Origin of the sequence: Deinococcus sp. YIM 134068, assembly GCF_036543075.1 — a bacterium.
Taxonomy (GTDB): Bacteria; Deinococcota; Deinococci; order Deinococcales; family Deinococcaceae; genus Deinococcus; species Deinococcus lichenicola.
In genome coordinates this window covers 1-40,534 of sequence record NZ_JAZHPF010000028.1, presented here as the reverse complement: position 1 = coordinate 40,534, position 40,534 = coordinate 1, and the positions used below count along the sequence as shown (strand labels likewise).

Here is a 40,534-nt window from a genome sequence, read left to right as displayed (position 1 = left end):
GTAAGCCTGACCCTGAGCCACTGAGCGGACGAAAACGCCCTCATACTGTACTACAAACAACGCTCGAAGTCGGCTGGCAGCTCGTTTTTCGTTCGCCCTCATAAAATCTGTCAGGCCGTCAGGGGTGACACCTCTTTTCTTCGTCAAATGCTTTGGGTACCGACTCCTGGCCAAAATCTTACCTTACCCCTCGACTTTCTTAGCAAACTTTGCTAATATTCTCAAACAACTCCCAGAACTTTTCGGTGCATACACATTGTTTGCGCAGTTCACCCCTATTGTATCCATATTGTGTACTTTCTTCCAAGCGACGCTCACTCTTTTTATTATAGCCCCGCGCAGTGTTCTTTATGTGGAGGTGAAACGCCATGTAGCAATTATATTTTATCGGTGTAAACAGCCATCGTACTCAAGTTTTGAGGGGGAGTGGGTCGAATGAACAGAGGTACGACTCTGAGCTTCGCTGCGATTTTTATCCTGACGGGGTGTGGCCAAATTAAATTGGAAAGCGGGAGCAATGAACACAATATTACTACAAATGCGGAGGTGAATACAGAGTTCAAAGCGTTGGCATTGAATCCTACTTCTCTACCACTCACGACTTGGCTAGCTCACCAGAAGACGCTACACCCCATGCTATATCCGAGCGTAATCTTCAATGCGAAGGTAGCTAAATCTTTGAGTGCTATAGGCATAGCAGGTTCTGTCGGATCAGCCATTGATCTTGGTACGTCGCGTTATACAGAGAAGTATGAGGGTGGTCCTGGCGATTTTGAAAGATGGACTACTATTATATACGTACCCTTAATAAACTATCCAGAGCTATACCTTCTTATTCAAGAAATTAAAATTACCAATTATTTAGAGGTGAGCGACAGACTCCGACAAATCACATCATACATCAGCCTAGTCGGATTATATAAGACGGAGTATTCAAATGGCGTATTTAGATCGGTAGTTTATGATCCAGATACAAACACCGCTGCTCTAAGTATTACTTCTGACTCTGAAAACAAACTCACAACTCAGTCTTTGGATGGCACTTTTCAAACTGCCTCCTTAACACTAACATTTGGCATGAATCCATCATTGCAGAGCACCAGAAACTTGTTTACTAGTCCCAGCGTAGGATCGCTCTCTAATCAATCAACGATGCTCAAACCTCAAACGGTCACGTATGAGAAAGGCGCAGGGGTAGATTATTGCGTAACAAGAATTGTTAGGGGAGAAGATGTAACAACATGTTATTCTGGTAAGTATGGCAGTTACGGGTACACAGTATCATACCCGGACTGTATGCCTTTTTGGAATGCATTTATATCAGCTCAAAGCGCTTTCTACGACAGCACGGTTTTTGTGGTGGGTGGCGCTCTTGCCCTAAAATCCTCAATGACAGCAAAAGAGAAGGACAATAGTGCAATCGGTGGAAGTGCTCTAGCTTTCATTGGAACACTAAAGGACAGCGCAGTCAAAGCTGGTAAAATGGCATCTGCCAACAATTCATACGCTGAATGCAGGAAAAAATAGTATAAATAGTGCCAGAAAGCTTAAAAATAGTATACAAAATATAGTGCTTTATATTTATATACTATGTGACTAGGCAGTGTAGAAAGGAGGAGGGATGTGGGTAGTTCAAAGTGGAGAGATGGATTGGACTTAGTATTATTCTGCTGCCTGTCTTTCTGGATATTAAATTATCTAATTCATTATGATGATGAGTGGTCTATAGTAGAATGGATGAGCTTACTGGGTTTAATTCTGCTGCTCAGGGTCGTCATTTCAAAGCTAAGAACGGTATTTAAATCAGTGCTTAGGTATGTATCTCATCGAGAATAGAAAGCTTTCGTAGAAGAGCAATAGTAAAACTCCGCCTGCTACAACGAATCAAGGCAGGCGGAGCTTCGCGTGGACGCCGTAAATTACTTCAAGATGGCGTCGAGGTCGAGGGTCGGCAGGGACAACCGCTGGAGCGTCACCGCGTCGGCGGCGGCGCGGGCCTGGACGAACGCCTCGGGCAACACCGTGCCGTCGGGCGTCGCGTCCACCTGCACGAAGGCGGCGCGGGCAACCTGCGCGTTTTGCCAGGTGCCGGAACCGGAGACCGTGGGTCGGCCCTGGGCGTTGAGCGTAACCCGATCGTCGCTGTCGGTGATCACGAGGCGGTTGCCGTTCCCGGTGGACTCGCCCAGGATGGCGACGAGTTGGGCCTCCCCGTTCGAGACCGCCGAGAGGAGCAGGCCGAAATCGGAGCCGCTGGGCGTCGCGCAGGTGTCGTCCGCGCACAGGGCGTTCGTGCCGAGACCACCGTTCTTCGCCTCGTCTGTCTCGTCTCCGCGCGTGGTGATGCTCAGGGTGCCCAACTTGTAGGAATTGTCGGGCAACTTCGCGGCCCAGACCCAATCGCCGACATAGGGAACGCGCGTCTTGTCGGCATCTTCGGTCGCCGAGGCATCGGGGTTGTAGGCCCCCTCGACCACGGGGGTCGGTGTGGTGGTGTCGTCGCGATTACAGGCCGTGAGACCGAGGATCAGGGCACCAGCGATCAGGATATGTTTCACGTCGTCTCTCCTTCGGGGCGAGGGGGGCGGTCGTCGTGGGGCCGCTGTGAAATGGGAATCGAGCGCGGTTTGAGGAGCCTAACTCTCTCCGGGTCTCTTTTCGTGAAAGAGGTCACGGAAGCGGACTTGGGTGCTCCCGTCCCACCGCTCACGGCCTCACCGAACGCTGGGCACCATGCGCTGCAACTCGCGGAGCGCGGCGGAGTTGATCCGCTGGCTGGTCACGCCCGCCGCCGCCGCCCTTGCCTGGGTGAAGGCGGCGGGCAGGGTGACGTTCAACTCCGCCGCCGTCTCTGCCGGGTCAGCATCCACCTGCACGAAGGCCACCTTCGCCGCCTGCTCGGCCCCCCCGGTCGTCTCGATCCACGTGCCGGCCCCGGCGATGACCGCTTTGCCGTCCGTGCTGGCGCTCACGGCAGAGTCGGTGTCGAGCATGGCGAGCTGGTTAGACCGGGGTGTCGTCGTGCTGTTGGGATCACCGTAGACCGCCGACAGCCGCGCCGCACCGTTCACGACGAAGGTGCTGATCACCCCGTAGCTGGCCCCGTAGGCGGTCGTGCAGGCGTCGTTCTGGCACAGGTAGCCGTTGCCGACACCGCCGTTTTTTGCGGTGTCGGTGGGCGTCCCCCGAGTGTCGATCCTGACGACGCCCTGACGTGAGGTCCCGTCGGACAACTGCGCCACCCAGGCCCAGTCGCCGAGGTACGGCACACGGGCGTCCGCCGACTCCTCGGCGCTGGGAGCGGGGTTGTAGGGGTAGGGGTCGCCCGGCGTTGTAGGGGTTGTAGGTGTGGTCGGGGTCGTGGGCGTCTCGCCACCACTCCCACCGCCACCACAGGCCACGAGACCGAGAGCCAGCGTCCCGGTAAGCAGAAGTTTTCTCAACACTCTTTCCTCCTTGATTCGAATGGCGCTCAGCTTATGTTCTGCGGCTGATGAGCATCTGTTGGTCATCAACCGCCGACATTGAGGAACCCTTGGTGCATCAGGAGATTGCCACAGACAGGACCGGGAGTGGTGCGGTCCGCCGCGTTCTATCCTCCTCGCATGCCCGCCCCCCTCCCACCCGAACTCCACGTCGCCACCCGGCTCGCGCTGGAGGCGGGCGAGTTGCTGCGGGGCCACCTGCGGCGCGGCCTGAGCGTGGAACACAAGACGAGCGCCGACGACCCCGTGACCGCCGCCGACCGCGAGGCGTCCGACCTGATCCTGGCCGGGCTGCGCGCCGCCTTCCCGGACGACGGCCTGCTCAGCGAGGAGGCCGCCGACAGCCCGGCGCGGCTGGGTGTGGAGCGCGTGTGGATCGTGGACCCCATCGACGGCACGAAGGAGTTCACGACGGGCAGTCCCGACTTCGCCGTCAGCATCGGCCTGGCGGTCGGTGGTGAACCCGTCCTGGGGGTGGTGTACGCGCCCGCGACCGACGAACTCTTCGCCGGGGTGGTCGGCGTCGGAGTGACGAGGAACGGGGAGGCGGCAGGCTTCAACAGCCGGACCGCATATGTGGTCAGCGTGTCGGACACGGAGTACAAGCGGGAGCTGCACCGCCACGACCTGCCCGGCATGTCGCCCAGCGGTTCCATCGCCCTGAAGCTGGCGCGCATCGCGGCGGGCGAGGCGGACGTGACCTTCACGATGAGTCCGCGTAGCGAGTGGGACATCGCGGCGGGACATGCCCTCGTGCGGGCGGCGGGGGGCGACCTGCGGCGGCGCGATGGTCGGCCCGTGCGCTACAACCTGACCCGGCCCCACATCGAGCAGGGGTTGCTTGCGGGGCGAACTGACGCGATTGATTGGCTGGAGGGCGAACTGGCGGCGCGAGAGCTGCCCACCGCCCACCTCGGCCTGACGGGCGAGGACCCCGCGTGGGGGGTGCTGGCGGAGGAGGACCGCGCCGCCCTCGTCGGGCATCCCGGCGTCTTCGTGCGGCACGCGGGGGGGCGCACCCTCGCGCTCCTCGTGGTGGGTGAGGGCGGGACGGTGGAGCGGGCGGAGGGGGACGCCTTTCACCTCGAGCGCCTGACGCGGGACGTGACGCGGGCGCTGGGTACCCTCGGTCAACCGTCACCGGGAACCGGAACGGGGAGGCTAGACTGACGCGCATGGGTGTGGGGGCGCAAGAGACAGGCATTCGCTGGGGCCGCGTCACCCTGAAGCCCGTGCCGGAGTTCACCCCCGCCGAGTGGGGCACCCTCTATCGCTTCTTCCGCGACCGCGAACTCGCCGACTGGAACGCGGCCAAGCCCATCCGCCTCCCCGAATGGCTCTTCCGCCGGGTCATGCTGGAGGAGGAGGACACGGGCGAGCGCGCGGGCTTCGGCGTGCTGAGTGAAACCGGCACCCTCATCGGCAGCGCGGAGCTGTACGACCTGCGCCCCCCGCCCCCCAGCACGCCGACCGTCGCCACGCTGGGCGTCATGATCGGCGTGAGAACGCTGTGGGGCCAGGGCTACGGGCGCGAGGCGGTGATGGCCCTGCTGCTGTGGGCCTTTGGGGGGGAGGAGGCGGGGGGCCGCCGCGTACCGCTCTCCCGCGTCCGGCTGACGACCTTCGGGCACAACCGCCGCGCCCAGCGGGCCTTTCTGGCGTGCGGCTTCCGCGAGGTGGGCCGCACCGAGGGGCCGGGCCGCACCGACGTTCACATGGAGATCACGAGAGGAGAGTGGCAAAGTGCGCGTGCTGGTGCCTGATCTGCCCGACTTCCGCGAGCTGCGGGTGGAGGGCGTGGAGTTTGCCTTCTATTCCCGCGACCACGCCCCCGAGGGTGAGGCCGAGGGGCTGGTGCTGTGGCTCGCCACCGCCGAGCTGCGCGGCGAGTTGTTGCGGCGATCCGGCCTGGGGTGGGTCCTCACCCTCACGGCGGGCATCGAGCATGTGGCGGGCGCATTGGCGGAAGGCGTCGCCCTGTACAACGCCCACCGCCTGCACGACCGCGCGGTCGCCGTCCACACCGCCGCCGGAATGCTCGCCGCCGAGCGCGGCCAGCACCGCTTCCGCGACGCACAGCATGAGGGACGCTGGGCACCGACGACCGACCTCGGCACGCTGGACGGCAGGCAGGTCGTGATCTGGGGCTACGGGCACATCGGGCGGATTCTGGAGGAGATGCTGACGCCGTTCGGGGCGCGCGTGACGGGCATTCGCTCGCGCACGCCGCAGGCCGAACGCGACGCGGCGCTCTCCGGGGCCGACTGGGTGGTCCTCCTGCTGCCGAGCACGCCGGAGACGCGCGGTCTCGTGAATGCCGATCTGCTCGCCCGCCTGAAGCCCGGCGCATGGATCAGCAACCAGGGGCGCGGCAACCTGATCGTCACCGCCGACCTCCTCGCCGCGCTGGATTCCGGCCATCTCGGCGGCGCGGTCCTGGACGTGACCGACCCCGAGCCGCTGCCGGAGGATCATCCGCTGTGGTCCCGGCCCAACGTCGTCATCACGCCGCACATCGCCTCCACGACCGCCGACCTCTTCGCGCGCGGGGCTGAGTACACGCAGGCTTTCCTCACGGAGCTGGTGGGTGGGCGGGAACCGGAGGGGCGGGTGGAGCCAGGCCGTGCGTACTGAACAGGCCGGGCAACTGCTGGTGGCCGCGCAACTGGGCCTGCTGGCGCTCATCCTCGCGGATGGAATCAGAACCCGGCCACGCCCTCGCACCGTGCGGGTGGCGGGCACGCTGGTGGGCCGCGCCGGACTCCTCCTCGCCGTGTGGAGTGCCCGCTCTCTGGGTCGGCAACTGACCCCGCTGCCCGACCCGGTGCCCGGCGGCGTGCTGGTGGAGCGTGGACCCTACCGCGCCGTCCGTCACCCGCTCTACACGGGCCTGCTGCTGGCGAGCCTCGGTTGGACGGTGGCGCGCGGCGGGCGGCTTTCTGCACTGGGAACCGCCCTCCTTGCTGTGGTGTTGAACGTCAAGGCCGCCCGCGAGGAGGACGCCCTGACCCGCACATATCCGACCTACGCCGCCTACCGAGCGCGCACGGGTCGCTTCCTGCCGCGCTGGCGTTGAGGGGCGTCAGGACAGGCTGACCGTGGACCGCTTCTGCGCCGGAGCTTGAATCATGGGCAACTCCCGCCGATGGTCCGCAATCAACCCGCCCCCCAGCAGCCTCGGCCCGGCGTACAACACCGCGCTCTGACCCGGCGCGACGGCGAACTGGGGTTCCTCGAAGCGCAGCTCGAAGCCGGATTCATCGGCGCGAATGACCGTAGCCTTCACCGGCTTCGTGCGGTAGCGCACCTGCACCTCCACCTCACGCGGCAACTCGGCGAGGTCGAGGAGGTAGTTCGCCGCCTCGGCCCGCAGCCCCGGCCACAAGCAATCCTCGTAATCGCCGACCCAGACCGTGTTTGTCTCCGGGTCGAGGTGGACGACGTGGCGGACGCGGTGCGACTGGTACAGGCCGAGGCCCTTCTTCTGCCCCAGCGTGTAGAACTGGGTGCCCAAGTGTTCGCCGACGACCTCGCCGGTCTTGATCTCGCGGATGAGGCCCTGACTCTGCGGCAACTGCTCGGCCACGTAGTCCTGCACCTTGCCGGGCACGAAGCAGATGTTCTGGCTCTCCGGCTTGCGGGCGGTGACGAGGCCGCGCGCCTCGGCGATCTCGCGGACGCGGGGTTTCTCCAGCTCGCCCACCGGAAAGAGGATGTACGGCAACGCCCCCTTCGGCGTGCCCCACAGGAAGTACGTCTGGTCCTTGCGGGGGTCGTCGCCCCGCCAGAACTCGACCTCGCCGCGTCCGTTCTCGACCCGCTTGACGTAGTGGCCGGTCGCCACATAGCGGCAGCCCAGCATCTTCGCCTTCTTCACGAGTTCGTCGAACTTGACCTTCGTGTTGCAGTTCACGCAAGGGTTGGGTGTGCGGCCCCGCGCGTATTCCTCGATGAAGGGCAGGGCGATGTGGCGCTGGAATTGCTCGCGGTAGTCCAGCAGATAGAAGGGCACGCCGACCTGTTCGGCCACCCGGCGGGCCTCGTAGGCGGCGTCGGGCGAGCAGCAGGTGTCGAAGGTGTCCACGCGCTTGTCGTCGGGCCAGAAGCGCATCATCGCGCCGACGACCTGATAGCCCGCGTCCTTCAGGAGCGCCGCCGAGACGCTGGAATCCACGCCGCCCGACATCGCACACAGAACGCGCTCACCCGTCATACGGCGCAGAGCCTAGCAGGCGGGAGGGGGGAAGGACCGTGAGGGCGGTGGGGAAGCGGCCAGCCGCCAGCTTCCAGCGGCCAGCGGGCCGGAAGCCGTGAGCAGGAGAGACCGACGTTCAACACATCTGAACAAAGAACGCTTGTCACCCTGAGCAAAGCGAAGGGTCTCATCCAGCTTGTTTCGAGATGCCTCGCTGACGCTCAACATGACAATTCTGATGTTCCCGAGCCTGTTTGTAGCTCACACCGCCCGCGCTACCCTCTGCCCCTGAAGGCGGCTGTTGCTGCGGGCGATGAGGACGGTGCCCAGCACGGTCGGCCCCAGCGCGTAGAGCCAGAAGGCGACCCCGCCCTGACCCAGCGGCTCCACGTTGACGAGGAAGGCGGTCCACGCGCCGATGTACGACGATCCCATCATGGTCACGTGGGTTTGCAACCAGCCCGCCGCCCGCCCCGCGTTTCCGGCCCGCCGCGCCGCCCGCATCCTCCAGATCGCCCACCAGCCGACGCCCACCCAGCCGAGCGTGAGCAGCCCGATCACGAGCAGCAGCACGCTGCCCCCCTGCCAGGCCAGCGGCACCGAGAGGACGGCCATCAGCAGCATGCACACGGCGTAGACGCGGCCTACCCGGCGGTGCCACACGGCGCGGGGGCCGAACTTGGGCAGCAGCAGGGCGGCGAGGCCGAGGAGAAAACCGCCCGCTCCCGCCAGAACGTGAACGCCGAGCATCAGGTCGTGTGGGTTCATGCTAGTCCTCCTCGGGCGGGACGTACTGCCGGAGCCGCGCCTCCACGAGTTCCAGGCTGCGGCGCAGGCCCCGCAACTCCGCGTCGCTCAGGCCCGCGAGCGTGTGGACGGCCAGCCGCGTGGCCGCCGGACCCGTGCCCCCCAGCCGCGCCCCACCCGCCGCGCTGAGGCTCAGGCGGTGGCTGCGGCGGTTCTCGCCGGGGCGGCGCACCAGCCACCCGCGCTCCACCAGCCGGGCCACGATGCCCGTGACGCTGGGCCGCTCCAGCAGCAGGTGGTCGGCCAGCGCCGACGGCGTGACCCCCTCTCCCCCGTCCAGCTCGTGAACGGCGAGCAGGGTGCGGAACTGGGCCTGCGTCAGCCCGTCCGCCTGGAACTGGCGGTCGAACTCCGCCGTCATGCTCGTCCCCAGCCGCATGAGGGCGGTGCAGACCCACGCCGCCGTCTCGTCTCGCTCCATAGTTTGTATCCTAACAGTTAGGGTAGGAACAAACAAGGAGGTAGTTACGCTCCATCCAACGCAAGGGCGAACCCCGCGCGGTGGCTCAGGCCGAGGGGTGGGAAGCCGACAGCGCGGGCGGCCTCGTCGCCGTAGAGGGCCGCGAAGATGGTCGGCCAGTGGGTGCTGTCCAGGTGGGGGCACAGGACCTCGCGGGTATAGGCCAGTTCCTCGGCGTTGATATGAATGTGCTCACCCGCGAACCGGGCCGCCTCCCCCTCCTGCGTCAGATGGTCCCGGAGCGTGATGGGGAGGCCGAGGCGTCGCTGTCGGAGTGCCCGCACGACCGAGCCGCAGACCTCCGAGAAGACGGCCTGGAACGACACGGGGCTATCCGTCCACAATTGCACCGTCACCCAGCGGTCGAACCCCACGGCGGGGCGGTCCTGGGGCAGTCCGTCGTATTTCCCCTGAAAGCGCCACTCGGCGTCCGTGAGCCAGCGTTGCGTCCAGCCGTTGCGCGGTTCGTCCACCACGACGAGGAGGAGGCGCAAACAGTCGGGAGAGGTGTGCAGCCGTCGCACCATGTCCTCACACGCTTGGGCGGCGATGCCCTCGGCGTCCAAAGAAATGAGCGCGTCCAGATATTCAGCCTGCCTCTTCCCCATCGGGCTGAAGGCACCGAGCGGCAGGAACTCCGGCCCACTATGGATCAGGCTCACGTAGGCGCGGAAACGCGCCATGACGCCCTCCACGTCGTACAGGGCGCGCAACTCGCGCAGGACGGGGTGGACGGAGAGGCGCATGGGGGCAGTGTGCGCCCCCGCCCCGCTGCCGCACATGAGCCGGATGGCCTGACCCGCCCCTAGACTGTCCCGCGTGATTCCCCGCGCCAGCCTCCACGCCGCCGCCGACCGCTTCGGCACGCCGCTGTACGTGTACGACGCCGCCGAGATGGACGCCGCCCTCGCCCGCGTGCGCGGGGCGTTCGGGGACGCGCGGGCGTTCTACGCGATGAAGGCGAACCCGAACCTCACGCTGCTCTCGCGGCTGCGTGTGGCGGGCGTGGGCTTCGAGTGCGTGAGCGCCGGGGAAATCGCGCGGGCCGAGCATGTGGGGGCGTGGGGCGACGACCTCATCGTGAACGGCCCCGCCAAGTCACGGGAGGAGTACGCGGCGGGCGGGCGGCTGGGGGCGACCTTCGTGGTGGACCGGGAGGAGGAGGTGGGCCTGCTGCCCCCCGGCTCGCGGGCGCTCGTGCGGGTGAATCCGGCGCTGGAGGTCAGCACCCACGACCACCTCGCCACGGGGGCGGCGGGCAGCAAGTTCGGGGTGACGCTCGCGCAGGCGACGGGCGTGCTGCGGGCGCTGCGGGAGGGCGGACACCACGCGCTCGGGCTGCACGTCCACATCGGCTCCGCGATTCGGGACGCGGGGGACTTCGGGGCCGCCTTCGCCCGGCTCGCGGACTTGCGCGCCCACACGGGAGAGGTGGAGGTGCTGGACGTGGGCGGCGGCTGGGGGCTGGACGCCGACCTCCCCGGCATCGCGCGGGCGGCGCGGGCGGCGGCGGACGTATTCGGGGCGCGGCTGTGGGTGGAACCGGGGCGGTATCTCGTGGCGCGGGCGGGCACCCTCCTGACGCGGGTGGTGGGCACGAAGCGCACGGGCCGGAATTTCCTCCTCGTGGATGCGGGCATGACCGAGCTGCTGCGGCCCATGCTGTACGGGGCCGAGCATCCCGTCACCGCGCTGTGGAACGGTGAGCGGGCGGAGGTCTGGGACGTGGCCGGACCCGCCTGCGAGAGCGGCGACCTCCTCGCGCGGGACGTGACGCTGCCCGCGCCGACCCCCGGCGACCTCCTCGCGGTGGGGGACGCGGGGGCCTACGGAGCGGCGATGAGCGGCACCTACCTCACCCGTTCCCGCCCTGCCGAGGCGCTGTGGGAGGGGGGCGAGTGGCGGCCCATCCGGCGGCGGGAGAGACCGGAGGACGTGTGGGCGGCGGAGGTGGGAGCGGCGAAGTTCTGACCCTCAGAACCAGTTCTCCACCCTCAATCCCTCCACACGCCCGAACTCGCGGGTATTGTGCGTGACGAGCGTCAAATCGAGGGCCAGCGCGTGCGCGGCAATCAGCGTGTCGAGCGCGCCGATAGGTGTGCCCTGCTGCTCCAGCACACTCCTGACCTCACCGCAACACCACGCGGCCTCCGGTCCAAAAGGGACGACTTCGAGCGGCTGCACAAATCCCTCCAGCACCACCCGGTTTCGGTCCGACCGACTCTTCCCGACGCCGTAGCTCAACTCCGCGAGAGTCAGGCTGGACAGGCCGACGGCATCTGGCGGATGCTGCACGAAGCGTTGGGCGACCTGCGGCGGTCGCCGATTCATGATGTAGATACAGATATTGGTGTCCAGCAGGAACTGCAACGCCATCTACAGGTCCCAGTCGCGTTCCTGCACGGGCGGCTGATTGCGCTCGAGGGGTCTTTCCAGTTCGGGCAACTCCTCGTACCAGCGGGTCCAGAACTCCCGCTGTCCCTCCGGCGAGTGCGGCAGCAGCAGCACGCCGTTCCCCACGCGCTTGAGTAAGACCTCCTGGCCCTCGAATTGAAAGGCTTTGGGCAGGCGCACGGCCTGACTGCGGCCATTGCGAAACAGTTTCGCAGTCGTCATGGTTTCTCCCGACCCCGAGTCTAGCCCGTATGGTCTAGACCATCCAGCTCCTAACCCCGGCTCCACGCCGCCGCCTGCCCCAGCGCGTCGGCGGCGGCGTCCACCTCTCCTGCCGTGGTCGCCCGCCCGAAGCTGAAGCGGAGGGTGGCCCGCGCATCAGGCTCGCTCAGGCCGAGGGCGGTGAGGACGTGGCTGGGCTGCATCGTCCCGGCGGCGCATGCGCTTCCGGCGCTCGCGCACACGCCCAGCAGGTCGAGGTTCATCAGCAGCGCCTCCCCGTCCGCACCGGACAGGGTCACGGAGGCGACCTTCGGGCTGGCGTCCGGCGGGTGGTTCACGCGCAGACCGGGGATGGCCGAGACCCGCTCCAGAAACCGCCGCCGCATCGCGCCGAGGTGGGCGAAGGTCGCCTCCCGCTCCGCCTCCGCTTGGGTGAGGGCCACCCCTGCCGCGTAGACGCCCGCCGTGTTCTGTGTGCCGGGACGAAGACCGCCCTCCTGCCCGCCGCCGTGGGTGATGGGGGGCAGTGTGGCCCCGCGCCGCACGTACAGGAAACCAACCCCGCGCGGCCCGCCCCACTTGTGGGCGCTGAAGGTCGCGTAAGTGACGCCCCAGCCGTTCAGGTCGAGCGGCAGCACGCCGGGTGCCTGCACCGCGTCGGTGTGGGAGGGCACGCCCCGCGCGGCGGCCACGGCGGCGAGCGCGGCGGTGTCCTGCACCGTGCCGATCTCGTTGTTCGCATGGTGGATGGACACAAGGGCGGTGTCGTCGCGCAGCACCTCGGCGAGTTGGTCGGGGTGGTAACGCCCGTGCGCGTCCGGCGTCAGGAAGGTCACGTCCCAGCCGTGGGCCGCCAGCCAGCGGGCGGGCGCGAGGACCGCCGAGTGCTCGGTGGGCGTGGTGACGAGGTGGCCGGGCCGGCTGTGGGCCTCCGTCCACGCCTGCGCCACACCGAGCAGAACGTGGTTGTCCCCCTCCGTGCCGCCCCCGTTGGCCGTCAGGGTGCGCGGGTCCACCCCCAGGGCGGTGGCGACGCGGGCGCGGCCCTCCTCCAGCCGCTCGCGGGCGGCCTGCCCCGCCGCGTGGACGGAGGCCGGGTTGCCGGGCAGGGCGGCGGCCAGGGCGTAGGCGTCCAGCGCCTCGCGTGTTATGGGATGGGTGGCGGCGTAATCGAGGTAGATCATGGGAGGTGGGAGGTAGGTTGGGGGGTGTAGGGGAAGGGAGTTGGGCAGTGGGGGTGGTCACGTCGCCCCCTCACCCCGGCCCTCTGCTTCGCAGCTCTGCGAGTCACCCACGAGGGGAGAGGGAGAAAAGAAGCTAGGGCTTGAGCTTTTAGCTCCTCCCCCTTGAGGGGGGAGGCCGGGAGGGGGTGAACAGGCCTGGCACCCGAGAAGGCGAATCCTCCAACTGCCCCCGCCCCTCCCACACCCCACACCCCACACCCCACACCCCACACCCCCTACGGCGTGACCGTCGTGTACTCCACCCCGTTTTGCCGGATCACGAACACCACGTCGCCCGTGACCGAGATACCGCGCTGCTCGGCGGTCGCGCCCGCGAGCTGCGTGCTGTCGGTGGCGGCGAGGATTTCGCGCTCGCCGCCCGCGTCGCGCACGGAGATCGTGTACGACCCGGCGGGCAGGTCGCTGGGAAAGACGTAGCGGAAGTCCACGGTGCGGGCACCCTCGGCGGCGGCGGGATCGGTCGCAGTGCCCTCCGGCGTCGTGAGCGGAGTGGCGGGAATCTGCTCGGGCGAGAGGGGCTGGGTCGTAGGCGTGTCGGGCACGGGGTCCGGCACGGCCTCGGGGGTGGCGGGCGGCGTGGTGGGGGTGACGGGGGGCGGAAGGGGCAGGTCGTCCGCCGGGCGGCTCGGCGTGGTGTAGCGGGTGGTGGCGACCGTCAGGGTGACGGGGCTGCCCACCCGGACGCGCACGTAGGGGGCGGGCGTCTGCTCCAGCACGGTGTCCTCCGGGGCGTCGCTGGCCCGCTCGACGACCCGGTTCACGACCAGCCCGGCGGCGCGGGCGTGCTCGCGGGCGGCGTCGTAGCTCAGGCCGGTCAGGTCGGCGATCCAGGTGTCCTGCCCCCGAACCCCGGTGGAGACCATGATCTGCACGGGCTGGCCGCGTTGCAGGTTCGATCCCGCCTCCGGCACCTGCGCGACGATGCGGCCCTCCGGGGTGCGGGTCAACGTGCCGTCCACCCGGACGACCTGCCCTAGCGTCAGGGCCGTGTCCCGCAGCGCCGCGCGGGCCTGCGCCACGGTGAGTTCCTCCAGACGCGGCACGACGAGGCTGGGGGGGTTGTTCACCGTCAACGTGACGAGGCGACCCACGGGGAGGCGGGTGCCCCCGGCGGGGTCCTGCCGGATGACGGCCCCGATGGGCACGTTGCTCGCGTCGCCGAGGGCGTACTCCACCCGGAAGCCCGCGCGGGTCAGGCTCTCGGCGGCGGCCTGCGCTCCCTTTCCCGTCACGGCCACCACGTCGCGCACGGGCGGGTTGAGGTAAATCTGCGCCGCCTGCGCCCCCAGATACCCGGCACCGCCCAGCAGCAGCAGCCCCGGAATGAAGGTGAGCCACGCCCCCGGCTGCCGCCTGCGCCGCACCCGTCCGCCGTTCAGACCCGCGAGCGCCGAGGCGTTCAGGCGGGCGGCCTCCTCGGCGGTGCGCTCCGGGGGCGCGGGCCGCAGGTAGGCGACGCGGACCTCTCGCCCGTCCACCACCACGTCCGCGTCGGGCAGGGCGTAGCGGTGTTCGGCGAGCTGGTCGGCGAGGGCGCGCACCGCCTCCAGCGTCTCCTCCTGCTTGCGGGGCTGGGCGGCAAATTCGGCGAGGGGCATGCCCGCCACGGGCTGCCACACCGCGTAGTACGCGCCGGGCCGCGTCACCACGTCCGTCAGTCCCGCCGGGCTGATCGCGCGCAGGGCCGTGCGGTAGGCGTGGAAGCCCTGACGGTCGGCGGGCGAGGCGATGTCGAACCATGCCAGCCGCCGGGTCACGCCCTCGCCCGCGCGCACCTCGCTGAGGGTGAGGTTGCCCTCCCGCGCGAGTTCGCGCACGACCTCGTACTTGCCGTCAATGACCCCTGCCTGCGCCGTCATGCGCCGCCCAGCATAGCGCGGGCGGGTGAGGAGGTGGGGAGGAGCGGTCAGCGGTCAGCGGTCAGCTTCGAGCATGAGCAGATGCTTTTCAGCCCCTCCCCCTTGAGGGGGGAGGCTGGGAGGGGGTGAACGGGCCTGGCCTCCCAAAAAACGAAATCGTCAACTCCCCCCAACCTTCGGCAGAAGGAAGTTACAGCCCAACCCCCCGCGCCACCCAGTACGCCCCGAAGCCTCCCAGAATCCCCAGCGCCAGATTCCGGGTGCGCCACATCAGCAGCCCTCCGACCACGCAGCCGACGAGGCGGCGGGGCCACTCGGGACTCCCCAGCACGTCGGGGACGATGAGGGCGGCGAACACGCTTACGGGCACGAAGCGCAGGAAGGCGAGCCAGAAGGGCGGCAGGCGCAGGCGACCCAGGCTCAGGCCGAGGAGCCGCGCCGGGTACGTGACCGCCCACATCAGGAGGATGACGACGGGGATGCTCACGCGCCCTCCCCCGCCCCACCCCGCCGGGTCACGAGCACCGCGCCGAGGAGCGCCCCGCCCACCCCGGCGAGCAGCACGACGAGTCCGCCCGGCAGCACGCGCGACAGGCCCCACGCCCCCAGCCCGGAGAGCAGCGCGACCGCCACGGCGGGACGGTCGGTGAGCACCGGCACGAGCAGGCCGAGGAAGGCGAGCGGGAAGACGACTCCCACGCCGAGCGCGGCGGGGTCGGGCAGCACGGCACCCGCGAGCGCCCCGGCGAGGGTGGCGGCGTTCCATACGGCATACAGGCTGAGTTCCGCGCCGAGCAGGAAGCCGAACGAGAGGCCCCCCGGCTCACGCGGCCCGCTCACCACCGCCACCCCGTACGCCTCGTCGGTGAGGAACTGCGCGGCGACGAGGCGTTCCCCCCGCGTGAGGCGCACCTGCCGCGCGAGACTCAGGCCGTACAGCACATGCCGCGCGTTGAGCAGGAAGGTGGTCGCCACGATGCCCCACCCGGACGCCCCCGCCCCGAACAGCCCCGCCGCCGCGAACTGCGAGGCCCCCGCGAAGACGGTCAGGCTGAGGAGTTGGGTCTCCCACACGCTCAACCCCGCCGCCCGCGCCGTGATGGCGTAGGCGACCCCAAAGGGAACCATGCCGAGCCACAGCGGCAGCAGCGCGCGGAAGCCGCGCCCGAACGCGGGCCAGAAGGGGGAGGGAGGGGAGGCCGTCACCATGCCGCCGAGGCTAGCGGGTGAAGAAGGGGCGCGTCCTGCTCACGTCCACTCCGCCCTGTGTGTCTTCGACCCCTGGTCCTTCCCGTGGCTGCAAGAATGACGGGCGTGACCGACCCCCACCTCCACACCCTCCTGTCCCTGACCGCCGCCGACGCGCTGGGGGCGGCGACGGAGTTCAAGACGCCGGAGGCCATTCGCGCCCGCTACGGCGAGACCTTCACCGAGTACCAGCCCGGCAGCGTCTTCGGCTTCGCGCCCGGCGAGGGCACCGACGACAGCCAGATGACCGTGGCGACCCTGCTGGGCTACGCGCGGGGCGGCGGGCTGGAAGGGGTGCGGCTCGCCCTGCATGCATGGCTGGACGCCGGGCCGCCCGACGTGGGCAGCCTCACCCGCTCGGCCCTGCACTTCGATTCGCTCGACGGGGGCGCGCGGGCCTGGACGGCGAGCGGCTTCGAGAGCGCGGGCAACGGCGGACTTATGCGCGTGGCCGCCGTATGGGTTGCGGGCCTCACGACGGGGGCGCTGGCCCGCGAGTCGGCGGCGGTGACGGCCCTCACCCACGCGGACCCGCGCTGCGTTCACGCCTCGGTGTTCCTGACGGCCTTTCTGGAGGCGCTGGATACGGGAGCGGCCTACCGAGACGCGGCGGAGGCGGCGTTGCGGGTAATGGACGGGCTGGACGCCCTCGCCACGCTACGGGATGCCGAACTCCTCGGCTTGGACACCCGTGAGGCCCACGCCGCCTTCAAGGAGCGGGACCGCGCCGCCCGCGCCGGGGTGCGCGCCCGCGTCCGCTCCGGGCTGGAGGGGCATGTCACCTCGCAGAGCGGCTTCGTGCTGGACACGCTGGAGGCGTCGGTCGCCCACGCGCGCGGGACGGACTGGCTCGCCTGCGTGGAACCCGTCGTCCTGCGTGGCGACGACAGCGACACGGTGGCCTGCGTGGTGGGGGCCATTGTTGGGGCGCGCGGCCTGAGCCTCCCCGATCACCTGCTCCCACCCCTGCGGCTGGGGCACACGTGGCCGGGCTGGGAGCGGCATTGGGCGTGCGTCACGCACTTTCCGGCGGTGGTCGCGGGGGCACGGCACCGCCCGCCCGCCTGAGCTGTCCAGCCCAACGGGGACACATGGGTAGTCTTCCGGCCCTCCGGCATGCATAGTGGGGGAGTTATGCGGGCTTCCAGGGGGAGGCCCCGCCGGGGTGAATCTTGACGAACCTTCTCTCTGTGGTGGACGTGATCGGGCTGCTGCTCTTCTCGCTGTACGCGGTGCAGCACGTCCTCAGCGCCCTCCAGCCGCGCCCGAAGCCGCCCACGGCAGCCTCGGGCGTTCACCTGACGTTCCTGATTCCCGCCCTGAACGAATCGGCGGTGATCGCCGCGACCCTGGACAACCTGCGCGATACCGTGCCGGACGCCCGCATCGTGGTGATCGACGACGCCTCCGACGACGGCACCGACCGCCTCGTGGCCCGCGCCGCCGGGCGTGACCCGAACATCACGCTGCTGCGCCGGGAGTTCCCGGAGGCCCGGCAGAACAAGGGCCGGGCGATGAACTGGGCGGTCGCCCGGCTGATCGGCGACTCCCCCCTGAAGGGCAGCGACTTGAGCCATGAGGTCTTCGTGGTCCTCGACGCCGACGGGCGGGTGGGGCCGGACTTCGCGCCGCAGGTGCGCGGGGCCTTCGCCGACCCGCGCGTGATGGCGGCGCAGGGCTGGATGCGCTTCCGGCAGACGGGCGCTCCCGCCGGGCGGCGCGGCCTGTGGGCGCGGATGCTGCTCTTCCAGCAGGATTTGGAGACCTTCATCGTCGGCCATATCCAGCGGCTGCGGGCGCTCGGCGGCGCGGTGTCGCTGACGGGCAACGGCCAGTGCATGCGCGCGAGCTACGTGGCCGATCAACTGGCGCGCGGGGTGCAGCCCTGGCCGGACGTGCTGCTGGAGGACTTCGCCAGCGCCGCCGAGGTGCGGCTGCACGACCCCTCGCACCGCATCGCCCTGCTGACGGCGCACGTGAGCCAGCAGGGGATGGTGGAGCTGTCCCCCTTCGTGCGGCAGCGGACGCGCTGGACGCAGGGGGCGATGCAGTGTCTGGCCTACCTGCCCCGGCTGTGGCGGCGGCCCGTCCACCCGGTCACGCGGCTGGACTTCTCGTACTTCATCCTCGTGCCGTGGCTCAATCCCCTGCTGCTGCTGAGCATCCTGAGCCACCCGCTGCGCCGCCTCTTCGGCTGGGAGGGCCTCGCGCTGCCCGGCTGGGTGGGCGTGGTCCTGACGGTGCTGCCGCTGGGCATCCAGCTCAACTGGGCGCTACGCTACCGCGCCGAGCGGGGCCTGGGCTGGTGGGCGGTGCCGTACACCCTCCTCAGCCTGCCGGTCTACAGCGCCGCCCTGTTCCTGAGCATGCCCCGCGCCTACTACAACCACTTCACCGGGCGACGCGCGTGGTACAAGAGCGTCCGCCACGACGACCGCGCCCCCGTAGAGCCGGACCCCGGCCCGGCCCGCCGCGAGGGAACGGGGAACCTGACCTCGGGCGACTGAGGGTGGGTGGGGAGGGAGGGGACGCTACGCGGATGGCGTCCCCTCCGTCCTGGATCAAGGCGGACCTGACGCCTACTCCACCGGCTCGCCGCGCTGGAGCCGCACCGCCCGCACGAGGTTCTGATACATCAACGCGCTCGTGAGGGGACCGACGCCCCCCGGCACGGGCGTCTGGGCACGAACGGGCAGGTCCGGCAGGGCGTCGCCGACCACCCCGCCCGCCGTGACGTTGATGCCCGCGTCGATGACGATGTGATGGGGCCGGACATGTTCGGGGCGGAGCAGCCCAGCGCGACCCACGGCGACGACCACTCCATCCTGCCCCGCCAGAACGTCCCCGAGGTCGCGGGTGTGTTCGTTGCAGAGGGTGACGGTCACGCCCCGGTTGTTGAGCATGAAGGTCAGCGGGCGGCCCACAGTGCGCCCCGGCCCGATCACGGCGATCCGGCGTCCGCGCAGATCGTCGCCCAGCGCCTGCCGCAGCAGGAAGCGCACGCTCCGGGGGGTGGGCGGCAACAGCGCCTCCGGCTCCCGGCCCGCCGCGATGAGGGCGAGGTTGGCGGGCGTCAGGCCCTCCACGTCCTTGCGCGGGGCGAGGTGGAGCAGCGCCGCGTCGGCATCCAGGCCGGGCGCGAGCGGGAGTTCCAGCATGACGCCGTGAACGTCCTCCTGCGCGGAGAGGTCGCGCAGGGCCGCGTGCAGGTCCTCCTGCGTCGCCTGCGGCCCCAGGTCGCGCCCCGTGAAGCGCACGCCGAGGCGACCGGCCCGCCGCGCCTTGCTCTCCACGTACACGCGCGAGGCCGGGTCGTCGGAGGCGAGGACGCTCACGAGATGCGGCTGAAAGCTCCACCCGGCGAGGGCCGCCCGCACGCCGCGCGTCACCTCGTCTGCCAGCGGCTTGCCGAGGAGAGGGTGGGATTGGTGGTCGGTCATGGGGTCCTTTGAGGGTTAGTGTCGTGGAAAGAGGCGGGAGACAGGCTAACTTTTGGGGACGCCAGGCTCGTTCACCCCCTCCCAACCTCCCCCCTCAAGGGGGAGGGGCTAAAAACAAATACCAAACACCTCTGGCTTAAAGCTCTGGGCTGACCGCTGACGGCTAAGGGCTGACCGCTCCCCTCAATGCCGGAAGTGCCGCGACCCCGTGAACACCATGCTCACGCCGAGGTCGTTGGCGGCGGCGATCACTTCGGGGTCGCGTTTGGCCCCGCCCGGTTGCAGCACGGCGGTCACGCCCGCCCCCGCCGCGAGACGCACCACGTCGTCGAAGGGGAAGAACGCCTCGGAGGCGAGGACCGCGCCGCGTGCCCGCTCGCCCGCGTTCGCCACCGCCCGCTCGGCGGCCCAGATGCGGCTCACCGCCCCGGCACCGAGGCCGACCGTCACGCCGTTCCGGGCGAGGACCACCGCGTTGGAGCGCGCGTGCTTCACGACGGCCCAGGCGAAGCGCAGGTCGAGCCACTCCTGCTCCGTCGGCTCGCGGGTCGTCACGACCTCCGGGCACAGGTCGTCCCAGGGGCGGGTGTCGCGCTGCTGGACGGCGAAACCCCCGGCGAGGGGACGCACGTCCAGCGGGCCGGGATTCGCGTCCGGCGCGGCGACGAGGACGCGCAGGTCGGGTTTCTTGGCGGCGAACCACTCCACCGCCTCAGGGCTGACCTCGGGGGCGATCAGGACTTCGAGGAAGGTGCCGCGCATCGCCTGGGCCGCCACGAGGTCCACCGGGCGACTCACCGCGACCACGCCGCCGAAGACGCTGAGGGTGTCGGCGTCGCGGGCCTGCTCCCAGGCGGCCCGCACCGTGTCCGCCACGGCCACGCCGCAGGGGTTGGCGTGCTTGACGGCCACGCAGACGGCGCGCGTCCCGGCGGGCTGGTCCTCCTGCACCGCCAGTTCCGAGGCGAGCGCCCAGGCCGCGTCCGCATCCGCGTAGTTGTTGAAGCTCATGGGCTTTCCGGCGACCACGCGGGCGTCGAGCACCGGGCCGCGCTCGTTCCCGACCCGGTACACCGCTCCCGGCTGGTGGGGATTCTCGCCGTAGCGCACGCTCGCCACCCGCGAGAGGTTGAGGGTGAGACGTTCGGGCAGCGCCTCCGTCCCGTCCGTGCCCTCCAGATAGGCCGTGATCGCCGCGTCGTACTCCGAGGTGTGGCGGTAGGCCTTCGCGGCGAGGCGGCGGCGGTCGGTCTCCGGGACCTCATCCTGTAGGGCGAGGGAATAGTCGGCGGGGTCCACGAGGACCAAGACGCCCGCGTGGTTCTTCGCCGCCGCGCGGATCATCGCCGGGCCGCCGATGTCGATGTTCTCGACGGCCTCCTCGAACGCGGCCCCGCGCGCCACCGTCTCCCGGAAGGGGTAGAGGTTCACGCACACGAGGTCGATGGTCCCGATGCCGTGCGCGGCGAGTTCAGCGAGGTGCCCCGCCTCCCGCCGGGCGAGGATGCCGCCGTGGACGCTCGGGTGGAGCGTCTTAACCCGCCCATCCAGAATCTCGGGGAAGCCCGTCACGTCGCTCACCGCCGTTGCGGGCACGCCCGCCGCGTGCAGGGTGGCAAGGGTGCCGCCCGTGCTCAGCACCTCCCAGCCGCGCTCCACCAGCGCCCGCGCGAAGTCCTCCACGCCCGTCTTGTCGCTCACCGAGATCAGCGCCCGTCTTGCCATGCCCTAGCCTCCACCGCGAGAAAAGAGACGCGGACGCTCCCGCCCCCACGGCGGCGCATCCGACCCAGGCGCGCGATCTGTTCCCTCTGCGGGGCGGCTTCCCCGTGGTGTCGCCCCACGTTCAGCGCCAGTCGCCGCCCCGATCTGGGGTCAGGATACACGGCGCGCGGTTGGACGGGGAACGTTGGAATAGACGTTGAGCGGGGACGGGAATGTTTGAGGGCGAAGGCAGGCTCACGCTGAACCGGGGAACCGAATGGACATGTTCAGGGAGGATGCTCAAGGGGACCAAGCCCGTTGGGCAAGCTTCACTTGCCACCCCCCACCCGGCCTCCCCCGCAATGGGGGAGGAGCAGAACAACAGCGTTTTTCGTCTTTCTGTCTTGCTCGGGATGTTGAGATCACTGCGTCAACAGACTTCCAAGCTCTGCCGGACGAAAAACCCAGCTCAAACACTTCCCGGATTCGGCGGCGTCTCGTGCGTTACGCTTCCACCGTCCATTCCCACGCCGATCACGCCGCGCAACTCGTCCAGCGCGGCCCGCTCTCGGTCGCTCACCTGCTCGCCACCGATGCCGAGGAAGCCGCCCTCCTTCGCCGCGCCCGCCGTGCGCTCGGCGACCGACCACAGCAATTGGCGGTAGGCGGCGGCGTCCTCCGGACTGGTCTTGCTGCTGACGAGCCACACGACCTGACGCACGGCCTCGATGCTCTGGGCGCGGGCGTCCTCCATCGTGCGGGCGCGTTCCTGTGGGGGGCGGCTCTGGGCGTCGGGCGGGGTGCCCATCAGGTCGGCGGCCATCGCCTCCAGCAGCGGCGTGCGGCCCGGCCCGCTGACCTGCTCGCGGATGGCGGCGGCGATGGCCTGCGCCTCCGCGACGAGGCCCGTCACGCCGCTGGGACTCGCCGCGACGACCGCCGCACCCACCCGGCCCGGCCCCGTCATGACCCTGAACCACTCGTCCGCCGTGAAATTGTCCTTGACGCCCATGCCCCACCTTAAGCCCCGGCGATGAAGCCCAGCCTTGCGCGTGCCTTCACCGGGGACGTTTGCGGCTGGGTGCCTTTTCTGCGTGTCCCTATGGTGGACGCATGGCGGAAATCCGGGTGGGGTCGTGGCTGGAGCTGTACGAGGTGCTGCACGAGGAGGCGTGGAATCCGCGCCTGCGCCGCTTCCGGTCGCCGTTCGTGTTCCGGGGGCAGGGAGCCGACGCCAAGCTCACGTCCTCGCTGCAACGGCTGGAGGGCGAGACGCGCGAGATCGAGCGCCACCTGCTGCGGAACTTCCGCAAGTACGCCCACCGCAACGGCGTGGACCGTGACCTGTCGTGGTACTGGCTGGCGCTGGGGCAGCACCACGGGTTGCCGACGCGGCTGCTCGACTGGACCTCCTCGCCGCTCGTGGCCCAGCACTTCGCCACCGCCGAGGAGGAACTGTTCGGGGAGGACGGCGTGATCTGGATGGTCAACTACGTGGAGACGAACAAGTTCCTGCCCCTGCCCCTGCGCGGGCTGCTGGAGCAGGAGGGCGGGCACGTCTTCACGGTGGATATGCTCACCGCCTCCGCACGGCGTCGGGGGCAGGCCGAGGACGAACCGACCTTCGACCTCGGCTGGCTGGAGGAGCTGGAGCGCGAGGCGGAGCAGCCCTTCCTCCTCTTTCTGGAGCCGCCCTCGCTCGACGAGCGCATCGTGCAGCAGGCGGCGCTGTTCTCGCTGCTGTCCAACCCGGACACGCCCCTCGACGACTGGCTTGCCCTGCGCCCCGGCCTCGCGCGCAAGATCATCGTGCCCGCCGAGTTGAAGTGGGAGGTGCGCGACAAGCTCGACCAGTCGGGCATCAACGAGCGCACCCTCTTCCCCGACCTCGGCGGCCTGAGCCGCTCGCTGCGGCGCTACTACCGCCTGAGAAAGGACGCGCCCCCCAGCCCCGAGGAGCCGCAGCCGGAGGACGAGATGCAGCGGCAGGGGTGAGGGAACGGGGCGGAAGCGGAACAGGGCGACGGTGCGGACGACGGGGACCAGTCGGACCCTCGGGCCGGGGCATGTTCCTTCCGTTCATGGAAGAGGGCGGAACGCAAGGACTGCCAGGTCGCACCGCCGCACCTCAAGTTCCCGCCCCGGTCAGCCGGAAGACGAGGTAGTACAGGCCCACCGCGAGGGCCACGGTCACCAGGGCGACCGGCGTGGCGTAGCGAATGAAGGCCCCGAAGCTGATGGGGTGCCCCTCGCGGGCGGCGATGTCCGCGACGACGATGTTGGCCGACGCGCCGATCAGGGTCAGGTTGCCGCCCAGGCAGGCCCCCAGCGACAAGGCCCACCACAGCGGGTCCATCCGTGCCCCCAGCGTCTCCTGCAACTCCCGCAGCACGCTCGCCATGCTGATGGTGAAGGGGATGTTGTCCACGAAGCCGCTGATGATCGCGCTGGAAAAGCCCACCAGCAGGATGCCCAGCCCGATGTCCCCGCCGATGGTCGTCGTCAGGGTGGTCGCCACCCGCTCGAAGATGCCGACGTGCTCCAGCGCCCCCACCACGATAAAGAGGCCCATGAAGAACAGCAGGGTCGCCCACTCCACCCGCTCGAACAGCTCGACCGGGGAGAGGTCGGCGATCAGGAACAGGAAGGTGCTGGTGGTCAGGGCGACCAATCCCGCCTCCAGCCCGATGGGGTGCCCGACGATAAACAGCAGCAGCGTCACCGCGAAGACCCACAGCGCCTGACGCATCAGCTTCGGGTTCGTCTGGATGGGCGTGGGGTCGGTCAGGACCTGTCGCAGCCGCTCGCCCGAGTCGCCGCCCGCCAGGTCGCCCCGGACCCGCATCAACAGGTGCATCAGCGCTATGCCTACGAGGGTGGCAAGTGCCGCATACGGAGCCACATTTGTCAGGAACTCTCCGAATCCCTTGCCCGCCACAGAACCGATGATGATATTGGGGGGGTCGCCCACCAGCGTGGCGGTGCCGCCGGTGTTGCTCGCCAGCACGACCGCGATCAGGTAGGGCAGCGGTCTCAGGCCCAGCCGGGTCACGACGGTGACGACCACCGGGGCCATGAACAGCACGGTGGTCACGTTGTCGAGAAAGGCGCTGAAGACGGCGGTCAGGAGGCTGAAAATCCACAGCACGCGCACGGGTTCGCCGCGCGTGAGGACCATCGCCCGGCGGGCCACGAGGTCGAAAAAGCCGCTGCGGCTCAGGACGTTGACGATGTTCATCATGCCGAAGAGCAGGAAGATGGTGTTGAAGTCGATGCTGCCCCAGGCCTGTTCGGGGGTGAGCAGCCCCAGCACCATGACGGCGCAGGCCCCCAGCAGGGCGGCGACGGTGCGGTGAACGTACTTCTCCAGCAGGATCAGGACGTAGGTGAGGACGAACAGGGCAATGGCAATCCCGGTGAGGGTGCCCTCGCCGAGCGAGAGACCGAGGGTTTCGGGGAGGGTAGGGTGGTTTGCTTCAGTCATGGACCGTCCAAAGGGAGCAAGAAAGAGAGCTAGAAAAACAGGGAGGCCAGCACCAGGACGATGAAGCCAGCGATCAGGAGACCGGCGGCGAAGGTGAGGACCAGGGTGGCGACGCCCTGCCAGGTCAGGGGGCGTTCGGGAACGTCTGGCGGGTCGTCCGGGCGCTTCATGGGCATCCTCCAGCGGGAAATTGGGAAATTGGGCCTGGGGCAAATGAAAAGGAGAAGCCTGCGATAGCAGACTCCTCCAGTTCGGCGTATGGTCGCCGGGACCCGTCATGGGACAGGATTGCCCAGTCAGTGTACACGATGGTCGGGGAGAGGTTGCCTGGCATTCCCACCCGGCATGCACGGGGACATCCTGTTTGAACCAGGAAGGATGACCGTCAGGCTGTGGGTGTCACTCTCTGCGGTGAGAAGTCGTTGACGGACGCCCCGCGATGGTCCGGCACCGCGCTGCTGGTCCATCTCCACCCAATCATCAGACCTTCTCCCACTCCGGGGGTGGCCCTGACAACACGAGGGGAAGGCCTCTTCCCAACCCTCAAGACGTGTGCAAGGCCCTCAACCCCGTCGCCTCGCCCCGAAGGCAGCGGGAGAGAGCGGCGACGAAGACGAAGCTCAATACGTGTGAAAGTCCCGCAACCCTGTCGCCTCGCTGTACTGCACCTGCACTTCTTCCACGCGGGCGTGGGGGGGGCCGCGCCGCAGCCAGTGGAGGAGGCGTTCGAGGTCGGCGGGAGCGCCCTCCGCCACCACCTCCACGCGACCGTCGAGCAGGTTCTCGGCGCTGCCGCTGAGGTTCAGGTCGCGGGCGTAACGCTGGACATAGCGGCGGTAGCCGACGCCCTGAACGGAGCCGATGACGAGTGCGGTAAGACGCATGGGAGGCATGGTAACGGGGGAGGTGGGGGGTGGAGGGTGCGTTTCTGACCGTCCGGTGAGTTTTCCCGCAAGGGTGCTCACTGGGGGAGGGTAAACTGCTCCGATGCCCGCCCGCGCCGTTTTTCGCCCCGTCAAGCCCCCCACTTCCCCGCTGTCGGGGTGCCCATGACCGACACGCCGACGCCTCTGCCCGAAGCGAGCGCCCTCGCCCCGGCCCCCCGTCGGCGGCGGGCGCGGCACTGGCCGTGGGTGCTGCTCACCCTCGCCGTGCTGCTGGGGCTGACGGCTTGGCAGGCTCCCCGGCTCATCGGCTCGTGGGTGCTGGGCCGCCTGAACACGGGTGACACGCGCATCTCGGCGGACGCGGTGGGCGGGCCGCTGTGGGCACCGAACCTTTCGGGGGCAGAGGTGCGGCTGCCCGGCGTGAGTGCGGAGGCGGGCCGCGCGGGCGTGAGCGTGGCGGGCGTGGACCTGCGAAATAAGACGGTGCGCCTGAACGTCGCCGTCTCGGACGCGACCGTGAACCTGCGCCTTCAGGAGTTGCTGGCGGGCACGGGCGGCGGGCAGACCGGGGGCGGAGGCGGCTGGAAGGTCGTCCTCAGCGGGCTGGACGTGCAGCGGTCGCGGGTGAACGTGGACGGCTCGGGCGTGAACATTCCCGACGGGTCCTTCCGGGTGCAGCGCGGGGAGAACGGGGCGCTGGCGGTGCGCGGACGCACGGACGAGGGCGAGCTGAACGCGGACGTGACCGTGCGCGAGGGGACGGCGGGCAACGTCTTCGCCGTGAATCTGGACGCCGACGCCCGCGTGATCAACCACTACTGGCCGGGCGTGACGGGCGGGCGCATCGCCGGGCGCTACGTCCTCGGGGACGGGCCGGTGCGCGGCGACCTGCGGATCACGGGTGGAAGCGTGCGCGTGCCGGGGGCGAAGTTCGTCACCCTCCAGAACATCGGCGGCACGGCCACCCATCGGGGCGACAATATTAGCCTCGTCCTGAATGGGCGCGGGTGGGACGGCCCGGTCACGGCGCGCGGCGGGGTGGACCTGCGGGCGAAGAACTGGACCGTCACGGCGGACGGCACCCCCACCGTGGCGGGGCTGGCGCGGGCGCTGGGGACGACCGGGCGGGGCGACCTGCGGCTGAGGGTCACGGCGGGCGGCTGGAGCACCGTGCGCGTCAAGGCGTACGGCAAGGGGGCGGGAACGCTGGCGGGGGTCCCCTTTCAGGACCTGAACGCCGAGTACACCTTCCTCAGTCAGGACGGGGCGAGCGGGGCGGGGCAGACGAACGACGTTGCCTTCAGCGCGCGGACGGCGCTCGCGGGCGCGCAGACCCTCACCGGGCGTTGGGCCTTCGGGCGCGAAGGGCGGGCACGCTGGGCGGGCGACTTCGCCGGAAGGCCGCTCGACGTGAACGGGACCATCAACGCGGCGAACGTCCTCGCGCTGACGGGGCGGGGGTTGGGCGGACCCCTGGCGGGCACCTTCGCGCTGGGAACGCAGGCCATCGAGGCCACCCTCAACCCCGATTACGGCGCGGCGCGGGCGCGGGTCGCCCTGAGCGGCACCCCCTCCGACCTGCGGGCGACCGTGACGAACGGGACCGCCGGGCCGTTCCCCCTCGCCGGGACCGCCCGCCTGAACCGCGACGGGCTGCGGGCCGACCTCGGAAGCGTCGTGCTGGACCTCGACCGGAACTTCCGGGGGGCGTGGACGGCGCGGAACCTCACGGGCGCGGGCGTCACGCTGGGCGGGTCGGGCACGCTGGACCTCACCGGGGGCGACGTGACGGGCACCCTCGCGGCGACCGTGCCGGGGATCGAGGGCGAGTTGCGCGGGCCGCTGAGCGTGAACTATGTGCGGCGGCAGGGCACCTTCGCGCCGGGCAATCAGCGGCTGACGTGGCGCGGCGACGCCTTCACGCTGGCCGCCCGCGACCTCCCCGTGACGGGCGGCGTGCGGGTGAACGGCACGGCGACGGTCACGACGGCGCGGCAGGTGACGGGCACGCTGACGGCGCGGGGCAATGGATTTAACCTCACCGCCACCGGGCGCGGCAGTGCGGCCAGTCTGCGCGGGACGGCGGGCGGCGTGACCGTGCTGGCCGACACCCAGCTCTCGGAGGGCTTCCTGACCACGGCGCGGGTGGAAGGGGCTGACATTCAGGGCACCCTGAGCGTGGCGGACGGCATCCGCTTCACCCTCACGACGGCGGGCGAGACGGCGCGCGGCGTGATCGACGGGCAGGACTGGGACGCGACCGGGCGGGTCAACCTCGCCGCGCTGCGGCCCCTGGTAGGCGTGGACGACCTCGGCGGCACGCTGGACCTCGCGCTCGTGGGGCGGGGAGGCACCGCGCGGGTGGACGCCACGGCGGCGGGCGCGGCGGTGCGCGGCACGCTGACGCGGGCGGGCGGGGCGGTGACGGCGGACCTGCGGGCCTCCCTCGCGGAGACGGGAGTGACGGCCAACCTCGCCGGGCGGGTCTACCCCGACGTGCGGGCGAGCGGGACGGCCTCGTGGCAGGGGCAGACGCTGAACGCGGCGCTGAGCGGTGAATACGGCAACCTCCGCGCCCGGCTGACGGGCCGCACGGGCGACCTCTCCTTCTCGGGCGTGACGATTCCGGGGCAGGCGGTGGACGTGACGGGCACCCTCACCCCCGCGCTGACGGCGAGCGGCACCTGGGGCGACCTGCGGGCGAGCTACGACGCGCGCACCGGGCTGGTGAGCGTGGCCGGGCGACAGGCGCTGACGGCCTTCGGGCAGGTCGGGCAGGTGCGGGGGAGCGCGACGTGGGCACCCGGCTTCCGGGGCAGCGTGAACGCGAGCGGGGTGCTGGACCAGTACACGGTCGCCCTGCGCGGGCCGTGGAGTCGTCTGGGCGTGGTCCTCACCGACGGCGAGGGCCTGCGCGCCACGGGCACGGCGGCACTCCCGGCAGGGCAGTACGACCTGAACGTGCGCGGCCCGGTCGCGGGCCTGTACGTGGACGGGCGCATCACGGGCACGGGCACCGAGCCGCGCGGCACCGTCAACGTCTTCGACGGGGCGGGCGGCTCGGCACGGGTGACGCTGCGGGGCTTCTCCGACCTCGACGTGGAGGCGGGCGGCCTGACCCTCGCCGGGCAACGGCTGAACGGCACGCTGAGCGCGCGGAACGGGGTGCTGACGGGCGACCTCACCGCCGGGCCGCTGCGGCTCACGGCGCGGAACGGGCGGGTCAACGCGGTCGGTGAGATCGTGGGGCACACAGTCACGGCTCAGGGGCGGCTGACCCTGCCCGCCACGCTGGAGGACCTGCGGGTGCGCGTGCGTGGCCCCTACGTGACCGCCGACGCGACGGGCGGGGTGGCGAACCTGCGGGGCAGCCTGCGGCTCAACGCGCAGAGCTTCGGCTCCGGCGGGGCGCGCGTGACCGTGCCCGCGCAGGTCTTCCCCCTTACCGCCTCGCTGACGGGCGCGCGGGCGAACGTGGGCGGGCTGACGTACTCCGGCGGCACCTGGGGCGGCGGCGTGAACGTCCGCTACGCGCTCGGTGGACGGGCGGGCACCGTGCGCCTCGTCGGGAGCGGAACGACCCTCGCCGCCGTGCCCTCCGGCCCGGTCGCGGGGCGCGTGACCCTGCTCCCGGCCCTCGGCGGCACGCTGACGGCGGGCCTCTCCCCTGCCCTGGCCTTCCTGCCCGCGCAACTTCGCCCGGAGATCGTGCCGGGGCAACTCGTGGCGAATCTGAGTCCGAACGGCGCGACCCTCACCACTCGCGGCACCCGCTACCTGGGCGAAGCCCTGAACCTGAACGCCCGCGTCGGTTGGCGGAATGGCCTCACCGCGTCGGGCACGCTGACACATCCCGGTACCCGGCTCCCCGTGCGGTACGACGGGCGGAATCTGAGTGTGGACGGTGCCCTGCTGGACGCGCGGGCGCTGCGCCCCTTCATCGAGGCGACGGGGACGGTGACGGCGGACCTGCGGGTGCCCGACCTCGACTTCGACCGGGCGAACGGGCGGGCGCGGGTCAATGTCGCGGCGGCGGGGCAGCGGGCGGTCGGCACGGTCACGCTGGCACGCGGACAGCTCGGTGCGGACCTCACGAGCGACCTCGCCGGGCTGAGCGTGCGGGTGCGCGGTCCCCTCTACCCGCAGGCGAACGCCGTGCTGAATGTGGACGGCGTTCGCGGCACACTCAGCGGGAACGCGGCGGAAACGCTGACCCTGCGCGCCGCCGGAACGTATGAGGGCCGGGCGTTGGAGCTGACGGCGACCGGGCGCACCCTCACCGGGCCGACTGCGGCGGCGACCGTGAGCGCGGTGGTCTCCGGGGCGCGCGTGAACGTGGACCTGAACCGGGCGGCGACGACGTGGCGGGTGGGGGGCACCTTCACCGCCCCCGACCTGCGGGCATTGGCGGGCACGGCGGGAAGTGTGAGCGGCACCGTCACGGGCACCCTCGCCGACCTGCGGCTGGACGCGGCGGGCGAGGTCGCGGACGTGGCCTTTCGCGCCCCGGCGACGTACACGGGCGGCGTGCTGAGGCTGCGGGGGGCCACCGCCACCCTACCGGGCACCCTGGGCACCGTGCGGGCGAGTGGCCCCGTCTTCCCCACCCTGGGCCTGAGCGCGCGGGCGACGTTGAACGACTATCTGCCGGGCAGCTACACCGTGCAGGCCCTCGGCGCTCTCGCCAAGCCGGACGTGCGGGCGCAGGGCACGCTGACGAACCCCGCGAGCGGTCTTCAGGTCGGCGGCTCGGCCCTCACCGCGCGGCTGCTGGGGCGGGACTGGAAGCTCACCTTCACGGGCGAACCGCTCACGGGCACCCTGCGCGGGCAGCTCGGGGCGAACGCGCTCGCGGGTTTGCAGGACGGGCGGCTGAACGTCCACACCTCCTTCCTCTCCGGGGAGACGCGCGTGCGGCTGGACGGAGTGACGGGGTGGAACGCCCGCCGGGGCTGGCTCGGCGACCTGCGGGCGACGGGACCCGTGCCCGGCGGGGCGCTCGATGCCCGGCTGACGGGCGGGGGAACGCTCGCACTTGCGGGGGCGGTCGGCCCGGCGCGGGTGACGGGGACCTTCCCGGCGAGCCTCCCCTTCCGACCCGGCGGGACGCTCGACCTCGCCGCGCTGGACGTGGGGGCGTTGTGGGGCCGGGCGGATCAACTTCGCCTCACCGGGCGGGCGACGCTGGCCGGGGCGAGTTGGAGTGCGACTGAGGCCACCTTCGCGGGCCGCGTGCAGGACACGGCGGGCGAGCTGACGGGCGACGTGGGCGCGACCTACCGCGCCGGGAACGTGGCCCTGCGCCTCGCGGGGGCGCGACTGGCGGGCGGAGCGACGCTGACGGGCGGGCGCTACGACGCCACCCTGCGCGCCGATGCCGTGGGCCTCGCGCGGCTGCTGCCCCCCGCGTGGGACGTGGACGCGCTGACGCTGGCGGGCACGGTGCGGGCGTCGGGCACGCTGGCGGGTGGCCCAGAGCGGGTGGAGGCCCGCTCCCTCGCGCTGCGGGGCGAGCAGGGCACGGCGGGTCCGTTCAGCCTCTACGGGAGCGCGACCTACGCGCGGCAGCCGAACGGGGCGGACGTGCTGGAGACCGCCCTCGCGGGCAGCCTGCGCGGCGGGGTGCTGGAGGCGCGTGGCTCGCTCCCAGCGGGCGTGCGCGTCACCGCGCGGGACGTGAACGCGCAAGCCCTCGGGGCGGGCATCGTCGGGGCCGACCTGACGCTGACCGGACCCGTGGACGACGCCCTCATTGCTGGCACCGTCTCCGCCCTCGCCGACGACTTCGACGCGCGGGTGACGCTCGGGGGGCCGCTGAGGACCGTGCGCGCGAATGCCCGCGTCGCCCTGCGCGGCTCGGAGAGAAGCGGCCTCCTCTACGCCGACGTGTCCGACCTCGACCTCTCGGCGGGAACGGTGCGCGGTCGGGTGTATGGCACGGCGCGGCAGGGCGGCAACAGCGTTCAACTGGACGTGAACGGCGTCTGGCCCCGACTGGCGGGCACGGCGACGGCGACGGTGGCAGGCCTGCCCGACCCGGTGACGCTCACGGGCGATGGGCAGGGCGGCTACGCGCTCGGGGCCGGGCAGCTCGGAACGGGCCGCGTGACCCTGACGCCGGGAGAGGGCTTCATCCCGACGCTGGCCGGAAGTCTGAGCCTGACTCCCCTCCCCCTCGTGAACGGGACGGGCGCGGCGACCGCCGACGTGACGCTGGCGGGCACCCTGACCGCCCCCCGCCTCGCGGCGACCGTGACCACGCGGGGGGCGGAGGTCTCCGGCGTGCGGCTCACGGATACGGCGGGCACGTTCACGGGGACGCTCAGTTCCCTGCGCGGCACGCTCACCCAGGCGGGCGCGACCGTCGCCACGCTGGAGGGCCGGACGCTGACCCTGAGCGGGCTGACGGCGAGCGCGGCGGGGGCCACCCTGCGGGCGAGCGGCACGGCGGGGCTGGACGGCACGGCGGACCTGACCCTGGCGGCAAGCGGCGCGGTGGACGGCAACGTGCGGGCGACGTACCGGGGCGAAGCTCTGACGGCGGTCGGGACGGTGACGGCTCAAGGTCTGCGCGCCGCGCTCGACGTGAACGCCAGCCCCCGCCTCGGCTGGAGCGGCACCGCTCGCGTGAGCGGTGGCCCGGCGGGCGTCCTCACCGACCCGGCGATCCTGCGGGTGAGCGGTGCCCTCGCGCGGCCCCTCGTGACAGGCGAGGCAGGACTCCTCGGCGCGGGCGCGCGGCTCGTGGCGAATGCGGACGGCGTGCAACTGCGCCTCGTGGACGGCCCCGGCGCGACGGCGAGCGGCGTGGTGGAACTCCGGCCCGATGACGGGGGAGAGTGGCGCTGGCTGGGCACGGCGGCCCTCTCGCGCCCCGAACTCAGCCTCAGCGTCACGCCAGCCGGACCGCTCGCCGACCCCCGCCTCACCCTCAGCGTGCGGCGGGGCGAGTGGCGCGCGGCGGGCACGGCCTCCGCTCGGGCCGCCGACCTCAACGTCACCGACGGGCGCGCGGCGGGGACCGTCACCTGGAGCGCGGGCACCCTGCGGGCGAACCTGCCGGGTCTGGACCTCGCGCGGCTGGGCGTGCCGCGTGTCACGGGCCTCCTCACGGCGAACGGCGCGGTCAGCACCGAGACGCGCGACGGCACCCTCACCCTGCGGGTGGCCGACGTGACGAGCGATCTCACCGTCCCCTACCTCGGCGTCACGCTGGCGGGCGACCTCGCGGCGGACGTGACGCTGGTGGGCGGGCGGCCCTCCGTGCGGGCGAGCGCGGCCCTGCCCTCGGGCACGGTGAACGTGAATGCGACCCAGGGTGAGGAAGGCTGGACGGGCACCGCGACGGGCACGATCACACGCGACGGCGGCACGCTGACGGCGAACGTCACGGCGGGCACCTCCGGCCTCACCGGGAACGTGAACGCAACCCGCTACCCCCTCCAGGCGATGGGACAGGACGTGCGGCTGGTGGGGCGGGTCACGCTGGGCGGGCGGACCTTCGGGGCCGACCTCACCGCCGGGAACGAGATGGGAGAGGCGCGCGTGACCGCCGAGGGCGGGCTGGCGGACGTGCTCCCCGCGCTGGAGAGCGTACTCGGCGTGCAGCCCACAGGACAGGGCTACCGGGTCCGCGCCGTCCTCGACGGGGTGGAGATCGGGCGGCTCGGCATCGCGCCGGGGCTGTCGGGCCGGGTGAACGGCGAGGCGACCCTCCAAGACGGCGGCGGCACGGTCGTCGTCAGCAGCCCGGCGCTCCAGATCGCGCAGAAGGCGCTGGGCGCGCGGGTGGAGGGCACGCTCGTCGGCGGCGACTGGCGGATTCGCGGCTTCCTGGGGGAGACAGACTTCTTCGCCTCTCTGACGGGCGGCGTTCTCTCGGGGCGGGCAACCCTGCAAGCCCTGCCGCTGGGGGCGGTCGCCGGGGCCTTCGCGGGCACCTCCGTCGGCGAGGGGGTCGTGACGGGCGTGGCCCGCTTCCAGTTCCCCCTCGCGGACCCGGCGGCGGGCAGCGCCACGGTCGTCGCCGAGCGCATCCGCGTGACCGCCACGAGCGGCACGGGTGACGCCGCCGTGACCGAGACGCTGACGGGCACGGGCACGCTCGACTACGCGGCGCGCGAGCTGCGGACCGTGAACATCCAGCTCGGCGGCGCGGGCACCTGGGACGTGCGCGGCGGCTACACGCGCGAGCGGGTGGACCTCTCCGCCGTGTTCCGCGACACGACCTTCACGCCCGTCCTCCGGCTGATCCCCGGCCTCGCGGAGCTGACGCCGAGCCTCAAGGGGACGATCACCCTCTCGGCGGCGGGCACCTACGACCGCCCGCGCGGGCTGCTGCGGGCACAGAACCTCACGGGGGCGCTCGCGGGCCTGAGCCTCCAGATTCCCACCCTGACGGGCGACCTGCCCGACTCGGGGGCCTTCACCGCGAGCGGGCGGGTGCTGACGGGCGGCACGGTGGGCACCGACGGGAGCCTCGACCTGCGCGGGCAGCTCACATTGGGGCGGCTGTCGGGGACGCGGGCGGTCTTCACGGGCCTGCTCGCCCCGCAGGCGCTCGGGGCACTGCCGAACACCACCGTCACCGTCGCCCAGACGAGCGAGACGCGCTGGACGCTGGACGCCCGCAGCCAGAGCGCCCGCACCGCCACCAACCCGGCGGGGACGCTGAGCGTGACGGGGGCGCTGACTCCCCGGCTGGACCTCACTCTCACGGCGCGGACGTACGACCTGCCGCTCGCCGTGGTGTACGGGCGCGACAGCTCATTGAATGCGGACCTGCGCCTCGTGGACGACGGGACGCTCGTGCGGGTGAGCGGGGCGGCGAACTTCCTGCGCCTCACGCTGGGACGCCCGGAGACGACGGCGACGCTGCCCGGCCCCGGCAACAGCACGAGCGGCGGGGGCACGGCCTCCGGCACGAATGGCCGCACCACCGACAACTTCCCCAGCCCGCTCCCCGAGGAGTACCGGACCTTCCCGCAGCCCGAGGCGGAGGGGGCGACCGCCGGGGAACGGCCCACCCCCCCCTTCCTGGAACGGCTGGTCTTCGAGGACATCCCCGTTCGCGCCCCGAACGGCATCCGGGTGGACGAGGCGCTCGCCCGCGCGGAGTTCAGCGGCGACCTGACCGTCTCGGGCACGGGGGCGCGGCCCCTGCTGCGCGGCAACATCCTCGCCCAGCGCGGCACCCTCTTCCTGCGCGAGAACGAGTTCGCGCTCAGGAGCGGGCAGGTCACGTTCTCCGGCGAGGGGGTGTACCCCAGCTTCGGCGTCGTGGCGGCGGGCACGGTGGCCGCCAGTTCCACCGGACAGCGGGTGCCCGTCACCCTGGACGTGGGCGGCAACTTCCGCACCCTGCCGAGCGGCGAGAGCGTGCTGGACCTGCGGACGAACCTGCGCTGCACGGTTGAGGGCGACGCCTGCGAGGACCCCGGCACGGGCGTCGCGTACACGGAGGCGCAGCTCTACGCCCTCGTGGCGACCGGGGTGCCCAACCTGGAGACGCTGCCGGGCAACCTCACCGCGCTGGGCACCTCGGCCCTGCAAACGGCGCTGAACGTCTTCGTCCTCGGCGAGATCGAGCGCAACATCGCCCGCTCGCTGGGACTGGACGTGTTCCGCCTCACCCCAAATCTCTCGGTGGACGACGGCACCCTGGGCGCGACCCTCACGGTCGGCTCGTACCTGACGCGCGAGCTGTACCTCCAGTACCAGGTGGACCTCAACGGTGAGGGTCTGCTGGACGCCACCTACAGCACGCCCGACGGGCGCGTGACCTTCCGGGTGAGCACGCCCCTGAACGGCCTGAATCTGGAGTCGGTGCGCCCCAGCTTCTCCGCCGCCTACAACCTGGGCCGCCGCGCCAGCGTGAGCCTGGGGGTGCAGAACGACGAGGACAGCACGCAGCTCCGGTTCGGGGTGACGTACCGGCTGTTCAGGAGGTAGGGGGAGCTTTCAGCCGTCAGCTATCAGCCGTCAGCTATCAGCCGTCAGCTATCAGCCGTCAGCCGTCAGCCAGAACACAAGGGGACGCCCCAGCGTAGGTTGGGGTGTTTCTTTTGAACTTGGTAGGAGGTTGGCCGCCTCATGTTTTGATGGGACCCTGTTATGAGCGACGAATTGCTGGCTCAACTGGGCTTCCCACCCTGGACAGAGATCAGGGGCCGACCCTCCGTCGCCGACCTCTACCGTCCTGGGAAACGCTGCGGCATCTATACCATGGGGTTCGAGACGGGAGAGCGGTACGTCGGTCAGGCGGTGGATGTGGTGCGGCGCTTCAGCCAGCATCGCAGGACGCACGCGGACATCACGCACATCGCCTTCCAGCCGTGTGCGGCACAGGACCTGAATCAGACCGAGCGGCGCTGCATTCACACCCTGGAGGCGGCAGGCGTCGCCCTGCGAAACATCGCGTTGATGAGCGTCGTCTCGGGTGAGCGCGACCTCGACCTCGTGCTGAGTCCCGACGAGCAGACGGCGTGGCTGAACGACCACGACGCTATCGAGGAGAGCGATGATCGGATTCAGGATGACGCCCTGCGGCGGCGGCACCGCCGAAAGTATGAGCGGCTACTTGGCCTCCCTCACGCGCAAGAAGCGTTATTCACGCTGGGCCTCTACTTGAACGCGGCCCTCCCCGCCCCACGCCGAACAGAGCTGACCTTCTGGATGGTCTCCTGTCTTCCTTACGGAGTCGGACGGGAGGAAACCCTCTACGCCCGCGTGAGTCTGAACATGCAGGAGGTGTTCAGCCTGATCGGTTCCCCGGAGAGTTTGTCGGCCACCTTCCACCTCGCCCGCACGCCCTTCGAGGAGGAACTGGGCGAGGACTGGATGAACGAGCTGACCCAAGAGGGCTGGGGCGTCAGTGACCATGCCTACGCCCCCGGTGGACAGGACCAGTTCCAGTTATGCACGGACGACGCGGAGAACATCCACACCCTGATGCTCGACCCGACCGCCAACGCCGCGATGGCCCTCCTCAACCTGCGCCTCATGCGGAAGGGACCGACGTACTACGGCCCCTCCCATTGCCTTGATCTCGTGGACGGCGCTCTATGCGCGTTCCAAGCCGATTTGGAGAGCTGACCTCCCATATCCAAAAAGAACGACGCCCCAGCACAGGCCGGGGCGTTTCTCTTCTTTTGCTGGTCGCTGGAAGCTGACGGCTGACCGCTCTACCGGCTCCCCACGCTCACGCTCGCGCGCGGCTCCAGCGCGTAGAACGCCACCACCGCGACGAGCGTGCCCACCCAGCCCGGCGCGGTGCCGAGGTCCAGCGCGAAGGGGCGGCCCAGCACGGTGCTGCCGAGTTGGCCCTGCAATTTCTCGCCCTGCTGCTGGGCGAGGACGTTCCAGCCCACGATGGGTTCGCCGAAAAAGCCTGTCACACGGTCCACGCCGCGCAGCACGAGGCGCTGGCTGCCGACGTTGCCGCGCAGCTCGCCCTCCTCCAGCTCGATCTTCACGCCCTCGTCGCCGACGGTGCCCTGCACACCGCGCTCGGTGATCTCCAGATCGATGTCCTTGCCGTGGAGCTTGCCGCCCGCCCGCCCGGAGATGCGGTCCCCGTCGATGACGCAGCGCACGCCGTACCCGTCGGCCTCGCCGCCCAGACGGCCTTTGATGAGGTCTTCCATGCGGGGGAGTATAGCGGGGAGTGGTTAGTGGTTAGTGGTTAGTGGGAAGGCTGGGGGGTACATCTTCCGGCTGATCGCTGACGGCTGACGGCTGACGGCCCCCCACCACCCCAATCCGCTCGAAGTACGCCCGCCGCGTCAGCAGCGGCCCGCCCTCGCCCAGCCGCGCCCGGCCCACGTTCCACCGCTCGAAGAGGATGCGGAGCGCCCCGCCGAGGAGGGCCGCGCCGTACCACGCGGGAGGCGGCTGATTGAAGCGCAGCGTGTGGCCGTCCCACGCGAGATGGGGGCAGGACTCGTCGCGGGCGGCCCAGAACATGCCGCCGACCTCGCCCAACTTCTGCGCGCGGACGGTCAGGGGCGGCTCGCGCACCTCAGCATCGAACTGGGGGGCGGCGTAGACCTGCGCGTAGAGGCCGTGGAGCGTGGACTGCAATTGATGGGCCTGAGCGCGCAAGCGGGCCTCCTCGCGCCCGGTGAGGGTGCCGGGGGGCGCGTCGAGCTGGCGGCGCACGTCCGCGAGTTGGGTCTCGACGGCCCCCATCCGCTGACGGGGCATGGGGGGCGGCGGCGGTGGGGGCGGGTCGCCCGTCAAACTGCGGGCGGGGTCGGCGTACTCACGGCTGCCCCATCCGGCGACTTCTCTTAATTGCGCGTCCTCGATCACCCACAGCCGGGTCGCCACCTCGCGGGCGAAGCGGCGGTCGTGGGTGACGATGACCACCGCGCCGCCGTAGGCGTGGACGGCCTCCTCCAGCGCCAGGAGCGCCTCCACGTCGAGGTGGTTCGTCGGCTCGTCGAGGAGCAGGAGGTCGGCGCGCAGGGCACTCACCAGAGCGAGTCCGGCCCGCGCCCGCTCGCCGCCGCTGAGGGTTTCGGGCGTCTTGGGCCAGTCGGCGGCGGTGAAGCCCGCCCGCCCCAGGAGCGCCCGCGAGCGGTCCCCGAATCTCCGCTCGAACTGGGCACGCAGCCCCTCCCCCGGCGTCAGGCCGTGCCACGTCTGGTCGAGGGAGGCGACACTCACCCCACTTGCCACCCGCAGCACGGGTTCGGGGTCGCCGGGCGGGGCCGGATCGGGGTGCGCCTCGCCCGCAAGGAGGCGCATCAACGTCGTCTTGCCCGTGCCGTTCGCGCCCATCAGGGCCACCCGGTCGCCCTGCCGCAGCTTGAAGGCGACCCCGTGCAACACCTCACGCCCGCCGTAGCTCTTGGAGAGGTGTTCACCCCATGCGACGACCCGCGCCCGCGCCGTGCCCGCGAGGAGGCGCATCCGAAGCTGCCGTTCGGGGAGGGGAGCCTCGGTGACGGGTAGGCGGTCCACCCGTGATTTCACTGCGCGGGAGCGGCGGCCCCACTCGTCCAGCCGCTCGGCGCTGCCGGAAAGCCGGGTGGCCTCACGTCCGGTCAGGCGGGCGGCGCGGGCCTGGGTGCGGCGCTCCAGTTCCCGTTGCGCGCGGGCGCGGGAGTATCCGCCGGGATACTCCGTGGCCTCCCCGTTCTCCAGCCATACGCTACGGGAGGCGACGGCATCGAGGAAATCGCGGTCGTGGCTCGTGAGGAGGACGCCGCCGGGGAAGGCCCGCAGGTGGTCTTCCAGCCACTCGCGCATCCTAACGTCGAGGTGGTTGGTCGGCTCGTCGAGGATCAGGAGGTCGGGTTCGCGGGCCAGCGCCAGCGCGAGCGCGAGGCGGGTGCGCTCGCCGCCGGAGAGGGTCGCCGCCTCCCGGTCGCGGAAGCGGGTAAGGTCCAGCACCCCGAGCAACCGCGCGGCGCGGGCGGGCCACGTGTACGCGCCCACGTCCTCCAGCCGGGTGTGCAGGGCCGTCCACGCGGCGAGGGTGGCGGGGTCGCCGAGGTTCGCCTCCAGCGTCAGCAACCCGGTTTCGAGTTCGCGGTAAGGGTGCGCCGCGTCAATAAGCTGGCGCACGCTCAGGCCGGGGGGGTGCGCGTGCTGCTGCTCCAGCACGGCCACGCGGAGACCAGGAGAGCGCCACACCGCCCCCCCCTCGGGGGTCAGCTCGCCCGTCAGCACGCGCAGCAGCGTCGTCTTGCCCGCCCCGTTGCGTCCCAGGAGCGCCACCCGCTCGCCCGTCGTCACCGATATGGACACGCCCCCCAGCACCGCCCTCTCCCCGTAGGACAGCGTGAGGTCTTCGGCGGCGATCAGCGTCGGCATCGCCGGGCAGGCTAGCGCAGGGTGTAGGGCCGGATCGGAAGCGTTCGCTCCCACTCGTCCTTCCCCCAGCCTTAACGAACCCTTGACATTCTTCGTGAAATCCCCGACACTGCACCTACCACAACTGCAATCGTTTGCAAAACCGGTCATTCGACGGTTTCTCGCGTCTCACACGCCTTCTCTCGAAAGGAAGTCTCACCCTATGGTCGGTCTGGAGGAGGTCGCCAAACTCGCGCGGGTGTCCCCGGCCACGGCGTCGCGGGCGCTGACCCGGCCCGAACTCGTGGCGGAGGCGACGCGGGCGCGGGTGGCGCGGGCGGCGGAGGCCCTGGGCTACCGGCCCAACGTGCTCGCACGCAGCCTGCGCCAGCGCGGAAGCCGGACGCTGGGGCTGGTCGTCACCGACATCCTCAACCCCTTCCACGCCACGCTCGCCAAAGGCGTGCAGGACGTGGCGGACGCGCAGGGCTACACGGTGCTGATGTTCAACACCGACGAGGAGTCGGACAAGGAGCGCCGGGCCTTCGAGACGTTGCGGGGGCACCTGCCGCGCGGGCTGATCGTGGTGCCGACGCCCGCCGCCCACGTCAACCTCGACCTGCTGCCGGACCTCCCCGTGATCGAGCTGGACCGCACGAGTGGCCGGGCGGGTGCCCACACGGTGATGGTGGACAACGAGGCGGGCGCTTACCGGGCGGTGTCGCACCTCGCGGCCCTGGGCCACCGCCGCATCGGGATGGTGGTGGGGCAGCAGGACATCTCCACGGCGGTGGAGCGGCACGCGGGCTACGTGCGGGCGCTCGCGGACGCGGGCCTCCCCTACCGCCCCGACCTCGTGCGGCCCGGCCACCACCGCGAGGCCGACGGGCGGGCGGCGGCGCACACCCTCCTCACCCTGCCGCCCGGTGAGCGGCCCACCGCCCTCTTCGTGGGCAACAACGAGATGACGGTGGGCGCGGTCCTCGCCGCCCGCGACCTCGGCCTGAATCTCCCGCACGACCTCTCCCTCGTGGGCTTCGACGACTCGCGCTGGGCGCAGACGATGACGCCTGCCATCACCGTGGTCGCGCAGCCCGCCTACGACCTCGGCACCCTCGCCTGCCGCACGTTGCTGGACTTGCTGGAGGGCCGCGAGGTGCCGGAGCTGGTCCGGCTGAGCACCACCTTCACCCAGCGGGACTCCACCGCGCCCGTTCCAGCCCACCACTCCCCGGAGGCCGTCGCCGTGCCCGGCCCCTGATTTCGCCCCCTCCCGTCCGCCCCCGGCCCCCGATCGGAAGAGCA

At 70.5% G+C, this 40,534-nt stretch carries 32 protein-coding genes and 1 riboswitch; of the genes, 12 read left to right on the top strand and 20 right to left on the bottom strand.

Features of this window, described 5'->3' with window-relative positions:
• The first annotated feature begins 633 nt into the window (after positions 1-633).
• On the top strand, positions 634-1,527 hold the full coding sequence (locus tag V3W47_RS17790) for a hypothetical protein (protein WP_331826575.1): 894 nt from the start codon (positions 634-636) through the stop codon (positions 1,525-1,527).
• Positions 1,528-1,919: 392 nt separating this feature from the next.
• Here V3W47_RS17790 and V3W47_RS17785 read toward each other — a convergent pair whose 3' ends face one another.
• Both V3W47_RS17785 and V3W47_RS17780 read right to left on the bottom strand, forming a co-directional pair.
• On the bottom strand, positions 1,920-2,558 hold the full coding sequence (locus V3W47_RS17785) for a hypothetical protein (protein WP_331826574.1): 639 nt from the start codon (positions 2,556-2,558) through the stop codon (positions 1,920-1,922).
• A 156-nt stretch (positions 2,559-2,714) separates the two neighbouring features.
• Entirely contained in the window at positions 2,715-3,443 is a 729-nt protein-coding gene (locus tag V3W47_RS17780) for a hypothetical protein (RefSeq protein WP_331826573.1), read from the bottom strand.
• 162 nt (positions 3,444-3,605) lie between these two features.
• On the opposite strand from V3W47_RS17780, the gene V3W47_RS17775 reads away from it, so the two are divergent.
• Genes V3W47_RS17775 through V3W47_RS17760 form a run of 4 tightly spaced genes read left to right on the top strand, consistent with a single transcriptional unit; the run spans position 3,606 to position 6,561 of the window.
• A complete protein-coding gene (locus V3W47_RS17775; protein WP_331826572.1) occupies positions 3,606-4,655 on the top strand; it encodes a 3'(2'),5'-bisphosphate nucleotidase CysQ in 1,050 nt (349 codons plus the stop codon).
• 5 nt (positions 4,656-4,660) lie between these two features.
• A complete protein-coding gene (locus V3W47_RS17770; RefSeq protein WP_331826571.1) occupies positions 4,661-5,248 on the top strand; it encodes a GNAT family N-acetyltransferase in 588 nt (195 codons plus the stop codon).
• Entirely contained in the window at positions 5,229-6,119 is an 891-nt protein-coding gene (locus V3W47_RS17765) for an NAD(P)-dependent oxidoreductase (RefSeq protein WP_331826570.1), read from the top strand. Before V3W47_RS17770 ends, V3W47_RS17765 begins: the two co-directional genes overlap by 20 nt.
• Positions 6,109-6,561, top strand: a complete 453-nt coding sequence (locus tag V3W47_RS17760; RefSeq protein ID WP_331826569.1) for a methyltransferase family protein — start codon at positions 6,109-6,111, stop codon at positions 6,559-6,561. The genes V3W47_RS17765 and V3W47_RS17760 overlap by 11 nt, the downstream gene beginning before the upstream one ends.
• 6 nt (positions 6,562-6,567) lie before the next feature.
• Here V3W47_RS17760 and mnmA read toward each other — a convergent pair whose 3' ends face one another.
• The 4 genes from mnmA to V3W47_RS17740 form a co-directional block, all read right to left on the bottom strand.
• Positions 6,568-7,698: a tRNA 2-thiouridine(34) synthase MnmA gene (mnmA, locus tag V3W47_RS17755; protein ID WP_331826568.1), complete on the bottom strand. Its 1,131-nt coding sequence runs from the start codon at positions 7,696-7,698 to the stop codon at positions 6,568-6,570.
• Between the two features lie 243 nt (positions 7,699-7,941).
• Complete coding sequence (locus V3W47_RS17750; protein WP_331826567.1) at positions 7,942-8,448, bottom strand: DUF2306 domain-containing protein; 507 nt, start codon at positions 8,446-8,448, stop codon at positions 7,942-7,944.
• Position 8,449: 1 nt separating this feature from the next.
• The gene (locus tag V3W47_RS17745) at positions 8,450-8,908 is read right to left on the bottom strand and encodes a MarR family winged helix-turn-helix transcriptional regulator (RefSeq protein WP_331826566.1); all 459 of its coding nucleotides are present in this window, start codon (positions 8,906-8,908) and stop codon (positions 8,450-8,452) included.
• Positions 8,909-8,952: 44 nt separating this feature from the next.
• Entirely contained in the window at positions 8,953-9,693 is a 741-nt protein-coding gene (locus tag V3W47_RS17740; RefSeq protein ID WP_331826565.1) for a hypothetical protein, read from the bottom strand.
• 73 nt (positions 9,694-9,766) lie between these two features.
• Between V3W47_RS17740 and lysA the strand changes: the two genes are divergently transcribed.
• Positions 9,767-10,918, top strand: coding sequence for a diaminopimelate decarboxylase (lysA, locus tag V3W47_RS17735; RefSeq protein WP_331826564.1), 1,152 nt, complete (start codon positions 9,767-9,769; stop codon positions 10,916-10,918).
• 3 nt (positions 10,919-10,921) lie between these two features.
• Here the strand turns inward: lysA and vapC are convergent, their stop codons facing one another.
• The 6 genes from vapC to V3W47_RS17705 form a co-directional block, all read right to left on the bottom strand.
• Entirely contained in the window at positions 10,922-11,323 is a 402-nt protein-coding gene (gene vapC, locus V3W47_RS17730; protein WP_331826563.1) for a type II toxin-antitoxin system tRNA(fMet)-specific endonuclease VapC, read from the bottom strand.
• Positions 11,324-11,563: an antitoxin gene (locus tag V3W47_RS17725; RefSeq protein WP_331826562.1), complete on the bottom strand. Its 240-nt coding sequence runs from the start codon at positions 11,561-11,563 to the stop codon at positions 11,324-11,326.
• 50 nt (positions 11,564-11,613) lie between these two features.
• Positions 11,614-12,747: a cysteine desulfurase family protein gene (locus tag V3W47_RS17720; protein ID WP_331826561.1), complete on the bottom strand. Its 1,134-nt coding sequence runs from the start codon at positions 12,745-12,747 to the stop codon at positions 11,614-11,616.
• Between the two features lie 275 nt (positions 12,748-13,022).
• The gene (locus V3W47_RS17715; protein ID WP_331826560.1) at positions 13,023-14,666 is read right to left on the bottom strand and encodes a PASTA domain-containing protein; all 1,644 of its coding nucleotides are present in this window, start codon (positions 14,664-14,666) and stop codon (positions 13,023-13,025) included.
• Between the two features lie 190 nt (positions 14,667-14,856).
• A complete protein-coding gene (locus V3W47_RS17710) occupies positions 14,857-15,153 on the bottom strand; it encodes an AzlD domain-containing protein (RefSeq protein ID WP_331826559.1) in 297 nt (98 codons plus the stop codon).
• Entirely contained in the window at positions 15,150-15,875 is a 726-nt protein-coding gene (locus V3W47_RS17705) for an AzlC family ABC transporter permease (protein WP_331826558.1), read from the bottom strand. The genes V3W47_RS17710 and V3W47_RS17705 overlap by 4 nt, the downstream gene beginning before the upstream one ends.
• 105 nt (positions 15,876-15,980) lie before the next feature.
• On the opposite strand from V3W47_RS17705, the gene V3W47_RS17700 reads away from it, so the two are divergent.
• Both V3W47_RS17700 and V3W47_RS17695 read left to right on the top strand, forming a co-directional pair.
• Positions 15,981-16,982: an ADP-ribosylglycohydrolase family protein gene (locus tag V3W47_RS17700; RefSeq protein ID WP_331826557.1), complete on the top strand. Its 1,002-nt coding sequence runs from the start codon at positions 15,981-15,983 to the stop codon at positions 16,980-16,982.
• Positions 16,983-17,086: 104 nt separating this feature from the next.
• Positions 17,087-18,421 (top strand): glycosyltransferase family 2 protein, encoded by a 1,335-nt coding sequence (locus V3W47_RS17695; RefSeq protein ID WP_331826556.1) that lies wholly within the window; start codon positions 17,087-17,089, stop codon positions 18,419-18,421.
• 72 nt (positions 18,422-18,493) lie between these two features.
• Here V3W47_RS17695 and V3W47_RS17690 read toward each other — a convergent pair whose 3' ends face one another.
• The 3 genes from V3W47_RS17690 to V3W47_RS17680 all read right to left on the bottom strand — a co-directional run bounded on the left by V3W47_RS17690 (position 18,494) and on the right by V3W47_RS17680 (position 22,070).
• Entirely contained in the window at positions 18,494-19,354 is an 861-nt protein-coding gene (locus tag V3W47_RS17690) for a bifunctional 5,10-methylenetetrahydrofolate dehydrogenase/5,10-methenyltetrahydrofolate cyclohydrolase (protein WP_331826555.1), read from the bottom strand.
• A gap of 183 nt (positions 19,355-19,537) precedes the next feature.
• Positions 19,538-21,079 carry a bifunctional phosphoribosylaminoimidazolecarboxamide formyltransferase/IMP cyclohydrolase gene (purH, locus tag V3W47_RS17685; RefSeq protein WP_331826554.1) on the bottom strand — a complete coding sequence of 514 codons (1,542 nt, stop codon included), beginning with the start codon at positions 21,077-21,079 and terminating at the stop codon, positions 19,538-19,540.
• 55 nt (positions 21,080-21,134) lie between these two features.
• Positions 21,135-21,224: riboswitch (ZMP/ZTP riboswitch) on the bottom strand.
• 303 nt (positions 21,225-21,527) lie between these two features.
• A complete protein-coding gene (locus V3W47_RS17680; RefSeq protein WP_331826553.1) occupies positions 21,528-22,070 on the bottom strand; it encodes a hypothetical protein in 543 nt (180 codons plus the stop codon).
• 101 nt (positions 22,071-22,171) lie between these two features.
• Here V3W47_RS17680 and V3W47_RS17675 point away from each other — a divergent pair, with 101 nt between their 5' ends.
• Positions 22,172-23,053 (top strand): FRG domain-containing protein, encoded by an 882-nt coding sequence (locus tag V3W47_RS17675; RefSeq protein WP_331826552.1) that lies wholly within the window; start codon positions 22,172-22,174, stop codon positions 23,051-23,053.
• Between the two features lie 133 nt (positions 23,054-23,186).
• Here the strand turns inward: V3W47_RS17675 and V3W47_RS17670 are convergent, their stop codons facing one another.
• The 3 genes from V3W47_RS17670 to V3W47_RS17660 form a co-directional block, all read right to left on the bottom strand.
• On the bottom strand, positions 23,187-24,542 hold the full coding sequence (locus tag V3W47_RS17670) for an ArsB/NhaD family transporter (protein WP_331826551.1): 1,356 nt from the start codon (positions 24,540-24,542) through the stop codon (positions 23,187-23,189).
• Positions 24,543-24,571: 29 nt separating this feature from the next.
• On the bottom strand, positions 24,572-24,712 hold the full coding sequence (locus V3W47_RS17665) for a hypothetical protein (RefSeq protein ID WP_331826550.1): 141 nt from the start codon (positions 24,710-24,712) through the stop codon (positions 24,572-24,574).
• A 450-nt stretch (positions 24,713-25,162) separates the two neighbouring features.
• Positions 25,163-25,426 (bottom strand): acylphosphatase, encoded by a 264-nt coding sequence (locus V3W47_RS17660; protein WP_331826549.1) that lies wholly within the window; start codon positions 25,424-25,426, stop codon positions 25,163-25,165.
• 165 nt (positions 25,427-25,591) lie between these two features.
• Between V3W47_RS17660 and V3W47_RS17655 the strand changes: the two genes are divergently transcribed.
• Together V3W47_RS17655 and V3W47_RS17650 are read left to right on the top strand one after the other, a co-directional pair.
• Positions 25,592-35,380, top strand: a complete 9,789-nt coding sequence (locus tag V3W47_RS17655; RefSeq protein WP_331826548.1) for a translocation/assembly module TamB domain-containing protein — start codon at positions 25,592-25,594, stop codon at positions 35,378-35,380.
• A 162-nt stretch (positions 35,381-35,542) separates the two neighbouring features.
• Entirely contained in the window at positions 35,543-36,523 is a 981-nt protein-coding gene (locus V3W47_RS17650) for a GIY-YIG nuclease family protein (RefSeq protein WP_331826547.1), read from the top strand.
• Positions 36,524-36,612: 89 nt separating this feature from the next.
• Here the strand turns inward: V3W47_RS17650 and V3W47_RS17645 are convergent, their stop codons facing one another.
• Together V3W47_RS17645 and V3W47_RS17640 are read right to left on the bottom strand one after the other, a co-directional pair.
• The gene (locus tag V3W47_RS17645) at positions 36,613-37,074 is read right to left on the bottom strand and encodes a hypothetical protein (protein ID WP_331826546.1); all 462 of its coding nucleotides are present in this window, start codon (positions 37,072-37,074) and stop codon (positions 36,613-36,615) included.
• 31 nt (positions 37,075-37,105) lie between these two features.
• The gene (locus V3W47_RS17640; RefSeq protein ID WP_331826545.1) at positions 37,106-39,250 is read right to left on the bottom strand and encodes an ABC-F family ATP-binding cassette domain-containing protein; all 2,145 of its coding nucleotides are present in this window, start codon (positions 39,248-39,250) and stop codon (positions 37,106-37,108) included.
• 202 nt (positions 39,251-39,452) lie between these two features.
• Here V3W47_RS17640 and V3W47_RS17635 point away from each other — a divergent pair, with 202 nt between their 5' ends.
• A complete protein-coding gene (locus V3W47_RS17635; protein WP_331826544.1) occupies positions 39,453-40,490 on the top strand; it encodes a LacI family DNA-binding transcriptional regulator in 1,038 nt (345 codons plus the stop codon).
• Positions 40,491-40,534 lie beyond the last annotated feature (44 nt).

What these genes read in the sequence shown, in the direction of transcription:
- V3W47_RS17645 (WP_331826546.1), bottom strand. Translation starts at nt 37,074, where the DNA reads ATGGAAGACCTCATCAAAGGCCGTCTGGGCGGCGAGGCCGACGGGTAC.
- V3W47_RS17690 (WP_331826555.1), bottom strand. Translation starts at nt 19,354, where the DNA reads ATGACCGACCACCAATCCCACCCTCTCCTCGGCAAGCCGCTGGCAGAC.
- V3W47_RS17640 (WP_331826545.1), bottom strand. Translation starts at nt 39,250, where the DNA reads ATGCCGACGCTGATCGCCGCCGAAGACCTCACGCTGTCCTACGGGGAG.
- V3W47_RS17680 (WP_331826553.1), bottom strand. Translation starts at nt 22,070, where the DNA reads ATGGGCGTCAAGGACAATTTCACGGCGGACGAGTGGTTCAGGGTCATG.
- V3W47_RS17675 (WP_331826552.1), top strand. Translation starts at nt 22,172, where the DNA reads ATGGCGGAAATCCGGGTGGGGTCGTGGCTGGAGCTGTACGAGGTGCTG.
- V3W47_RS17775 (WP_331826572.1), top strand. Translation starts at nt 3,606, where the DNA reads ATGCCCGCCCCCCTCCCACCCGAACTCCACGTCGCCACCCGGCTCGCG.
- purH (WP_331826554.1), bottom strand. Translation starts at nt 21,079, where the DNA reads ATGGCAAGACGGGCGCTGATCTCGGTGAGCGACAAGACGGGCGTGGAG.
- V3W47_RS17740 (WP_331826565.1), bottom strand. Translation starts at nt 9,693, where the DNA reads ATGCGCCTCTCCGTCCACCCCGTCCTGCGCGAGTTGCGCGCCCTGTAC.
- V3W47_RS17655 (WP_331826548.1), top strand. Translation starts at nt 25,592, where the DNA reads ATGACCGACACGCCGACGCCTCTGCCCGAAGCGAGCGCCCTCGCCCCG.
- V3W47_RS17705 (WP_331826558.1), bottom strand. Translation starts at nt 15,875, where the DNA reads ATGGTGACGGCCTCCCCTCCCTCCCCCTTCTGGCCCGCGTTCGGGCGC.
- V3W47_RS17725 (WP_331826562.1), bottom strand. Translation starts at nt 11,563, where the DNA reads ATGACGACTGCGAAACTGTTTCGCAATGGCCGCAGTCAGGCCGTGCGC.
- V3W47_RS17770 (WP_331826571.1), top strand. Translation starts at nt 4,661, where the DNA reads ATGGGTGTGGGGGCGCAAGAGACAGGCATTCGCTGGGGCCGCGTCACC.
- V3W47_RS17635 (WP_331826544.1), top strand. Translation starts at nt 39,453, where the DNA reads ATGGTCGGTCTGGAGGAGGTCGCCAAACTCGCGCGGGTGTCCCCGGCC.
- V3W47_RS17665 (WP_331826550.1), bottom strand. Translation starts at nt 24,712, where the DNA reads ATGAAGCGCCCGGACGACCCGCCAGACGTTCCCGAACGCCCCCTGACC.
- V3W47_RS17650 (WP_331826547.1), top strand. Translation starts at nt 35,543, where the DNA reads ATGAGCGACGAATTGCTGGCTCAACTGGGCTTCCCACCCTGGACAGAG.
- V3W47_RS17670 (WP_331826551.1), bottom strand. Translation starts at nt 24,542, where the DNA reads ATGACTGAAGCAAACCACCCTACCCTCCCCGAAACCCTCGGTCTCTCG.
- V3W47_RS17790 (WP_331826575.1), top strand. Translation starts at nt 634, where the DNA reads ATGCTATATCCGAGCGTAATCTTCAATGCGAAGGTAGCTAAATCTTTG.
- V3W47_RS17745 (WP_331826566.1), bottom strand. Translation starts at nt 8,908, where the DNA reads ATGGAGCGAGACGAGACGGCGGCGTGGGTCTGCACCGCCCTCATGCGG.
- V3W47_RS17660 (WP_331826549.1), bottom strand. Translation starts at nt 25,426, where the DNA reads ATGCGTCTTACCGCACTCGTCATCGGCTCCGTTCAGGGCGTCGGCTAC.
- vapC (WP_331826563.1), bottom strand. Translation starts at nt 11,323, where the DNA reads ATGGCGTTGCAGTTCCTGCTGGACACCAATATCTGTATCTACATCATG.
- V3W47_RS17715 (WP_331826560.1), bottom strand. Translation starts at nt 14,666, where the DNA reads ATGACGGCGCAGGCAGGGGTCATTGACGGCAAGTACGAGGTCGTGCGC.
- V3W47_RS17750 (WP_331826567.1), bottom strand. Translation starts at nt 8,448, where the DNA reads ATGAACCCACACGACCTGATGCTCGGCGTTCACGTTCTGGCGGGAGCG.
- V3W47_RS17720 (WP_331826561.1), bottom strand. Translation starts at nt 12,747, where the DNA reads ATGATCTACCTCGATTACGCCGCCACCCATCCCATAACACGCGAGGCG.
- mnmA (WP_331826568.1), bottom strand. Translation starts at nt 7,698, where the DNA reads ATGACGGGTGAGCGCGTTCTGTGTGCGATGTCGGGCGGCGTGGATTCC.